This window comes from Pseudomonas sp. PKS (genome assembly GCF_051913525.1).
In the GTDB taxonomy this organism is placed as follows: Bacteria; Pseudomonadota; Gammaproteobacteria; order Pseudomonadales; family Pseudomonadaceae; genus Aquipseudomonas; species Aquipseudomonas guariconensis_D.
In genome coordinates this window covers 1-56,951 of sequence record NZ_JBEGDO010000006.1, presented here as the reverse complement: position 1 = coordinate 56,951, position 56,951 = coordinate 1, and the positions used below count along the sequence as shown (strand labels likewise).

Below are 56,951 nucleotides of genomic sequence, written 5' to 3'. Positions count from 1 at the left end.
CGCCACGCGGTGTTGCACAACCAGAAGGACGCCAGCACCTACGTGCCGCTGCAGAATCTGTTCCCGGGCCAGCCGAAGTTCGAGCTGTACGACTCCTTCCTGTCGGAAGAAGCAGTACTGGCCTTCGAATATGGCTACTCCACCACCACGCCGAACGCGCTGGTGATCTGGGAAGCCCAGTTCGGTGACTTCGCCAACGGTGCCCAGGTCGTGATCGACCAGTTCATCACCAGTGGCGAGCACAAGTGGGGTCGTCTGTGCGGCCTGACCATGCTGCTGCCGCACGGCTATGAAGGCCAGGGTCCCGAGCACTCCTCGGCGCGTCTGGAGCGTTACCTGCAGCTGTGCGCCGAGCACAACATCCAGGTCTGCGTACCGACCACTCCGGCCCAGATCTACCACCTGCTGCGTCGTCAGGTCATCCGTCCGCTGCGCAAGCCGCTGATCGTCCTGACGCCGAAGTCGCTGCTGCGCCACAAGCTGGCCGTCTCGACCCTGGAAGATCTGGCCGAAGGTTCGTTCCAGACCGTGATCCCGGAAATCGACACCCTCGATCCGGCCAAGGTCGAGCGCCTCGTGCTGTGCAGCGGCAAGGTCTACTACGATCTGCTGGAAAAGCGCCGTGCCGAAGGCCGTGAAGACATCGCCATCGTGCGTATCGAGCAGCTGTATCCGTTCCCTGAGGACGACCTGGTGGAAATCCTGGCGCCTTACACCAACCTCAAGCACGCGGTCTGGTGTCAGGAAGAGCCGATGAACCAGGGCGCCTGGTACAGCAGCCAGCATCACATGCGCCGAATCCTGACCCGCCACAACAAGGCGCTGGTTCTGGAATATGCCGGTCGCGACGCTTCCGCCGCGCCAGCCTGTGGCTACGCTTCGATGCACGCCGAGCAGCAGGAAAAACTGCTGCAGGATGCCTTCACTGTCTAACGCCTTCGCGCACCTGAAACCGAATTTAAGGAAACACTGATAATGGCTATCGAGATCAAAGCCCCAACCTTCCCGGAATCGGTCGCCGACGGCACCGTTGCCACCTGGCACAAGAAGCCGGGCGATGCCGTCAAACGTGACGAGCTGATCGTCGACATCGAGACCGACAAGGTCGTCCTGGAAGTTCTGGCCACCGCCGACGGTGTGCTGGGCGACATCGTCAAGGGCGAGGGCGATACCGTCCTGTCCGACGAAGTCCTGGGTTCGATCGTTGAAGGTGGCGCTGCAGCTGCCGCGCCTGCTGCCGCCCCGGCCGCTGCTGCTCCGGCCGCCGCTGCCGCCGACGCTGGCGAAGAAGACCCGATTGCCGCTCCAGCCGCTCGCAAGCTGGCTGAAGAGAACGGCATCGATCTGGCTTCGGTTGCCGGCACTGGTAAAGGTGGTCGCGTCACCAAGGAAGACGTGGTTGCCGCCATCGCCAACAAGAAGGCAGCGCCTGCCGCAGCTCCGGCTGCCAAGCCTGCCGCCGCTGCTGCGCCAGTGGTCACTGCTGCAGGCGATCGCACCGAGAAGCGTGTGCCGATGACCCGTCTGCGCGCCAAGATCGCCGAGCGTCTGGTCGAAGCCCAGTCGAGCATGGCCATGCTGACCACCTTCAACGAAGTGGACATGACCGAAGTCATGGCCCTGCGCTCGAAGTACAAGGACCTGTTCGAGAAGTCCCACAACGGCGTACGCCTGGGCTTCATGTCGTTCTTCGTCAAGGCTGCCACCGAAGCACTGAAGCGTTTCCCGGCCGTCAACGCCTCGATCGACGGCAACGACATCGTCTACCACGGTTATGCTGACGTCGGCGTCGCCGTCTCCAGCGACCGCGGCCTGGTGGTTCCTGTCCTGCGCAACGCCGAATCGATGTCGCTGGCCGAGATCGAGAACGGCATCGCCACCTTCGGCAAGAAGGCCCGCGAAGGCAAACTGGCCATCGAAGAGATGACTGGCGGTACCTTCACCATCACCAACGGTGGTACCTTCGGCTCGATGATGTCGACCCCGATCGTCAACCCGCCGCAGGCTGCCATCCTGGGCATGCACAACATCATCCAGCGTCCGATGGCGATCAACGGCCAAGTGGTCATTCGCCCGATGATGTACCTGGCGCTGTCCTACGATCACCGCCTGATCGACGGCAAGGAAGCGGTAACCTTCCTGGTGACCATCAAGAATCTGCTGGAAGATCCGGCTCGTCTGCTGCTGGACATCTAATCGCGCAACTGCAAGCGGCAAGCGGCAAGCTTCAAGTCGAAGCTTGCCAGTCTTGCGGCTTGCAACTTGCCGCTTGAAGCTAAAAAGGAATCTTTTATGACCCAGAAATTCGACGTAGTGGTGATTGGTGCAGGTCCTGGCGGCTACGTGGCCGCGATCAAGGCTGCTCAGCTCGGCCTCAAGACTGCCTGCATCGAGAAATACACCGACGCCGAGGGCAAACTGGCCCTGGGCGGTACCTGCCTGAACGTGGGTTGCATTCCTTCCAAGGCCCTGCTGGACAGCTCCTGGAAGTACAAGGAAGCCAAAGAGAGCTTCAACGTCCACGGTATCTCCACTGGTGAAGTGAAGATGGACGTTGCTGCGATGGTTGGCCGCAAGGCTGGCATCGTCAAGAACCTGACCGGTGGCGTCGCCACCCTGTTCAAGGCCAATGGCGTCACCTCGATCCAAGGTCACGGCAAACTGCTGGCTGGCAAGAAAGTCGAAGTCACCAAGGCTGACGGCACCACCGAAGTCATCGAAGCCGAGAACGTGATCCTGGCCTCGGGCTCGCGTCCGATCGACATTCCGCCGGCTCCGGTCGACCAGAAAGTCATCGTCGACTCCACCGGCGCCCTGGAATTCCAATCGGTACCGAAGCGTCTGGGCGTCATCGGCGCAGGCGTGATCGGGCTGGAGCTGGGTTCGGTATGGTCCCGCCTGGGTGCCCAGGTGACCGTCCTGGAGGCCCTGGACACCTTCCTGATGGCCGCTGACACCGCGGTTTCCAAGGAAGCTCAGAAGACCCTGACCAAGCAAGGCCTGGACATCAAGCTGGGCGCTCGCGTGACCGGCTCGAAGGTCAATGGCGAAGAAGTCGAAGTCACCTACACCGACGCCAACGGCGAGCAGAAGATCGTCTTCGACAAGCTGATCGTGGCCGTGGGCCGTCGTCCGGTGACCACCGACCTGCTGGCTGCCGACAGCGGTGTGACCATCGACGAGCGTGGCTACATCTACGTCGATGACTACTGCGCGACCAGCGTACCGGGCGTCTACGCCATCGGTGACGTGGTCCGTGGTCTGATGCTGGCTCACAAGGCGTCGGAAGAGGGCATCATGGTCGTCGAGCGCATCAAGGGCCACAAAGCCCAGATGAACTACGACCTGATCCCGTCGGTCATCTACACCCACCCGGAAATCGCGTGGGTCGGCAAGACCGAACAGGCCTTGAAGGCCGAGGGCGTTGAGGTTAACGTGGGCACCTTCCCGTTCGCGGCCAGCGGCCGTGCGATGGCAGCCAACGATACCGGCGGTTTCGTCAAGGTCATCGCCGATGCCAAGACCGACCGCGTCCTGGGTGTTCACGTGATCGGCCCATCGGCTGCCGAGCTGGTTCAGCAAGGCGCGATCGCAATGGAATTCGGCACCAGTGCCGAGGATCTGGGCATGATGGTCTTCAGCCATCCGACCCTGTCCGAAGCGCTGCACGAAGCAGCGCTGGCTGTGAATGGCGGCGCCATTCACGTCGCCAACCGTAAGAAGCGTTAATTATAAGAAACCACGGCGGGCTGCCCGTCGTGGGTCTTGCGTGCAAGACTCACCGCGGAACGTCCGCCGGACCGGATCACACGGGAAAACCCGGGGTCAACGGTCACAGGTGGTGCGGCGCCAGTGATGGCGCAGCGCCGAAGCGCAGTACCTAACGAAGACGGTAAAAAGCATGAATCTTCACGAGTATCAGGGTAAACAGCTGTTCGCTGAATACGGCCTGCCAGTTTCCAAGGGTTTCGCAGTCGATACCCCTGAGCAAGCTGCAGAAGCCTGCGACAAGATCGGCGGTTCCGAGTGGGTCGTAAAGGCCCAGGTCCACGCTGGTGGTCGCGGTAAGGCGGGCGGCGTCAAGCTGGTTCGCAGCAAGGAAGACGCCAAGGCGTTCGCTGCACAGTGGCTGGGTAAGAACCTGGTCACCTACCAGACCGATGCCAACGGTCAACCAGTTTCCAAGATCCTGGTCGAATCCTGCACTGACATCGCCAAAGAGCTGTACCTGGGCGCTGTAGTCGATCGTTCGAGCCGCCGTATCGTGTTCATGGCTTCCACCGAAGGTGGCGTGGACATCGAGAAAGTCGCTCACGAAACTCCCGAGAAGATCCTCAAGGCTACCATCGATCCGCTGGTCGGCGCTCAGCCGTTCCAAGGTCGTGAACTGGCGTTCCAGCTGGGTCTGGAAGGCAAGCAAGTTCAACAGTTCGCCAAGATCTTCGTTGGCCTGGCCAAGCTGTTCAAGGATCACGATCTGGCCCTGCTGGAAGTGAACCCGCTGGTCATCAAGGCCGACGGCGACCTGCACTGCCTCGATGCCAAGATCAACATCGACGCCAACGCCATGTACCGTCAGCCAAAGCTGAAGACCTTCCACGACCCGTCCCAGGACGACGCCCGTGAAGCCCACGCTGCCAAGTTCGAACTGAACTACGTTGCCCTGGAAGGCAACATCGGCTGCATGGTCAATGGTGCTGGCCTGGCCATGGGTACCATGGACATCGTCAACCTGCATGGCGGCAAGCCGGCCAACTTCCTCGACGTCGGCGGTGGTGCTACCAAAGAGCGCGTTACCGAAGCGTTCAAGATCATTCTGTCCGACAGCAATGTCGCGGCCGTTCTGGTCAACATCTTCGGCGGCATCGTTCGTTGCGACATGATTGCCGAAGGCATCATCGGTGCAGTGAAAGAAGTCGGCGTTAAAGTTCCGGTCGTCGTTCGCCTCGAAGGCAACAACGCCGAACTGGGCGCTAAAGTACTGGCAGAAAGCGGTTTGAACATCATTGCGGCAACCAGCCTGACCGACGCTGCTCAACAAGTTGTCAAAGCTGCGGAGGGCAAGTAATGAGCGTCCTGATCAATAAAGACACCAAAGTCATCTGCCAGGGCTTCACCGGCTCGCAGGGTACTTTCCACTCCGAACAAGCCATCGCCTACGGCACCAAGATGGTTGGCGGCGTAACCCCAGGCAAGGGTGGTACCACCCACCTGGGCCTGCCGGTGTTCAACACCGTCAAGGAAGCGGTTGAGGCCACCGGCGCCGAAGCTTCGGTCATCTACGTTCCGGCTCCGTTCTGCAAGGACTCGATCCTGGAAGCTGCCTTCGGTGGCATCAAGCTGATCGTCTGCATCACCGAGGGTATTCCTACCCTCGACATGCTGGACGCCAAGGTCAAGTGCGACGAGCTGGGTGTACGCCTGATCGGCCCTAACTGCCCAGGCGTCATCACCCCGGGCGAGTGCAAGATCGGCATCATGCCAGGTCACATCCACCTGCCAGGCAAGGTCGGTATCGTTTCCCGTTCCGGCACCCTGACCTACGAAGCGGTCAAGCAGACCACCGACGCCGGTTTCGGTCAGTCGACCTGCGTTGGTATCGGTGGTGACCCGATCCCAGGCTCCAACTTCATCGATATCCTGAAGCTGTTCCAGGAAGATCCGCAGACCGAAGCGATCGTCATGATCGGTGAGATCGGTGGTTCTGCTGAGGAAGAAGCTGCTGCCTACATCAAGGCCAACGTGACCAAGCCTGTCGTTTCCTACATCGCCGGCGTTACCGCGCCTGCGGGCAAGCGCATGGGCCACGCTGGCGCCATCATCTCCGGTGGCAAGGGTACTGCGGACGAGAAGTTCGCCGCCCTGCAGGACGCTGGTGTCAAAACCGTGCGTTCCCTGGCTGATATCGGCAAGGCCCTGGCCGAGCTGACCGGTTGGGAAATGAAGAAGTAATACGCTTTACCCCCCACGCGCACAAAGGCCACCTTCGGGTGGCCTTTGTCGTTTCAGGAGATTGTTTCCATCTTACTGACGTTGCCCGTGTCAGAGATCATCCCGCCCGAGATCAGAAGAGTGGATGAAAGAAGATTTCATGGAAGCATTGCTGAGTAGGAAACCCGAACCGGCCGTTCTGTTGGAACAGGTGAGGAATACCGACATGCGTGCGTTCGTCAACGCCGCGTGGCAGGGATTTGACCAACGCATGAAAGACCAGGCCGAGTCCGTGAGCAAGGCCATGTTGTGTGGCACGGTCGCTCATTTCAGTGAGCGTCTACGACTCAATGCCCCACACGAACCTGTTGCACTGGATGTCACGCGGGTGCGCTCGACAGCGGATCATCTGTATTCCACTGCGGGTTACAGCATCTGGTTTGCACCCCAGGGCTTCGAATACCCCCTATGGCTGTTCAACCGCGAATCCGACTGCCTGTGCAATGGTGTGAAGGTGGAGGTGACACCCCAAGCGCCCTTGCTTGTAGACGGTGCTTGTAAGGTGGTGGCGCTGTGCCCAGGTGAACGGCCAGAGCGCCTGGTCTTCAGCCTGAACCTGGCAAGCCCCGGCAGTGACATCGAGGTGTTCGACCGCACCACGCTGGCACGTATCGCCTGGTTTCCCGCCGATCCGCAGGTTTCGCGCTTTCTTGTGTGGCTCGATGCACTCCAGCGCATCGAGGATCCGTATCTGGAAGCTGTGGCAGGTGAGCTGATCTATCACCACCATTCGGCTGTCCGCTGGCGGGCTTTCGAGGTGTTGATGAGATTGGCTCCAGGCCATCTTGAGCACTATCTGAAGGTCCTTCGCTCACTATCCGACCCGGCACTCGACGACATGCTGTCGAGCTACCTTGGGCAGGGGGCGGCATGAAACTGGATACCTTCATCGAGCGACTCGAGCAGCGGGATCTTGAGCGAGAGCAGGACGCGATCAGCGCCGACCTTCTGGCGCTTGCGCAGAATCGCAGCCTGCTTGGGGAGTGCATGTATGAGCACATCCAGCAACACGCCTTCAGCCGGGGGGAGCAGGTGTACAGCCCGTACGGTTTTGCGTTGCATGCCTCGCAGTACGTCTCGCTGCGAATGACCTGCTGGTTGCCGGCCCAAGCGCAGGCTGAGCGGCAAACCTTCATCTATGGCGTGCCACACACCCATGATTTCGAACTGTATGCCGTGGGTTATCAAGGCTGCGGCTACCGAACCATGAAGTACCCGATACTCAATGCAGCGCAGCTCGACGCGTGGACCAGGCCCGTACTGGGTGAGCCTGAAGAAATTCGCTTGAGCCCAGGCAAGCTCCTACATATGCGTGCCTTTGAGGACCTGCATTATCAGATTCCTCCCGAGGAGTTTTCCCTGTCGTTGGCATTGATGGTCGCTGTTCCTGCCGCGAGCCGAAATGGGCGACAGGAGTGGTGTTTCGATGAGGACCTGCGGCCGATCTATTCGGGGCTTGGTTCGCAGGAGCAAGATATACACCAGCGCATCCAGGCGCTGTGGCAAGCACATCAATCCTGATGTAAACCGTGAAAAAAGGTAAAAAGTCATGCAGAAACCTGTTTGGGCGCAAGCCCGTCTATACAGCGCCGGTAGCGAAACCTTGCCGCAGACCGGTGTCGACTCCGAAATTTTTTGTTCCGGTGATGGTGGCTTTTACACGGGGCCACGCTACAACTTTGGCAACATTCACGAAATCAAACGCTTTTGGCAGAGCGTTGGGGTAGACGCGGCTGACAAACCGCTTTGAGGGATGACCTGCCGAGGACAAGCCGGCGTTTTCGGCAGGTTTGTGTAACTTGTAAGAAAAATCGATCGCTTTGATAGGGATTTTAAGGCAGACGGGGCTGTTCCTATCTGCCAGCATGAACCGCGTCACAGAGTCATTCAGACGACAAGAAGATACGCACATCGGACAAGCAGGCCTGTGCCAGTGCGTTTACCGGGTAAAACGGTTAACCTACGCGTTCACTCTGTGCCCGTCCCCCAAAAGGGAACGACACGCTAAACGGGTCTGGCCTATCAAGCCGGGCAGCATTTTCCCATATCCCTGGGGAAATCCCTTCTCGAATCCCGATTTCAGCAGTGTGGTACTACCCTAAATGAAAGTGTTGAAAGGCCAGGATATCCTGGCGCTTGGCTTTATGACGTTTGCGCTTTTCGTCGGCGCGGGCAACATCATCTTCCCGCCTATCGTTGGTTTGCAATCTGGCCCACACGTGTGGATGGCAGCCCTTGGCTTCCTCGTCACCGCTGTCGGCCTGCCGGTCATCACCGTGGTCGCCCTGGCCAAGGTCGGTGGCGGCATGGACGCCCTGAGCAGCCCGATCGGCAAGTTCTTCGGCGGCCTGCTGGCGGCCGTGTGCTACCTGTCGGTGGGCCCGTTGTTCGCGACCCCGCGTACGGCCACGGTCTCGTTCGAGGTCGGTGTGGCTCCGCTGACGGGTGAAAGCCCGCTGGCTCTGTTCATCTACAGCCTGGTCTACTTCATCGTGGTGCTGGCCGTGTCGATGTATCCGGGCAAGCTGCTCGATACCGTCGGTCGGTTCCTGGCCCCGTTGAAGATCATCGCCCTGGCCGTGCTGGGCATCGCTGCCTTCGCGCTGCCGGCCGGTACCATCGGTGAGGCGCAGCCGGCCTATGTGGCTGCGCCATTCTCCCAGGGCTTCATCAATGGCTACCTGACCATGGACACCCTCGGGGCGTTGGTCTTCGGTATCGTCATCGTCAATGCCATCCGCTCGCGCGGTGTGGAGTCGCCGAAGCTGATCACCCGTTACGCCATCATCGCTGGCCTCATCGCTGGCGTGGGCCTGGCGCTCGTGTACATCAGCCTGTTCCGCCTGGGCGCCGGCAGCCATGACATCGCCATGGGGGCGACCAACGGCGCCGCGGTCCTGCATGCCTACGTGCAGCACACCTTCGGCTCGCTGGGCAGTGGCTTCCTTGCGGTGCTGATCGCGCTGGCATGCCTGGTGACCGCCGTGGGCCTGACCTGCGCTTGTGCCGAGTACTTCAGCCAGATCCTGCCGCTGTCCTACCGTGCGCTGGTGGTGATCCTGGCCGGCTTCTCGCTGCTGATTTCCAACCTCGGCCTGACCAAGCTGATCCTGTTCTCGATCCCGGTGCTGACCGCCATCTACCCGCCCTGCATCGTTGTCGTGGGCCTGAGCTTCGTCAAAGAGCTGTGGAACTCGCCGGTGCGCATCCTGGCGCCGGTGATGCTGGTGTCGCTGCTGTTCGGAATGGTCGATGCCATCAAGGGCAGCAGCCTGGCGCACATGCTACCGGATGCCATGGCCCATCTGCCGCTGAGCGATCAGGGCCTGGCCTGGCTGGTCCCGTCGGTCATCACCCTGGGCCTGGCCGTGGCATGCGATCGCATGCTGGGCAAGCCCCGCGAGGCGCTGGCCTGATACGTTGAAGCCAGGGGACTGGCGCCGGCCACAAGCCAAGAGGCGCCAGTCGATGGTTGAAACGCCAACCCCGTGTCCATTCGGATACGGGGTTTTTTGTTGCTACGTTTTGTTTCCAGAGCGTGTCTTTTCTCGTCACCGTGCGTCGAAAAGCGGACTTCAACATTCTCAGAGCTTGGACGTTCAGGAGCCTGCATGAGCTTCATTCAAAGCAATCTGAGCCACTGGGTAGCGGCCTGCTGGTTCGCCCTCTGCTGGGGTGGCTACACCCGCTATGCGATTTGGAAGGGGCGCGACACAGCGTGCCTGGCCAGCGTGCTGCACTTGTACCGGGAAGACTGGATGCGCCGCATGCTGATGCGCGACAACCGCATCGCCGACGCCAGCGTGATTGGAAACCTGGAGCGCAACGCCTCGTTCTTCGCCTCCAGTACGCTGATCATCCTTGCCGGTATCCTCACCGTGCTGGGCGCATCGGATCGCGCGCTGTCGTTGCTGGCCGACCTGCCTCTGGTGCAGCAGGCGTCCCAGGGCATGTCGGAAATCAAGCTGCTGGGTCTGGCAATGGTGTTCGTCTATGCCTTTTTCACCTTCAGTTGGTGCATGCGCCAGTACAACTTCGCTGCTGTTCTGGTGGGCTCTGCGCCGATGATCGGTGAGCGGCAAGTCAGTGAGTTGGAGCGCAAGGCATTTGCCTCTAGAGCGGCACGGGTATTATCGCTGGCGGCTAACCAGTTCAACTTCGGGCTGCGTTCGTATTACTTCGGAATGGCCATGCTGACTTGGTTCATCAGCCCTTGGTTGTTCATGGTCACCAGTGTCTGCGTGGTGCTGATTCTTTATCGCCGGGAGTTTCATTCCGATGTGCTGGAGGTGATGGTATTCACACCCACCGAGCCGGTGGCCGGGGAGGGGCTCAAAGAGCCTGTCAGCCCTGCTGGCTGATCCCTCGTTGAACGACAGGCATAAAAAACCCGACAGTGTCGGGTTTTTTTTGGGGTGCTGCTTACTGCTTGGCCGGCTCTTCGCTTGGAGCGGTTTCCGGAGCAGGGGCGGCAGGAGCGGCTTCTGGAGCTGGGGTAGCAGGAGCGGCTTCTGGAGCCGGGGTAGCTGGGGCAGCTTCAGGGGCGGCTTGCTCGGTCTTGGTTTCCGGAGCCTTGTTTTCGCTCGCCTTGTCGCAAGCGGCCAGGCCCATGGCAGCGGCCAGCATCAGGGCAAAAGCAAAAGGTTTACGCATGGGGTGTCTCTCCTTGGTGGAATAACTTACTTGTTCCATTCGAGCTCAAGTAAGTGGAATAAGTTCCACGAAGATTACAGATATATATAGCGCGGATCCAGATAGACTTTTCCCCGGATTTGTGCAGAGTGAATACCCTCACAAAAACAGGTTGCCCCATGACAGATACAGACCTGCGGGCCATGGCCGAACGCTTTCTGTCCGCATTGAAACATTGTCAGTTACTGCAGATGCGAGTGCATCACGCCGATACCGAAGGCATGACACTGGTGCTGCCCTGGTCTGCGGCCATCGTCGGCAATCCGCAGACCGGTGCGGTGCACGGTGGCGCCCTGACCACGCTGATGGACACCACCTGTGGCATGGCCACCTTGTGCGCCTTGCCACGCTTCGAGGTCTGCCCGACCCTGGACCTTCGCATCGACTACATGCACCCGGCCGAGGCGGGCAAGGATATTCACGGCCATGCGCAGTGCTACCGGGTGACGCGCGATGTGATCTTCACGCGCGGCACGGCCTACCAGGACGACCCGTCCCGCCCGATTTGTCATGTGGTCGGTACCTTCATGCGTCTGGGGCAGGACGTCAAGGGCGGCATCCGCTTCGGCAACAGCCTCAAGGAGGAGCGGCCATGATTCCTGCTGACGTCCGCCGGCAGCTCAACGAAGCCCACGCCGTCGGCAATTATCAACCTTTGCTGGGGCTGATTCCCTACGCCGGACTCATCGGCATCGAGTGCGAGCGCCAGGGCGATGACTTGCTGTTTCGTCTGCCGGCGAGCCAGGACAATATTGGCAATCCCTTGCTGCCCGCGATCCATGGCGGGGTGATCGCAGGCTTCATGGAGCTCTCGGCGGCGCTTTACCTGCTGATCTACAGCGAGAGCGCCAGTATTCCCAAGATCATCGATTTCTCCATTGATTACCTGCGGGCCGGGCACTACCGCGATACGTTCGCGCGCTGTCAGCTCTGGCGCCAGGGGCGTCGGGTGACCAACGTCGCCATCACCGCCTGGCAGGCCGACCCCGACTCGCCTATCGCCACCGCACGTGCTCATTTCAAGATTGAACCGGAAAAGCCCTTGAAATAGTCAGGCTAGCCCCCATCTGCTGGACATCCGCCGCCAACGCAGCCCTTCGAGGGGCGCCAGGCGGCCACCGCCAACAGATCGGAGTTTTGAAGACCATGAGTGTGGAAACTCAAAAAGAAACCCTGGGCTTCCAGACCGAGGTAAAGCAACTGCTGCACCTCATGATCCATTCCTTGTATTCGAACAAGGAGATCTTCCTGCGTGAGCTGATTTCCAACGCCTCCGACGCCGCCGACAAGCTGCGTTTCGAGGCCCTGGCCAAGCCTGAGCTGCTCGAAGGCGACGCCGAGCTGAAGATTCGCGTGAGCTTCGACAAGGACGCCGGCACCGTGACCCTCGAGGACAACGGTATCGGCATGAGCCGTGAAGACGTCATCACGCACCTGGGCACCATCGCCAAGTCCGGCACCGCCGACTTCATGAAAAACCTGACCGGTGACCAGAAGAAGGATTCGCACCTGATCGGCCAGTTCGGCGTCGGCTTCTATTCGGCGTTCATCGTTGCCGACAAGGTCGATGTCTACAGCCGTCGCGCAGGTCTTCCTGCCGCCGAGGGTGTTCACTGGTCGTCCAAGGGCGAAGGCGAGTTCGAAGTCGCCACGCTCGACAAGCCGCAGCGTGGCACCCGTATCGTCCTGCACCTGAAGAAGGGCGAAGAAGAGTTCGCCGATGGCTGGCGCCTGCGCAACATCGTCAAGAAGTACTCCGACCACATTGCCCTGCCGATCGAGCTACCCAAGCAGCACGTCGAGACCGCCGAAGGCGAGGAAAAGCCTGCCCAGGAGTGGGAAACCGTCAACCGTGCAAGCGCCCTGTGGACCCGTCCGCGTACCGAGATCAAGGACGAGGAGTACCAGGAGTTCTACAAGCACATTGGCCATGACTTCGAGAACCCGCTGGCCTGGAGCCACAACAAGGTCGAAGGCAAGCTGGAATACAGCTCGCTGTTGTACGTGCCGGCCCGCGCGCCGTTCGACCTGTACCAGCGCGAAGCACCGCGTGGCCTGAAGCTGTACGTGCAACGCGTGTTCATCATGGACCAGGCCGAGTCGTTCCTGCCGCTGTACCTGCGCTTCATCAAGGGCGTGGTCGATTCCAATGACCTGTCGCTGAACGTCTCGCGCGAAATCCTGCAGAAGGATCCGATCATCGACTCGATGAAGTCGGCCCTGACCAAGCGCGTGCTGGACATGCTGGAGAAACTGGCGAAGAACGAGCCTGAGCAGTACAAGGGCTTCTGGAAGAACTTCGGCCAGGTGATGAAGGAAGGCCCGGCCGAGGACTTCGCCAACAAGGAGAAGATCGCCGGCCTGCTGCGCTTTGCCTCGACCGCTGACGAAAGTGGTGAGCAGAGCGTTGCGCTGGCGGATTACCTGGCCCGTGCCAAGGAAGGCCAGGACAAGATCTACTACCTGACCGGCGAATCCTACGCTCAGGTCAAGAACAGCCCGCACCTGGAAGTCTTCCGCAAGAAAGGCATCGAGGTCCTGCTGCTGACTGACCGCATCGACGAGTGGCTGATGAGCTACCTCAACGAGTTCGACGGCAAGGCCTTCGTCGATGTCGCCCGTGGCGACCTGGACCTGGGCAAGCTGGACTCCGAGGAAGACAAGAAGGCCCAGGAAGAGGTCGCCAAGGAGAAGGAAGGCCTGGTTGAGCGTCTGAAGACCGCCCTGGGTGAGAGCGTCGCTGAAGTGCGTGTCTCGCACCGTCTGACCGACTCGCCGGCGATCCTTGCCATCGGTGAACAGGACCTGGGCCTGCAGATGCGCCAGATCCTCGAGGCCAGTGGTCAGAAGGTGCCGGATTCCAAGCCGATCTTCGAGTTCAACCCGAGCCACCCGCTGATCGAGAAGCTGGATAACGAACAGAGCGAGGACCGCTTTGCGGAGCTTTCCCACATCCTGTTCGACCAGGCTGCGCTGGCAGCGGGTGACAGCTTGAAGGACCCGGCGGCCTACGTTCGTCGCCTGAACAAGCTGTTGGTCGAATTGTCTGCTTGAGTTGAAGACAAAGCCCGCTTCGGCGGGCTTTTTTCATGGTGCAAGGAGGAGTTTGATGAGCAAGGTAATCGTCGAATCGCTGGTCTATCACCATGCGGGCAAGGCCTACGAGAGCCGTCTGGTCTATGAGCCGGGCGCGCTGCCGCAGCCGGGTCTGGTGATGGCGCCGAACTGGATGGGCGTCGGCGAAGGCGCCGAACGGATTGCCAAGGAAGTGGCCAGCCAGGGGTATGTGGTGCTCGTCGCCGACCTCTACGGACAATCGGTTCGTCCGTCCAATGCCGACGAGGCGGGCGCGGCGATGATGCCGCTCAAGAATGACCGTGGCGAACTGCGCAAGCGCATGCAGGAAGCCTTGGCTCAATTGCTCGGGCAGTCCAAGGCGTTGCTGGAGCCGGGCAAGGTGGCAACCTTTGGCTTCTGCTTCGGTGGTTGCTGCGCCCTGGAGCTGGCCCGTACCGGTGCCGACCTGCGGGCGGCAGTGTCGTTCCACGGGACGCTGGATACGCCGAACCTGGCCGATGCCAAGCGCATCAAAGGCTCGGTGCTGGTGCTGCACGGTGCTTCCGACCCGTTGGTGCCGAAGGAGCAGTTGCCGGCGTTCGAGGAGGAGATGAACGCGGCCAGGGTCGACTGGCAATTGCTCAGCTATGGCGGTGCGGTGCATTCGTTCACCGACCCGTCCGCCAACGTGCCCGGCAAGATGCAGTACGACCGCCGTACCAGCGAGCGTGCGTTCCGCGCCATGCACAACCTGCTGGACGAAGTGTTCCAGCGCTGACTGGGCAAGGGCTGCGCTGCAGCCCATCGCAGGGTGCGCCAGCGTCCATGGATCTGCCGCGCTGCAACAGCGTCAAGCCCATGGGCGCTTGCGAAGCCTGAGTTGGCTGCAAGGCGGCCCTCTAACGCGGCAATTCGATCCGCGACGTTTCCCCCGGCACCGTAGGCCAATCCCCTGCGGCCCAGCGCGCCCGGGCCTGTTCGATCAGTTCCGGATCGCTGGCCACGAAGTTCCAGTTCATCCGCCGTGGCCCATCCAGTGGCGCGCCACCGATCAGCACCAACTGACACTCGCTTTGCGCATACAGCGTCACTTCTTCGCCTTCGGGCAGTACCAGCAGGTTGCATGGCTCGACTTCGTCCTCACCCAGCAGCAGCTCGCCGTCGAGCAGGTACAGGGCGCGCTCGGCATGCTCGAGGGGCACGTTCAGCGTGGTGGCCGCCTGCATTTGCACTTGGGCGTACAGGGTAGGGGAGAGTACTGGCACTGGGGATTCAAGGCAAAACCCCTGGCCTGCGATCATGCGGATGCTTACGCCCAGATTGTCGCTGACTGGCAGGCTGTCGGCCGGGTGATGGCTATAGCTGGGCGGCCCTTGCTCATCCTGGCGGGGTGAAGCCAGCCATACCTGCAGGCCATGCAGGCGTGAGCCCTGGCGCAAGGCATCGGCGGGGGTGCGCTCGACGTGAGCGACGCCGCTACCAGCGGTCATCCAGCTGACATCGCCGGGCAGGACGCGCTGTTCGGAGCCCAGGCTGTCCTTGTGCAGGATTTCGCCTTCAAACAAGTAGGTCAGGGTCGACAGGCCGATATGCGGGTGTTGGCGGATGTCCATGCCGCTGCCGGGGGCATAGCGGGTATCGAGCATGTGGTCGAAGAACACAAAGGGCCCCACGCTGCGGCACTGGGCCGATGGCAGTGGGCGCAGGATCGGTTGGCCCTCGACCGATTCGGCGCGCGGGTGAATGATCAAGGGGCGGCTCATGACAGGGCTCCAGGCGGGCAACGGATGCCTCAAGCATAGCGGTTCAGCGAAGCGGGCTGAACCGCCTCGCGCAGGTACGGGTCTACTCTTTTCATCGCCGCAGAGGAAGACCACCATGATCGCCAGAGCGCTGGCCTGCCTGCTGTTGTCCGCCGGCATGTGCCTGACGGCGCAGGCCCGGGATTACCGCTACAGTGATGCCCACCTGCACTACGTCGACTTCTTCCAAGAGAGCGAGGGCATGTCTGCGCTGTTCAAGGCCATGGACGAGGCCGGGGTCGAGCAGTCCATGATCGCGGGCATTCCCGTGGCCAAGAAGTGGCATGAAGACGAGCCCAAGCGCCCGCGTTACTACGCCGGTGATGATGCTGACGCCTATTGGTACAGCGCCACCGATGTCTACGTTGCCGCCGCGGTGCAGCAATTGCCGCCGCAGCAGCGCCGACGCCTGCATCCGTTTCTCAGCGGCTTCAATCCAGTGGACAAGAACGCTGTCAGTCACATCGAGCGCATGCTCGAGCTGTACCCGGGGCTGTGGCAGGGCATTGGCGAAGTGTTCACCCGCCATGACGATCTGACTGCGCTCACCAGTGGCGATATACCCAGAGCCAACAATGAGGCCATGACGCGGATCTATCACTTGGCGGCCGAGCGTGATCTGCCGGTGCTCATCCACTCCAACATCACCTCCAAGCGCGAGCGCAACCCGCTGTACCTGGCGGAGATCGAAGAGCCGCTGCGCAACCATCCTCACACCCGTTTCATCTGGGCCCATGCCGGCACCAGCGCGGAAATCCATCGGCACCAGACACAGATGGCCTTCCTCCTACCGGTGCTCACCCGGCTGCTCGAAGACTACCCGAACCTATATGTCGACCTGTCCTGGAGCATGCGCGAGCCCTACTTGCTGGACGAGCAGGGCAAGCCGCACGAGGCATGGGTCCAGCTGGTACAGCGATTCCCGGGGCGCTTCATGCTCGGTTCGGATGTGGTCGGGCGCTTTTCCGGGATCGGCGAGCAGATGCACGGTTTTGATGCCTTCCTCGACGCATTGCCGGCTGAAGTGGCCGCCCGTGTGGCGCGCACGAATTTTCTGTCAGTGCTACCGGGTGCACCAAAATAATGCGTACCGCTAGATTCTGGCACTTTGATATTGCCTTTTCGTCTTAAGCAAATTCGGCTCCTCCCCGATAGCGTCTATAACAACGACAACGTGGCAGAGGGAGCTGTACATGAGTCTGAGACGTTTGAACATCGCCCCCCGTGCGGGGCTTGGCTTTGGCCTGATGGCCTTGCTGGTCGCCCTGCTCGGGGGCTTTTCTCTCCAACAGATGACCCAGATGCGCCACCAGGCTGAGCAGGTGGACGACAACTGGTTGCCCAGTGTCATTTCGGTCGGGCGCATGACCCAGGACATGTTGAGAATACGCGCCCTGACCTTGCGCCTGCTGATCGATCCGGCGCCGGCGGCGCAACAGCAGAACCGTGCGCGTATCGAAGAACTCAAGGCAGGTTTGAACGAAATACAGCAGCGCTACAAAGCGCTGATCGTGTTGCCGGAAGAGCACACGCTGCTCACTCGCTACCAAGGGCTGGAACGCCAATACCTGGACCTGCAGGGCCAGGTGATGCAACTGGCGGGCGAGGGGCGCACCGATGCGGCGGCGACCTTGGTCAACGGCGAGATGAACCAGTTCGCTGACCAGATGACCGCGACCCTCAACGAACTGATCGAGCTGAATATCCACCATGCCGATCGCGCCACGGATCTTGCCGAGGCGGTCTACGCAGGGGCCAAGGTCTGGGTGTGGGGATTGTTACTGGTGGCGGTGACCATGACCGTGGTCCTGGCGCTGGCCCTGACGCGTAGTATCGTGCGGCCCCTGGGGCAGTCGTTGCAGGTGGCCGAGACGGTCGCCAAGGGCGACCTGACGCCGCAGATCACCGTGCAGGGCGAGGACGAGCCTGCGCGCCTGCAGGCGGCGCTCAAGGTCATGCAGCAGAGCCTGCGTGACACCATCGGACGTATTTCCGATTCGGCGGGGCAGTTGGCTTCAGCTTCCGAGCAGCTCAGCGCGGTTACCGAGGACGCTACCCGTGGGTTGCAGCAACAGAGCCAGGAAATCGAGCAGGCGGCGACGGCCGTCAATCAGATGACCTCGGCAGTGGAGGATGTGGCGAGCAATGCGGTGGCGACGTCCGAGGCCTCCCGCGAGTCCGACCGTATCGCCCGCCAGGGGCGTGAACAGGTGCAGGCGACCGTGCATGCCATCGAGTCCCTGGCGGCGGGCGTGGCCGACAATGCCGATGAGGTTGGGCAACTGGCCCAGCAGGTTCAGGACATCAGCAAGGTGCTGGATGTGATCGGTGCCATTGCCGAGCAGACCAACCTGTTGGCGCTCAATGCCGCTATCGAGGCGGCGCGGGCGGGCGAGGCGGGGCGTGGCTTTGCGGTGGTGGCTGATGAGGTGAGGGCGCTGGCCCACCGTACACAGACGTCCACCCGCGAGATCGAGCAGATGATCGTTGCCATCCAGGCTGGCACCGAACGTGCCGTGCACGGCATGCAGCAGAGCAATGAGCGGGCGCGCTCGACCCTCGAGGGCGCTCATGCCGCGGGCGAGGCGTTGGAGGCGATCACGGCGGCCATCGCGCGGATCAACGAACGCAACCTGGTGATCGCCAGCGCATCCGAAGAGCAGGCTCAGGTGGCCCGCGAAGTGGATCGCAACCTGACCACCATCCGCGACCTGGCGCACCAGTCCTCGGCGGGCGCCGAGCAGACCTCGGCGGCGAGCCAGGCCCTGTCGCAGCTGGCGGTGGATCTGAACGCGCTGGTGCACAGGTTTTCGGTGTAGCCCCGCAAGGGCAAGGCCCTCGCTCTATGCTTGCAGCCAAACGAAAACGCCCCGAACCAGTCGGGGCGTTTTCGTTGCAGCGAGGTCAGGCTGTTACTTGCCAGTCCAGCGCTTGAGCACCAGGGTGGCGTTGGTGCCACCGAAGCCGAAGCTGTTGCTCATGACCGTGTCGATCTTGGCGTTTTCTTCGGTCTGGCGCAGGATCGGCAGGTCGGCGACCTCCGGGTCCAGTTCGTCGATGTTGGCGGAGCCGGCGATGAAGTTGTTTTCCATCATCAGCAGGCAGTAGATCGCCTCGTGTACGCCTGCGGCACCCAGGGAGTGGCCGGACAGGCTCTTGGTCGAGCTGATCTTCGGTGCCTTGTCGCCGAACACTTCACGCACACCCTTAATCTCGGCGACGTCGCCGACCGGAGTCGAGGTGCCGTGGGTGTTGAGGTAGTCGATCGGAGTGTCGACGGTGGACAGCGCCTGCTGCATGCAGCGGATCGCGCCTTCGCCGCTCGGGGCAACCATGTCGTAGCCGTCGGAAGTCGCGCCGTAGCCGACGATTTCGGCGTAGATCTTGGCGCCACGGGCCAGGGCGTGCTCCAGCTCCTCGACCACGACCATGCCACCGCCACCGGCGATGACGAAGCCATCACGGTCAGCGTCGTAGGCGCGCGAGGCCAGTTCCGGGGTTTCGTTGCGCTTGGTCGACAGGGCGCCCATGGCATCGAACAGGAACGACTGGCTCCAGTGCTCTTCTTCACCGCCGCCGGCGAAGACGATGTCCTGCTTGCCCCACTGGATCTGCTCCAGGGCGGTGCCGATGCAGTGTGCGGAGGTGGCGCATGCCGACGAGATCGAGTAGTTGATGCCCTTGATCTTGAACGGGGTGGCCAGGCACGCCGACACTGTGCTGCCCATGGTGCGGGTGACGCGGTACGGACCGACGCGCTTGACGCCTTTTTCGCGCAGGGTGTCCAGGGCTTCCATCTGGTTCAGGGTGGAGGCGCCGCCGGAACCTGCGACCAGGCCGGTACGCGGGTTGGAGACTTGCTCCTCGGTCAGGCCGGCGTCCTTGATCGCGTCCTGCATGGCCAGGTAGGCGTAGGCAGCGGCATGTCCGACGAAGCGGTAGACCTTGCGGTCGATCAGCTCTTCGAGGTTGAGGTCGATGGAACCGGAAACCTGGCTACGCAGCCCCATTTCCTTGTATTCCGGGTTGTAACGGATACCCGGACGGCTGTTGCGCAGGTTTTCGGTGACGGTAGCTTTGTCATTGCCCAGGCACGATACGATGCCCAGACCAGTGATAACGACGCGGCGCATGCGAATAACCCTTAGAAATTGTCAGTGGAGGTGAACACGCCGACCCGCAGGCCTTCGGCGGTGTAGATCTCGCGGCCGTCGACGCTGACCGAGCCATCGGCGATGGCCATGTTCAGCTTGCCCTTCAGGACGCGCTTGATATGAATGTTGTAGGTGACTTTCTGGGCCGAGGGCAGTACCTGGCCGAAGAATTTCACTTCGCCCGAGCCCAGGGCGCGGCCGCGGCCTGGCAGACCCTGCCAGCCAAGGAAGAAGCCGACCAGCTGCCACATGGCATCCAGGCCCAGGCAGCCCGGCATGACGGGGTCGCCTTCGAAGTGGCAGGCGAAGAACCACAGGTCCGGATTGATATCCAGCTCGGCGACCAATTCACCTTTGCCGTACTTGCCGCCTTCGGCGCTGATATGGGTGATGCGATCGACCATCAGCATGTTCGGGGCGGGCAGTTGCGCATTACCTGGGCCGAACAGCTCACCGCGACTGCAGCGCAGCAAATCTTCCCGAGTAAAGGCGTTTTGTTTGGTCATGCGAGCTCCTCAATAATCCCCGTGCGGCTGGGGCTGAATCTTCCCGGCCGGCTCGGCGGTTGAGTCCGAGACGGCAGCCTACAGGTAGACTATTGCGTTGTGGTGAAAGTCACAGCGCACCTGGCAAAGAAGTACAGGTGTGCACTGAAACGCTTATTTTCAGGGCCTATGCAGGTCCTGTCTAGTGGCCACGGCGGTTAATTCGGCTGCTTTGCGTCGTCGGGCGACCCGTCACCGACACCGGACAAGCCGCGTTCTGGCCTCCATCTCCCTAGACTGCCGCATTTCGGCGTTAATCGCCAGTCGCGGCTGTCCGTCGGGACAACCAGCGCTGCAACACCTGCTGCAATTCCGTTCGTTTGAACGGTTTGCTCAGGTAGTCGTTCATTCCCGCTGCCAGGCATCGCTCGCGATCGCCCTGCAGGGCATTGGCCGTGAGGGCGATGATCGGCACTTGCGCGCCATTGGGCAGCAGGCGGATGCGCCGGGTGGCCTCGTAGCCGTCCACCACGGGCAGGCGGCAGTCCATCAGCACGGCGGCGAAGCGTTGCTGGAGCACCTGCTCGACGGCCTGAAGCCCATCGAGGGCGGTGACGACATCGAAGCCCAGGCTGCGCAGCATGGCCTCGATGACGCTCTGGTTGACCGGGTTATCTTCCACCAGCAGGATCTGCCCGCCTTCCCAGGCCCCTTGGCCTTCGACGTCCTGGGCCGGCAGCAGGGTCGCCGTGGCGCTGGCCAGGGCCAGAGGCATTTCCAGGGTGAAGGTCGAGCCCAAACCTTCGCGGCTTTCACCGCGCAACTGCCCGCCCATGCGTTCGGCGAGGGTCCGTGCGATCGCCAGGCCAAGGCCTGTGCCGCCATAGCGACGGGAAATCGAGCTGTCGGCCTGCTGGAAGGCCACGAACATCATCTCCAGGCGGTCGCTGTCGATGCCGATGCCGGTGTCACGCACCGCGCAGGTGAACCACACCTGCTGGGCATCCAGGACCCGCCAACGGGCTTCTACTTCCACCTGGCCGTGTTCGGTGAATTTCAAGGCGTTGCCGATCAGGTTCAGCAGGATCTGGCGGATCCGTGTCGGATCGCCTGTGACCTGCAACCGGTCGATGCCCTGGGGGAGCTGTAAATGCAGGCCCAGCCCGCGCTGCTGGGCACTGTGCTGGAACGACTGGACGCTGCTGCTGATCAGCTCGCCCAGGTTGAAGGCGATGTGTTCGAGTTCCAGCGTGGTGCGCTCGATTCGCGAGAAATCAAGGATGTCGTTGATCACCTTGAGCAGGTGCCCGGTGGATTCGCTGGCCACGGCGGTGTAGTCAGCCTGTTCGCTGGTCAGTGGAGTGGTCTCGAGCAGTTGCAGCATGCCCAGTACGCCGTTCATGGGGGTGCGCAGCTCATGGCTCATCATCGCCAGGAACTCCGATTTGGTCCGGTTGGCCTGCTCGGCCTCCTCACGCGCCTGGATCATCTGGGCCATGGCCTGCTTCTGCTCGGTGCTGGCTTTCTCCAGGGCACTGGCCAGGTTGTTGATGTGTCGGGCCAGGTGTCCCAGTTCGCTGTCGTCGACTTCCGGCACCTGGGTCTTGAACTCGCCCTTCTGGATCGCCTTGACCGCATGGCCCATGTCGCTGATCGGCTTGGCCAGGCTCATGGCCAGGCGGCGGGCGAGCAGGAAGGTGAACAGCAAGGCGAACAGGGCCAGGATGCCGGCCTTGATGACGATTTCCTGCTGGCGCTGGCTGAACGCATCGTCGGACATGCCCACGATCACCCGCCCCAGATAGTCATCGCCAATGCTGGGAGCAGGCGTATTGCCCTGTTGCAGGAAGTCGTTGTCCAGGCGGATCTGTTGCAAGCGGATCGGTGCCTGGAACACTTCCACACGCTGGGCACGGTTGACGTTCTCGCCGTTCTGCTCGACGTACACCAGGATGTGGTTGCGGCTGTCCTGCACCTCGAGAAAACGTACGTGCGGAATGCTCAAGGTCGCGCGCATGAGGCTTTCGAGTACCTCATTGTTGCCGGAAATCACGCCATATTCAGAGGCGGGAGCCAATTGGTTGGCGATCAACTGCCCGGTATGGTTGAGCTCCTGGCGCAGGTCCTGCAGACGCACGAAGGTGAAGAAGCTGATCAGCAGCAGGGTCAGCAACAGGGCGGGGCCCAGGCTGATGATCTGGGTGCGGGTGTGGATGTCCCAGCTCAGGCGGTTGCTCATGGGGTGGGCTCTCCTTCGGCCAGGACCACGGCGGCGGCCTTGGGGTCGATCGGCTCCAGCCCCAAGGCGCGAGCCACCTGCTGGTTGCCGCTGACCCCATAGTGCGCGGGGTAGTGGCTGCGCGGCCAACTGGCGGGCGAGCGGTCGAGCAACTGGTCGAGCACTGCGAGCCAGTCGTCCTGGTCGCTGAAGGTGCTGGCCAGCGCCCCGGCACGGACAAAGCCTGCGTTGGGGCCGATCAGCGCCATCTGCCGGCCATAGCTGCTGAGCAGGACATTCTTGGCGGTCTTGGAGTTGTACAGGTCGGGGTCGTCGATCCCCAGCAGGACATCGCTGTTGCTCAGCAGGTGTTGCAGCGGGCGACTGTCGCGCGGGTCCGGCCAGTCCTGTGCGACGATCTCAAGGCCCAGTGGACGGGCGGCCAGGCGCAGCTCGTCCAGCATGAAGCGGCTATGTTCGCCGTACAGCACTCCGATTCGTCGCGCCTGTGGCAACAGGTAGCGCGCCAGGCGCAATTGCCGACCAGGCGGTGGATCGCTCCACAACAGGCACAGGTAGGCGGGACGCGACTTTCCCAGGCGTTGTTCCGCCTGTACCCGACTGACACGCAAGGCCAGCGCCGGAGGGCCAGCGGCCTCGCCAAGGCGCCATTCGAACGCTGCGTTGTCGAGCAGCACCAGGCGCACATCCGCCTTCAACTGCCCGGGCCTGGGCAGGGTGTCGACGGTCTTGAAATGCACCTGGTCGGTGGGGCGACGCGCTTCCAGGGCGGAGACGAAGCTGCGTACGCCGGGTTGGTCGCTGGCGCCTACCAACAGAATCTCGCTGGCTGACACCGCGCCCAAGGGCCACAGGCAGAACAGCAGCAGGCGCAGCAGCAAGGCCATCAGAACTCCAACTCCGCGCTCACGCTCAGGCGATGACGGCTGTCGTAGCGGTTCTGTGGCACGGTGACGGGCTCGTCGTCCAGGCGCTGCTGCCAGAGCGCGGCCAATTCCAGGTTGCTACCCTGGATGCGAAGGCGCTTGGCCACTCGCAGGTCGAGGCGCTCATAGCGGTACTGGTTGAGTGCGTCGTCACCGTAATAGAAGAGCGCGCTGGACCACCCGTCTCCCCATTCGTGCATCCAGCCGGCCGAGCCACTGTTGCGTGCGCTTAGGCGCCGATCGTTGGGGTTGCTGGCCCAGGCATCGACGTAGGCGTAGGTCAGGCGCAGCCGGTCACGCAGGGTAGGGCGCCAGTCCAGCTGTGTCTCGCTGCCACTGAAGCGGGCCTTGTTGGCGTTGCTGGCGATGTACTGGTTGTTGCGCAACGGCTCGCTGATCATTCCGGTGATCTCGTCATAGAACAGCTTCACATCCATGCTCAGGTCGATGTCGCTGAAATTGCCGTTGTAGCCCAGCTCTCTCGAACGCATGCGTTCTTGTTCGAGGTTGCCCGGACCACGTGTCTTGACGAAGTATTCGCCGCTGCTGAAACCGTAGTAGTTGGGCGTGAGGTTATCGACCGTATAGCTCCAGTTGACGTTGTTCTCGAACATGTCGGGTGAGCGTACGGCTTCGGAGTACACCGCGCGCAATCCGTGGCGCGGGGTAATCAGATAGTTGACCGCCATGCGTGGAGTGAGGGAGCTGCCTGAGAGGCGCGAGTCTTCCAGCATCGCGCCGCCCTGGAGGATCCAGTGTTCGTCGGCGCGCCACTCCAACTGGCCGAACAGGCGCCAGGTCTGGTCATCGAGGCTGCCGTTGAAGTAGGTCTGGGAGTCGGCGCGGTCGTAACGGTAGTTCATGCCACTGAGCAGACGCAGGTTGTCGGTCAGGCTCAGGGTGTCCTGGATTTCCAGGTCGAAGCGGGTTTCCCGGGTGCTCTGGTCGACGTCGCCGCAGATGGTCTGGTTGGCGCCGGCGGCCCATTGGTCCTGGACTTTTTGAAGCAAGTCGTTGAGCACTGGGTCGGTGGTCGTGGGGACGTTGCCGCTGTTGATGTTGCGTGCGACCCGTTCGGTGAAGTCCGGGTCCAGTTGCCAAAGCCGGGCCATTTCCGGGCTGAATGCCAAGGCTGCGTCGCACGCTCGCCAAACCTGATCACGCTCGAATTGTTGGGCGGAGGTCTGGACATAGAAGCTGTGCTCGGGATTGAAGTCGATGTTCCAGCGTACGGAACCTGCATAATCCTTGGCATTGACATCGGCGTTGTCCCCAGACGGCGCCCTGCGAAATACCGGCTGATACGTATAAGGCCGCTGGTTGCTCCCTTCCTTGGCCGCCAGTTGCCATTCCAGGGTCTGGTTCACCGCCAGGTTATGGCTGGCGCTGAGGTTGAAGCGGTTGAGGCGGCGGCTGTCGCGGTAATCGTTGCCGAACTGGTCCTCGTCAAAGCCATCGTCCTGCATGCCGGACAGCGACAGGCGCATGTCGCCGCCTTCCCAGCCAAAGCCCTGGCTGGCGTAGTAATCGTTGATGCCGTCCTGGCCGCGGGTGACCTTCACCCGGGTGCCATGGCTGTCGGCGGGGTTGCGGGTGAGGATGTTGACCACCGCCATCAAGGCGTTGGCCCCGTAACTCACGGTGTTGGGTCCGCGGAATACCTCGATCCGGTCGATGTCCTCGATGGCCAGCGGGATGTCGCTCCAGTCCACCGTGGCCAGGCCCGCGCGATACACCGAGCGGCCATCGATCAGCACCTGCATGCGCCGCGCGTCGTTGACGTTGCTGCCATGGTAGTTGACGGTCGGCTGGTTGCCGGCGACGTAGCCCACCATCATGCCGGGTACCAGGCGCATCAGCTCGGGGATGTCGCGTGCGCCGCTGGCGCGGATCAGTTCGCTGTCGAGCACCGTCATGCTGCCAGGTACAGCGGCCGGGGATTGTTTCAGGCGTGTCGCGGTCAGAACCTGCGGCAGGTCCTGGTTGTCGAGGAACATGTCATCGGCCAGGGCCGGGCCGCCCAAGAGGGCAGTCAGCAACAACAGGCGAGGGTAAGGTGGCGTGCCAGGGAACACGGTACGGCCTTGTTTCAGAGATGAAACAGGCATGTTAACTGACCGCTTGGGTTTTGCCAGTGCGATTTGATATCCATACGCAGGGCTGGCACTGCCACTGGCTCTGTCGCATGCGCGCCGTATAATGCCCCGGTCGCCAACTTAACTTATTGGCTTTAACGGATTGGATATGACTGAACAGCAACCTGTTGCAGTTCTGGGTGGCGGCAGCTTCGGCACCGCCGTGGCGAACTTGCTGGCCGAAAACGGCGTGCCGGTACGGCAATGGATGCGTGACCCCGAGCAGGCCGAGGCCATGCGCGTCAATCGCGAGAATCCTCGCTACCTCAAAGGCATTCGCCTGCAGGATGGAGTGGAGCCGGTCAACGACCTGCTGGCCACGTTGCAGGCCTGCGACCTGATCTTCGTCGCGCTGCCTTCCAGCGCCTTGCGCAGCGTGCTGGCGCCTCATGCCGAGCTGTTGCGCGGCAAGGGTCTGGTCAGTCTGACCAAGGGCATCGAGGCGCAAAGCTTCAAGTTGATGAGCCAGATCCTCGAAGAGATCGCGCCCGAGGCTCGCATCGGCGTGCTGTCGGGGCCGAACCTGGCCCGCGAGATCGCCGAGCACGCCCTGACCGCCACCGTGGTGGCCAGCGAGGACGAAGCCCTCTGCCAACGCGTTCAGGCGGTGTTGCATGGCCGCACCTTCCGCGTCTACGCCAGCGCCGACCGCTTCGGCGTCGAACTCGGCGGCGCGTTGAAGAACGTCTACGCCATCATTGCCGGCATGGCCGTCGCCCTGGGCATGGGCGAGAACACCAAGAGCATGCTGATCACCCGCGCGCTGGCCGAGATGACCCGCTTCGCCGTGAGCCAGGGCGCCAACCCCATGACCTTCCTGGGCCTGGCCGGGGTCGGCGACTTGATCGTCACCTGCTCTTCGCCCAAGAGCCGCAACTATCAGGTCGGCCATGCCCTGGGCCAGGGCCTGAGCCTGGAACAGGCGGTGAGCCGCCTGGGCGAGGTGGCCGAGGGCGTCAACACCCTCAAGGTGCTCAAGGCCAAGGCCCAAGAGGTACAGGTGTACATGCCGCTGGTGGCTGGCCTGCACGCGATCCTCTTCGAGGGGCGTACGCTGAACCAGGTGATCGAGCACCTGATGCGCGCCGAGCCCAAGACCGACGTCGATTTCATTTCCATCAGCGGTTTCAATTGATCCCGGAGCACATGCATGAACGACACAGCCAACCGCGCCCAGCGCGAATCGATCATCCTGCGGGTACTGTGGATGCTGGTGTTCCTCTTGGTCTGGCACATGGCCCAGCTGTTGCTGGGTGGCCTGGTGCTGGTCCAGCTGATCTATCGCCTGGTCTATGGCGCGCCCAGCGGCAGCCTGATGAACTTCGGCGACAGCCTGAGCCAGTTCCTGGCGCAGATCGGCCGCTTTGGCACCTTCCACAGCGACCAGAAGCCCTGGCCGTTCGCCGACTGGCCGACCCCTCGCGCCCCTGAAGGCGAAGTGCCCCACGAAGTTGCCTCGGCGCCTCACCCGGTGCGTGACCAGGAGCCCAAACTGTGAAGGTCTGGGTGCTGCGCCATGGCGAGGCCGAGCCACGTGCCAACACCGACGCTGAGCGGCGCCTGACCAACCATGGTCGCGAGCAGGTGCTGCGCAGCGCCGCGCGCCTGTTGGGCCAACCGCTGCAGGCGATCATCGCCAGCCCTTACGTTCGGGCCCAGCAGACCGCCGCCCTGGTGCATGACGCCCTGGGCTTCGAGGAACCGGTGCGTACCGTGCCTTGGCTCACCCCCGACAGCGATGTCGGGCAGGTGATCGGCGAGCTGGACAAACTGGGCCTGGAGCATGTGCTGCTGGTGAGTCACCAGCCCTTGGTTGGCACCTTGGTGGGCATGCTCGAACACGGCCATGGCCAGCAACCGGCGCCCCTGAGCACGGCGAGCCTTGCTGAGCTGGAAGGGGACTGGCCGCTGGCCGGGTTGATGACCTTGCTGGGGCTGTACCACGCTGGCTGACCCTGGCTTTTGGCGGTGATCTCTTCGCAGGTAAACGCGCTCCCAGACGCGGCGGTAGGTTTGATAGCAACACAGAACCTGTGGGAGCGGGCTCACCCGCGAAGAAGGTGACACACATGCCAGGCATGTCCGGATCGCCCTCAGCGATGACCTTTCCGAACGTTGCCGCCCCAGCGCGCCATGCCGACAATGGGCTATCACTTCCCATTCAGACCAGGCCGCCATGTCGCAGCAGATCTTCTTCGCCCACGCCAATGGCTTCCCTTCGGCCACCTACGGCAAGTTGTTCGCCGCCCTGGCGCCGGACTACCAGGTCCGGCACCTGGCTCAACATGCACACGACCCGCGGTTTCCGGTCAACGACAACTGGCAGAGCCTGGTCGATGAGTTGCTTCATCACCTGGGCCAGCAGGGGCAGCCGGTCTGGGGCGTCGGCCATTCCCTGGGTGGCCTTCTGCACCTGCATGCCGCCCTACGTTGCCCGCAGTACTACCGAGGCGTGGTGATGCTCGATTCGCCTGTGCTGACCCGCGCCGACCAGTGGATGATCCGCGCAGCCAAGCGCCTGGGCTTCATCGACCGCATCACCCCGGCCGGGCGAACCCTGGGGCGTCGCGAGGCATTCCCCGACCGTGACAGCGCACGGGCCTATTTCGCCGGCAAGACGCTGTTCCGCCACTTCGACCCCGATTGCCTGGAGGCGTATCTGGAGCACGGCCTGCAGGCCACTCAGGAGGGCTTGCGCCTGCGCTTCGACCCGAGCACCGAAATCGACATCTACCGCAGTATCCCCCACGTCAGCCCGGCGCCAGCGCGCCAGTTGCAGGTGCCGCTGGCGGTGGTGCGTGGCGACCAGAGCCGGGTGATCCGCCGACACCATGCCCTGGCGGTGCGTGGCATTCCCCGGGGCGAATACCACAGCCTGCCAGGTGGGCACATGTTCCCGCTGGAGCGCCCGGGAGACACTGCGCGCTTGATCAAAGGCCTGTTCGATCGCTGGAGCCGGGCATGAGTACGCACGTCGAAGAGATCCGCCTGAGCCTGGGCCATATCGAGCTGGCGGCGCACCTGTTCGGGCCGGATGACGGCCTGCCGGTGATCGCCTTGCATGGCTGGCTGGACAACGCCAACAGCTTCGCCCGCCTGGCGCCGCGCCTCAAAGGGCTGCGCGTGCTCGCCCTGGACCTGGCCGGGCATGGCTATTCCGAGCATCGCCCCGTCGGCGCCGGTTACGCCTTGGCCGACTACGCCCACGATGTGCTGCGGGTGGCCGAGCAACTGGGATGGAAGCGCTTTGGTCTGCTCGGACACTCGTTGGGCGCAATCATCAGCGTGCAACTGGCGGGTGCCTTGCCCGATCGCATCAGCCACCTGGCGTTGATCGACGGCGTGATCCCGCCCACGGCCCGCGAGCAGGACGCCGCAGAACGCCTGGGCATGGCGCTGCAGGCGCAACTGCGCCTGGATGGCAAGCGCAAGTCGGTGTACGCGACCCTTGAAGAAGGCGTACAGGCGCGCATGAAAGGCATGGTCGCGGTCAGCCGCGAAGCCGCCGAGCTGCTGGCCCAGCGTGGCTTGATGCCGGTACCGGGCGGCTACAGCTGGCGCAGCGACAGCCGCCTGACCTTGCCATCACCGGTACGCCTGAACGAGGCGCAGGCCATGGCCTTCGTGCACAGGCTCGCGTGCCCGGCCTGCCTGGTGGTGGCGGCCGATGGCATGCTCGCGCAGCACACAGCCTTGCTGGAGCAGCTACCCTTTGAGCAGGTCACGCTGCCCGGTGGCCATCACCTGCATTTGAATGACGAACAGGGCGCAACCCTTGTTGCAGACTGTTTCAATCGCTTCTTCGGCTTTTCTTGACTTGCACTGGACAAGTGTCGAGGCTTGGCGGGTTGAACACGGAGACAACCATGCACATGCCAGACATCCTGGATAACCCCATCGGCGCCCTGTGCGTGACAGGTGGCCGATGATCACGCGCACCCTGATCGCCGTTTGCCTGGGCCTGGCCAGCCCCTTGTCGTGGGCCGGCAGCCTGCCCGTGCCGGTGGACGCCAAAGTGGTCGACCAGCGTCCGGCCGTGGAGCAGGAGCGGGTCTACCCCATGGGCCCTTTGCGCAAGATCAGCGGCCGCCTGCGGGTGGACGAGAAGGTCGAAAGCCGCGGCCAGGTCAGTTCCGTCACCTATGAGCTCCCTGTCGAACGGACCGCCCGTGAGGCCTTCACCAGCGCCCGCGAGGCCTTGCAGCGCGAGGGAGGCTACCCGCTGTTCTGGTGCCAGGGCCGTGATTGCGGCGAAGCCAGCCTGTGGGCCAACGAGGTGTTCGCCAATGCCCGCCTCAATGGTGGTGACGAGCAACAGGCGTTCATTCTTCTGCGCCGCTCCGCCGAAGAGGCCGACACCCTGGTCTCGCTCTACAGCGTCACCCGTGGCAATCGCCGCGCCTACCTGCACGTCGAGGAGTTCGTGGCCGATCACCCTCTGGGCGAGCTGTTGCCGACTCCGGCCACGGTGCTGCGCGAACTGCGCGACACCGGCAAGCTGGACTACCCTGACCTTGCCGCACCGCAGCCCACCTGGGTGGCTTTGCTCGGGCGCAGCCTGAACCTGGACAGCACCCTGCGCGCCAGCCTCAGCGGCGCCCAGGCCGAGGCCTGGCGCGAGCAACTGGTAAACGCCGGCGTGCGCAGTACCCGCCTGGAAGTCGGGACGGCACCCACCGAGGGCCTGCACCTGGAGCTGATCCGTTGAATGAGCCCATCCATGCCCAACAATGATCGCCTGCTGATCCAGATCCTGCTGCTGGCCTTGCTCGGGGCCGGTTTGTGGGTGATGGCGCCTTTCATCTCGGCGTTGCTCTGGGGCGCCATCCTGGCGTTCGCCAGTTGGCCGCTGATGCGCCTGCTCACCCGCGTGCTGGGCGGGCGCGAAACGCTCGCCGCGAGCCTGCTCACCGCCGTGTGGATCCTGGTGGTGGCCTTGCCGCTGGTGTGGCTCGGCTTCAATCTGGCCGACCACATCCGTGATGCCACCGCGTTCATCCGTGACGTACAGGTCGACGGCTTGCCCGACGCCCCCGACTGGCTGGGCAGCATCCCTCTGGTGGGGGAGCGCCTGGTGCGCTGGTGGGACTCCATGGATCAACAGGGCGCGGCCTTGCTGGCCTCGATCAAGCCCCACCTGGGGCAGGTCGGCAACTGGCTTCTGGCACGCAGTGCGCAGATTGGCAGCGGCGCCCTGGAGCTGACCCTGAGCCTGGTGTTCGTGTTCTTCTTCTACCGTGACGGGCCGCGCCTAGCTGCTTTCGTGCTGCGCTTGTTGCAGCGGTTGATGGGGGATCGCGCCGAGTATTACCTGGACCTGGTGGCTGGCACTGTGCAGCGCGTGGTCAACGGCGTGATCGGCACTGCCGCGGCCCAAGGCCTGCTGGCTTTGATCGGCTTCCTGATCGCCGGCGTGCCGGGCGCCATCGTGCTGGGCCTGGTGACCTTCATGCTCAGCCTGATCCCCATGGGGCCGCCGCTGGCCTGGATACCGGCCACCGGCTGGCTGGTGTGGAAGGGTGAGTACGGCATGGCGGTGTTCCTCGGCCTGTGGGGCACCTTCATCATCAGCGGCGTGGACAACGTCCTCAAGCCCTACCTGATCAGCCGCGGTGGCAACCTGCCGTTGGTGATCGTGCTGCTCGGGGTGTTCGGCGGGCTGATCGCCTTTGGCTTCATCGGCCTGTTCATCGGGCCGACCTTGCTGGCGGTGGGCTACAGCCTGCTGCTGGACTGGAGTCGTAACGCGGGGCAGCAGACACCCCAGCGGTAGACAGGCCAAGGCTCTCCATGCCGCCATCCTTGCGGGGGTACCCGCGACGATGGCGGCTGCCGAAAAGCCTGATCTTTACGCACTCTTTATGCCCTGGCCCCACCCCCCGTCTCGTCCCTTTACGCCCCTCCCTCGGACAATTGCCCTAAAGCGGCCTATGCGCCGTACCAAGGGAGATGCGTACATGAACATGCTGGACGGGGTGTCACTGCTGCTGGCAGTGGTGTTGGTGATGTACCTGCTGGTGGCGCTGCTGCGCGCCGATCGCAGCTAAGGGGCGGCCATGCACAGTTACGACTACCTATTGCTGCTGGCGTTCTTCGCTATCGTACTGCTGCCAGCACCCTGGCTTGGGCGCTTCTGCTTCAAGGTGATGGAAGGGCAGCGCACCTGGCTGACACCGGTGCTCGGCCCGCTGGAGCAAGGTTGCTACCGCCTGGCCGGCGTACGCGCCGATCAGGAGCAGAACTGGAAGCAATACACCCTGGCCTTGCTGGCCTTCAACCTGGTGGGCTTCGTGTTGTTGTTCACCATGCTTCTGCTTCAGGGGTACCTGCCGCTGAACCCGCAGCACCTGCCGGGGCAGGAGTGGGCGCTGGCGTTCAACACTGCAGTCAGTTTCATGACCAACACCAACTGGCAGGCCTACAGCGGCGAAGCCTCGGTCAGCTACCTGAGCCAGATGATCGGCCTGACCGTGCAGAACTTCGTGAGTGCCGCCACCGGCCTTGCCGTGCTGGTCGCGCTGTGCCGAGGGATTGCTCGTCGCTCCACCACCACGCTGGGCAATTTCTGGGTTGACCTGACCCGCGCCACCCTCTACGTACTGCTGCCATTGTGTCTGGTGCTGGCGCTGCTGCTGGTGTGGCAGGGCGTGCCGCAGACCTTTGCCGACTACGCCCACGCGCTGACCTTGCAAGGCAGCGACCAGACCCTTCCCCTTGGCCCTGCCGCCAGCCAGATTGCCATCAAGCAACTGGGCACCAATGGCGGCGGCTTCTTCGGCGTCAACTCGGCACACCCGTTCGAGAACCCTACGGCCTGGAGCAATCTGTTCGAGGTGGCATCGATCATCCTCATTCCGGCAGCGCTGGTGTTCACCTTCGGCCATTACGTCAAAGACCTGCGCCAGAGCCGGGCGATCCTCGCCTGCATGTTGGGTCTGTTCCTGCTCGGCGGCGCCACGGCGCTGTGGTCCGAGCAACAGCCCAACCCCGCCTTGGAAAGCGCCCAGGTACAACAGGGCGCGCCGCTCGAAGGCAAGGAAAGCCGCTTCGGCACCACCGCCTCGGTGCTGTGGAGCGTGACCACCACCGCCGCCTCGAACGGTTCGGTCAACGCCATGCATGACAGCCTCAACCCGCTCACGGGTATGGTGGCCATGGTCAACATGATGGTCGGCGAGGTGATCTTCGGCGGCGTCGGCGCGGGGCTGTACGGCATGTTGCTGTTCGTGCTGATCGCTGTGTTCCTGGCGGGCCTGATGATCGGGCGCACGCCGGAGTACCTAGGCAAGAAGCTCCAGGCGCGGGAGGTGCAACTGCTGGTGGCGACCTTGCTGGTGATGCCGGTGGGTGTACTGGTGCTCGGTGCCATCACCGCGAGCCTCGCCGGGCCTGCCAGTGCCGTGACCAATCCCGGTGCCCACGGCTTCAGCCAACTGCTCTACGCCTACACTTCCGGCACCGCCAACAACGGATCGGCCTTTGCCGGGTTCGGTGCCAATACGCCGTACCACAACCTGATGATCGGTCTGGCCATGCTCATCGGCCGCTTCGGCTACATCCTGCCGGTTCTCGCCCTGGCTGGCAGCTTGGCAGCGAAGAAGAGTGCGCCCCAGGGCCTGAACAGCTTCCCCACCCATGGCCCGCTGTTCGTGGTCCTGCTGCTGGTGACCATCCTGCTGGTCGGTGGCCTGACCTTCCTGCCGACCCTGGCCCTCGGGCCGATTGCCGAACACCTGAGCCTTGGCTTCTGAGGACCTCCCATGAACATGCCTATTCCTGACGTCAAAGCCCACCGCACCGCCGTGGACCAGACCCGCTTCGCCGCGCTCTGGCGTCCAGCCCTGGTACAGGCTTTCGTCAAGCTCGACCCCCGTCAACTCAAGCGCTCGCCGGTGATGTTGGTGGTCGCCCTGACCGCGCTGCTGACCACGCTGCTGTGCTTCGTCCCCGGCAGTGGCGTGGGGACCGGCGTGGCCCTGCAGATCGCCCTGTGGCTGTGGTTCACCGTGCTGTTCGCCAACTTCGCCGAAGCCCTGGCCGAAGGCCGCGGCAAGGCCCGTGCCGACAGCCTCAAGGCCGGCAGTCAGGGCCTGACCGCCCAGCGTCGCACCGCCGATGGCGGCTACGAGACCGTGCCCGCCACCCAGCTGCGCAAGGACGATGTGGTCAAGGTCGTCGCTGGCGAGCTGATCCCTGGTGACGGTGAAGTGCTCGAAGGCATCGCTGCGGTCAACGAGGCGGCCATCACCGGCGAGTCGGCCCCTGTGGTCCGTGAGTCCGGCGGCGACCGCTCGGCAGTGACCGGCAACACCCGTCTGGTTTCGGACTGGCTGTTGATTCGCATCACCAGCAACCCCGGCGAGTCGACCCTGGATCGCATGATCGCCTTGGTCGAAGGCGCCAAACGCCAGAAGACCCCCAACGAGATCGCCCTGGATATCCTGCTGATCGGCCTGACGTTGATCTTCCTGATCGTGGTGGTGACCCTGCAGCCATTCGCCCGGTTTTCCGGCGGCAGCCTGCCGCTGATCTTCCTCGCCGCGCTGCTGGTGACGCTCATCCCCACCACCATCGGTGGCCTGCTCTCGGCCATCGGCATCGCCGGCATGGACCGCCTTGTGCGCCTTAACGTCATCGCCCGCTCCGGCCGTGCGGTGGAGGCGGCGGGTGATGTGCACACGCTGATGCTCGACAAAACCGGCACCATCACCTTCGGCAACCGTCGTTGCAGTGCACTGCATGCCGCGCCCGGCATCACCGCGCGGGAACTGGGGGAGGGCGCGTTGTTCGCCTCGCTTGCCGACGACACTGCCGAGGGCAAGTCGATTGTCGAATACCTACGTCATCAACAGGCGTTCATCGAACCTTCGGCCAACCAGTTCGACGCCATTGCCTTCAGTGCAGAGACGCGGCTCTCGGGTATCGACTTCCAGCAACGCTGCTACCGCAAGGGCGCGGTCGATGCGGTGTTGGCCTTCGTCGGCCTGCAACGCCTGGAGATGCCCACGCCGTTGGCTCGTGAAGTCGAGCGTATCGCCCAGAGCGGTGGCACACCGCTGCTGGTGTGCATCGACAAGCGTTTGCTGGGAGTGATCCACCTCAAGGATGTGGTCAAGCCCGGCATTCGCGAGCGTTTCGCCGAGCTGCGCAAGCTGGGGATCCGTACGGTGATGGTGACGGGCGATAACCCGCTGACCGCCGCTGCTATTGCCGCCGAAGCGGGGGTCGACGATGTGCTGGCCGAGGCCACGCCGGAGAAGAAGCTGGCGCGCATCCGCCAGGAACAGAACGACGGCCGCCTGGTGGCCATGTGCGGTGACGGCGCCAACGATGCCCCCGCCTTGGCCCAGGCTGATGTCGGCATGGCCATGAACGATGGCACCCAGGCCGCGCGCGAGGCGGCCAACATGGTCGATCTGGACAGCGACCCGACCAAGCTGCTGGACGTGGTCCAGGTGGGCAAGGAACTGCTGGTCACCCGCGGTGCGCTGACCACATTCTCCATCGCCAACGACGTGGCGAAGTACTTTGCCATCCTGCCGGCGCTGTTCGCCGCGATCTACCCGCAGTTGGGCGTGCTCAACCTCATGCAGCTGCAGAGCCCGCAGAGCGCGATCCTTTCGGCCATCGTGTTCAACGCGCTGATCATCGTCGTGCTGATCCCGCTCGCGCTGCGCGGCGTGCGCGTCCAGGCGGCGAGCGCGGCCCACCTGCTGCGACGCAACCTGCTGATCTACGGCGTGGGCGGCATCATCGTGCCGTTTGCCGGGATCAAGGCGATAGATCTTTTGCTCAACGCCCTGCAACTGGTTTGAAGGAGATGGACATGACCACATACCTACGCCCGGCCCTGAGCCTGGCCCTGTTGATGACCCTGGTCACCGGCGCGCTGTATCCCCTGGCGGTGACCGGCATCACCCAGGTCGCCTTCCCCGAGCAGGCCAATGGCAGCCTGGTACGTGACGAGCAGGGGCGGGTGCGCGGCTCGGCCCTGATCGCCCAGGATTTCACTGGCGATGCCTGGTTCCACTCGCGCCCGTCGGCCGGCGCCTACGCCACCGTCGCCAGCAGCGCCAGCAACCTCTCGCCGAGCAATCCGGCCCTGGCCGAGCGGGTCAAGGCCGAGGCCTCTGCGCTCTACAAGCCCCAGCAAGGCCCTGTACCCCTGGCCTTGCTGACCACCTCCGGCAGCGGCCTGGATCCGCACCTGCCGCCCGATGCCGTGGCCTATCAACTGCCTCGTGTGGCGTCGGCGCGGCAGGTATCGGTGGAGCGCTTGCAAGCGTTGGTGGAAGCGTCCACCCTCCACCCATTGATCGGCCCGCCTGTGGTCAACGTGCTGGCGCTGAACCAGGCGCTGGAGCGCCTGGCCCCAATGCCCTCCGGCTCCTAAGCCTTGTCGGAGCTGGCGAAGCCTGCGGCCTGCACAGCAGGCTGCAGGCTCTCTGAAATCGAAGGATGAAACATGAGTGACTCCGCCCGCGCCGATGCGCTCCTGGCGGGCCTGCCGCGCGAAGGTCGTGGCAAGCTCAAGGTATTTCTCGGCGCCGCCCCCGGCGTGGGCAAGACCTACGCCATGCTCCAGGCCGCCCATGCCCAACAACGTCTGGGCGTGCAGGTGCTGGCCGGCATCGTCGAAACCCACGGCCGCGCCGAAACCGAGGCGCTGCTCGGTGGCCTGGCCCAGCAGCCCTTGTTGCGTACCGACTACCGCGGCGTGACCCTTGAGGAAATGGACCTCGACGGCTTGCTCAAGGTCGCCCCCACCTTGGCCCTGGTGGACGAACTGGCCCACACCAACGCCCCCGGCAGCCGCCACGCCAAGCGCTGGCAGGACGTGCAGGAACTGCTCGCTGCCGGCATCGATGTCTACACCACCGTCAACGTCCAGCACCTGGAAAGCCTCAACGACAAAGTCCGCGACATCACCGGTGTGCAGGTGCGCGAGACTCTGCCGGACTGGGTCCTGCAGGAAGCCTTCGAGCTGGTGCTGATCGACCTCCCACCGCGCGAGCTGCTCATGCGCCTGCGCGAGGGCAAGGTCTATGTGCCGGAGCAGGCGAGGGCGGCCATCGACGCCTACTTCTCCCAGACCAACCTCACCGCCCTTCGCGAGCTGGCCATGCAGACCGCCGCCGCCCAGGTCGATGCCGACCTCGCCCACGGCTACCGCCAGCGCGGCCAGGAGGCCCCGGCCCTGCGCGGGCGCCTGCTGGTGGGCGTGGACGGTGACGAGCAGGCCGAACGCCTGGTGCGCCATGCCAGCCGCGTCGCCCAGCGCCGCCACTTGCCCTGGAGCCTGGTGCATGTGGACAACGGCCGCCTGCGCGACGAGACCGCCCGCCAGCGCCTGCAGGCCGCCCAGCAGCTGGCCGAGCGCCTGGGCGGCGAAGTGGTGGTGCTGCGCGCCGGTGAAGTGGCCCGCACCCTGATCCAGCACGCCAGCGAACGCCGTGCCAGCCTGGTGCTGGTGGGCCAGTCCCGCGATCGCCTGCGCCGTCGCTTGTTCGGCGCAGGCGTGGCCGCGCGCCTGCTGCGAGAAAGCCACGGCCTGGAAATCAACGTCCTCGATCGCGACTCCCTGCCCCGTACGGCACCCTCGGCGGTGCTGCGCGTGTGGGTCTGGCGCCATTACCTGCTGGCATTGGTGGCCACCGTGCTGGCCGCAGGGTTGTCGTGGGCGGTATCCAGTGTGCTGGCGCTGCCCAACATTTCCTTGGTGTTCCTCGCCGCCGTGCTGCTGGTGGCGGTGCGCAGCAGCCTGGGGCCGGCGCTGGCCTGTGCGGCGCTGTCGTTTCTCACCTATGACTTTCTGTTCATCCCGCCGAACTTCTCCTTCGCCATCCAGCGCGAAGAAGACGTGCTCACCCTGGTGTTCTTCCTGCTCATGGCGGGCCTCACCGGCAACCTCGCCGCCCGCCAGCGCCGCCAGTTGCAGGCCCTGCGCGAAACCCAGGCCGAGACCACGCAACTGCTGGACCTCTCACGTCGTCTCACCGTGGCCACGGACCGCCAGGCCGTGTTCAACGCCGCCGGCCAGCATCTGGGCGCCTGGCAGGACATGCAGGCCTGCCTGCTCGAGCGCAATGCTGAGGGCCTGCTGCAAGCCACCAGCAGCCACGAACCGCAACTGACTGATAACGAACGCGCCGCCGCCGAATGGGCCTGGCAGCACGGCCAGGCCGCCGGGCACGGCAGCGACACCTTGCCTGATGGGCGTTGGTGGTGGTGGCCGCTCGCGGTGGACGATCAACCCCTGGCCCTGCTTGGCGTGCGCCCACGCACAGGGGAGACCTTGAGCCCCCAACGCCGACGCCTGTTGATGTCTCTCGGCCAGCCCCTGGCCCAGGCCTTGGCCCGCGCCCGCCTGGGCGAGCAACTGGAGGCCGCGCGCCTGCATGGCGAGACCGAACAACTGCGCAGCGCACTGCTGGCCTCTGTCTCCCACGACTTGCGCACCCCCCTGACCGCCATGCGCGGCAGTATCGACAGCCTGCTGGCCCTGGGCGACGCCATTCCCCCGGCCGATCGCCAAGAGCTGCTCGAAGGCACCCGTAACGAAGCCGAGCGCCTGGACCGCTACATCCAGAACCTCTTGGACATGACCCGCCTCGGCCACGGCGGCCTCAAGCTCGCCCGCGACTGGGTCGCCCCGGCCGACATCGTCGGCAGCGCCCTCAACCGCCTGCGCGTGGTCCTGGCTCCGCTGCGGGTGCACACCGATGTGCCGCCTGCGCTGCCGTTGCTGTTCGTGCATGCGGCGCTGATCGAACAGGCGCTGGTCAACGTGCTGGAAAACGCCGCCCGTTTCTCGCCGGTCAACGGGCGCCTGGCGCTGCAAGTCTCTGAGCAGAACGAGCAACTGCACTTCGCCGTCAGCGACCAAGGCCCGGGCATTCCGGTGAGTGAGCGCGAGAAGATTTTCGACATGTTCTACACCGCAGCCCGCGGCGACCGGGGAGGGCAGGGCACCGGCCTTGGCCTCGCCATCTGCCAAGGCATGATCGGCGCCCACGGCGGGCAGATCCTCGTCGGCGACGGCATCGATGGTCAGGGCACCTGCATCACTCTATGCTTGCCGTTGCCTCCACAACCTGAGCCTGAAAGCGAAGCCCCATGAGTCAGTCCGCCACCCTGCTGGTCATCGACGATGAACCGCAGATCCGCAAGTTCCTGCGCATCAGCCTCGCCTCACAAGGCTACAAAGTCATCGAAGCCGCCACCGGCGCCGAAGGCCTCGCCCAGGCCGCGCTGAGCAAGCCGGACCTGGTGGTGCTCGACCTTGGCCTGCCCGACATGGACGGCCAACAGGTGCTGCGCGAGCTGCGTGAATGGAGCGCCGTGCCAGTGCTGGTGCTCTCGGTGCGCGCGAGTGAAGTACAGAAAGTCGACGCACTCGATGGCGGCGCCAACGACTACGTGACCAAGCCGTTCGGCATTCAGGAATTCCTCGCCCGCATCCGCGCCTTGCTGCGCCAGACGCCCCAGGCCGACGCCGTGCAGTCGAGCGCAACCTTCGGGCCCTTGGTGGTGGACTTTGCGTTTCGCAAGGTGACCCTCGACGGTGCGGAAGTAGCCCTGACCCGCAAAGAGTACGCATTGCTCGCCCAGCTCGCCGGCCACCCCGGTCGCGTCATCACCCAGCAGCAACTGCTCAAGGACATCTGGGGACCGACGCATGTCGATGACACGCACTACCTGCGTATCGTCGTCGCCCATGTACGGCAAAAACTCGGCGACGACCCCACCGCACCGCGGTTCATCATCACTGAAGCCGGCGTTGGGTATCGATTGGTAGCCCCGGCGTCCTGATTAGGGCCGCCGCCGCTCCTCAGGCCCACCGCGCCCCCTACCACAACGTAAAACCCTGTGGGAACGGGTGTACCCGCGAATGGTCCGGCTCAGATGGCACATGGTTGAAGGCTTTGCCGGAAAGGAAACGACGTAGTGGCGCAATCCAGAAGAGTGGCGAGCGTGTAGACGGTCGGCCAGGGGAGTAACCTGAGCAAATCCGGCTAGGCACACCCACTGCGGATTGGGTGATTCTGTCGCCGACTGCATAACCAGGAGCTTCCACCCGGTGCCTGATTTCCCGACTGCCTACGCCAAACGCTTCGAGACCGTGCTTGCTTACATCGATGGCCACCTTGAGGCAGACCTTTCGGTGAACACCCTGAGCGAGATAGCGCATTTCTCCGCGTTTCACTTCCACCGCCAATTTACCGCCTATGTGGGCGTGCCGGTTGCGCGTTACGTGCAATTGATGCGCCTGCGGCGTGCGGCGCATCGCCTGGCGGCCGGTACGGAGTATTCGGTACTGGATGCTTCGCTCGACGCCGGCTTCTCCAGCCCCGAGGCATTCAGCCGGGCCTTTCGACGGGATTTCGGCATGACGCCCAGTACCTTCCGGCAGCAGCCGAACTGGCAGACCTGGCATGCGGTTTTCGCCATTCCCCATTTCACCAGGAGCATTACCATGCAGGTCCGTATCGTCGATTTCGCCGAAGTACGTGTCGCCGCCCTCGAACACTGTGGCCCACCCGCACAGCTTGACGAGAGCGTGCGCCAATTCATCCAATGGCGCACGGGCAGCGGGCAGTCGCCGGTAGGCGCGAGCCGCACCTTCGGAATACCATACGGCAACCCCGACACGACGCCGGGGAAAGAATTCCGCTTTGCCATCTGCGGCGAGATCGACGGGGCAGTGGAGCCGAACGACTACGGCGTCTGCGAGCTGATCATCCCCGGGGGGCGCTGTGTGGTCGTTCGCCACATCGGCTCGCCTGATCACATCGGCGAGAGCATCTATCCGATCTTTCGTGACTGGCTCCCCGGCAGCAACGAAGAACTCCGCGACCACCCGATGTTCTTCCACTACCTGAGCGTTTTTCCTGAGACGCCGCTGGAAGAGTGGCAGACGGATATCTATATCCCACTGCAATAGAGCAGGCGCTCATACCTGGGGACGACAGGCATGTGGGGCACGCGCAAATTTAAGCGCCGCATTGGTGAAAATGTCCTTGCCGGCCCAGCAAGCGAAAAAATCAAGAGGTGCTTGACGAGGGAGAACGATCGTTCTACTCTGTCTACATGGACAAGCAAATGACCGATACACGCGAAAAAATTCTGGCTACTGCCGAGAAGTTAATTTATGAAAATGGGATTCACGCCACTGGTATGGATCTTTTGGTAAAGACCTCGGGGGTAGCACGTAAAAGTATTTATCGCTATTTTGCGAACAAAGACGATGTAGCGGCAGCGGCATTAAATGCACGCGATGTACGATGGATGCAGTGGTTCAGGAGCGAATGCGAAAAAGCGCAAACGCCGCAAGCCCGCATTCTTGGAATTTTTGATGTGCTGAAAAGTTGGTTCGAGTCTGACGGATTTCGGGGATGTGCATTTATTAACACAGCCGGCGAGGTTGGCGATGCAGACGATCCGATTCGACAGATTGCAAAGCTGCATAAACAAAAGCTTCTGGACTACACGCTAGAGCTAACCAATCAGTTAGGTGTCGAAGACCCGGTAGCCTTGGCTAGGCAACTATTTGTGCTTATAGAGGGTGCGATAACCGTGGCCCGCGTGATGGGTGAATTTACGGCCCCAGACAGTGCAAAAGAAGTAGCGAAGATATTACTCAAAGAAGGGCAGCGCGTAAGCGCCTGAAATCTCAGTAAGACTAGCTCAACTGAGTCATCCCAAAGATGGGAGGCGCTACCATGTCCAATGAGCAAGCTCGTGCGCCACTTCCTCCCTTCACTCGCGAATCCGCGATTGAAAAGGTCCGACTCGCTTCAGGCAACTGGTTTCGCTCCTATGAAAATCGGTAGTTTGAGGTCGACGGCTTGGTGCACCGCCGCTTCGCCTGCATCAATGACATGACGATCAAGGAACGCGAGCGTAAGTTCCATTGGTCCCTAGGCCGCCGGCCGGATGATCATCCAGGTCTGACTGAGCTGGGCCTGTAAGCGCTTCACCTTTCGATTTCTTGATAGACCGTTAGTGTATGTTTTTAGTTGCCTCTATTGGCGGCTGTCGGCTGCGCTCTTTCAGCCTTTGCTTCATGTTTTTACATACTGCTCCAACTAGATTCAACGGCATCTGCCTAGTTTAACCAATGTTCGATTTTTGATTCATCCACTCATCTGGAGGTACCACCATGTCCAACGAGCAAGTTCGTCCGCCACTTCCTCCATTCACTCGCGAATCGGCGATTGAAAAGGTTCGGCTCGCTGAAGACGGCTGGAATACTCGCAACCCTGAAAAAATTGCGCTTGCCTATACGCTGGATACCAAATGGCGTAACCGAGCCGAGTTTGCGAACAATCGCGAAGAAGCTCAGGGCTTCCTCACTCGCAAGTGGAAGAAAGAGCTGGACTACCGTCTGATCAAAGAGCTGTGGGCCTTTACTGAAAACCGCATCGCCGTCCGTTACGCCTACGAGTGGCACGACGATTCGGGTAACTGGTTCCGTTCCTACGGCAATGAAAACTGGGAGTTTGAAGCCGACGGCTTGATGCACCGCCGCTTCGCCTGCATCAACGACATGCCCATCAAGGAAAGCGAGCGTAAGTTCCACTGGCCACTGGGTCGCCGTCCGGATGATCATCCAGGCCTGACTGAGCTGGGCCTGTAAGTCACGCGCAGCCTGATCCTTTTCTCTTAAAGGATCAGGTTTTGTTTGGTAGACATTTATCAGTCCCTATTCCAATGTGTTGGGAACACATAAGGCTCTGTTGGTGGCTAGAAGGTCGATAGCCGGCTTATTTCGAAATCCAGTTTCCCGCTGCGTCGCTATGGCATTTTAGCCAACTTGGAGCAAATGGGTTTATCCGGACTGTCAAGTCTCGCAGGTCCTTGTGATTGATGGCTACAAATCTGACTCACAGGCGGAGTTGTTTGAGTAACCCTCCGAGCCGCTGAGGGGGTGGTGTCGCACCAGGCATGCTTGACTGCGTCCGAAGTACGTATCGAGGGGGAAGGGGCAACTGTTGCACTAAGTAGTGAGCAACACCTTGGCCAAGCCTGCAGGTGAGGACTATGGATCAGATGTTGCCGGTTGCAAAGTCACCGCTGCCGGCCCAAAGCGGCCTTTCGTGAAAGGCGGATAACGGCCAAAAGCGGTCAGTGACAATATTTGTAAAGGCTACCCTCACAACCGTTCAGCTTCTCGAGGACCGATCTCAACTATTCGTGAAGTGCAGCACCATCGCTGCACGAGACACATTCTTGATTGCTGCTCTACGCAGTTCTGCAATAGGGTCAGGCTATCCGTATTGGGTATTGATCCATGCGAGTGAACTCCAAGTCACTCCCGACGCGATACCTTCAGTCTCAACCAAGTTAATATTCCTGCCTTGATCAGCCAGGTGAGACGCTAAGGAAGCGTCTACTATAACGGCTCCAATGACAACGACTCGTTTGTCCTGAGCATTCCCCATATCAATCTCCATTCTGTCGACCGGCCTATAGTACGACGGCTGGAGGATTGCACCGTATGAAAACATGATCGCTCAGAACGCGGTTTCAGTTTCTGCCTCTGGTCGATTTCTGCTTGTCGGAACGGGCAGCAATTGTCCTCCAGAAAACAGATGTATATTTATCTAAAGTGGCGAAATAGCTGCCAAAATCATCGTGTAAAAAAGGCCGCCTAAAATGGCAGCCAGATAAGCGCGAGGTGTTGTTGGCACTGGAGGATACCGAAAATTCATTCAGCGACTACGGTAAGCGTCACCAACGACTATAATTATGGGTGAGCCAGAGCTAATCCGACCGTTCCCTTGGCAACCTGGCCTAATTCCAATTCCGCGATTCCACGGCGGATCTCCTTGTGTTCCTTGATGCGGAACGTGAACGTTTCGCGGCCGAAATCACTCAGGCTCAGGCTGAGCTTGAGGCATCGTTGTCTTTTTTAACCCCCTTGATGGTGGATGGAGTTATCCCGCCGGGCACGTCGTATCCCACTGAGCACGCCCCAACCACCCATCTATCAAGGTTCAAGCAATGAACACTTCAGAATTTGATGATGCAAAAGAAACGAATGGCGACCTGGTTCAGGGGGCGCTGCCGGCCGGCACTGTCGCGCCCGACTTCACCCTTTACGCAACCCCTGATCAACAGTTGTCGCTGCGTGAGTTAAAGGGAAATCCCGTGATACTGGCGTTTTATCCCGCTGACTGGACTTCGGTGTGTGGTGACCAACTGACATTCTACAACCAGTTGCTGCCCACATTCAGAGAATACGGTGCGGCGCTACTGGGTATCTCAGTTGACAGCGCCTGGTGCCATCAGGCCTTTGCCAAAGATCGGAGTTTTCACTTCAGCCTGCTGGCCGATTTCGAGCCCAAAGGGGCTGTGGCACGACAGTATGGAGCGTACGAGTCCCTCCTCGGGGTTTGTAAGCGGGCGCTGTTCGTGATTGACAAGGAGGGGGTGGTCGCCTGGAGCCACGTCTCCCCGATGGCAATCAACCCTGGGGCGGACGGCATTCTGGATGCGCTGGATGCTTTGGCGAATTCGTCACAAAGTACACCAACCAAAAATTAGCAGGTGATCCCATGGCCACTCTCAAAGTTCCGGTAAGTGCCAACGACCATCGCCAGGGAAGTGTGCATGCCAAGGTCACCTTGGTGGAATTTGGCGACTATGAATGTCCCTATTGTGGTGAGGCGTATTGGATGGTCAAGAATCTGCAACAGCTTTTTCGCGATGATTTGCTGTTCGTGTTCCGTAACTTCCCTCTGACCACCGCTCACCCCCATGCACTGGGTGCAGCGGTCACCGCTGAGTATGCCGGGAGTCAAGGATTCTTCTGGGAGGCTCACGATGAATTGTATGAAAATCAGGATCGATTGGGCCTGCCGCTGTATGGTGCCATTGTTCTAAAACATGGCCTTTCCAGCGAGGATCTCGACTTTGCCATGCGAGAGGATACTTACACCCCCAAAATTCAAGCCGACTTCAATGGCGGTGTACGAAGCGGCGTGAACGGCACCCCGGCGTTTTACATTGATGGGTTTCGCTATGACGGGGTTCCAGAGTTCAACGAGATGAGTCAGATGGTTGAACTTTTGTTAGTGCGTGGACGAAATCGCTAAAGAGCGACATCGGCTTGGAATCACCCACGCCAGAGCCGAGGGCAGGCCAGCGTTAGTACACGGAGCCGGCAACTAATGAAACCTTTGAAGTATTATGAGAAAAATCGACACGCCACATGGTTGGAATTATTTTTTGACCTGACTTTTGTTGTTGCAATTGGTCAGGTTACGCATACCCTCGGACATGTTCATCAAGGCCACTTTGAACATAAGCAATTATGGACATTTTTACTGCTTTTTGTACCGTTGTGGTGGGTCTGGTCTAGTCATACGATTTACTCCAATAGGTTTGATACAGACAGCAGCCTTCACCGTTTGGCAACATTATTCATAATGCTGCTGCTCATTGTGCTATCTGCACGGATTGGGGAAGACCTGGAGGTGAACTACCCGCTTATTATTGCCTGCTATTTTGGTATACGTGCCATCATCAGTGTAATGTATGTTTCTTCCATAAGTAAGCTCGGTTCCCGTGGCGAACTCTCCTCTAGGCTTGGCTTCGCCCTGTTAGTTAGCGCAGTTGTTAGTCTTTCATCCGTTCTTTTTGAACCGCCCATGCGTTACCTTGTCGCTTATATTGGAATTATTCTTGATATTCTGTTTCCTGTATTTTTCTGGACTAAACTAAAGCCATTGCCCGCACATACAGAGCACTTGATTGAGCGCATAGGCTTGCTCACCATCATCTTATTGGGCGAGTCAGTGATTAGCCTTTCCGGGGGCTTATCTAACATTCGATGGGATAGTTATAATGTGGTGGCGGCAATCACCGGGTTTGTCATGATTTGCAGTATCTGGTGGATTTATTTTGATAGTTTTTACCTGCTGAGCAAAAATCAAAGCAGTATGACTGGGCACTCCTTAATCTACTCGCACCTTTTCCTTTTTATGGGGCTGGCACTCCTGGCAAATTTGATCAGGCATGCGATCCTGAATGACATTGCGATACGTGATTTCCAAATTATGTCGATCATCGGCATGGCTTTGTTTTTTCTAGGTAAGCAATATGGCTATTTCATAGCTGTAAGTAGAATAAGGAAATACATGCTACAAAACACCTTGATCGTGTTTTCTTTGGGTGGGTTAGTCATATTCTTGCCTCGCGTCGAGTACATATTGGTCGGCCTGACAGCAACCATGATTTCTTATGTTTTCCTAAACTTCAGATATCGTTGAATCATTATTAGGCCACAAATTGGGACAAAGTGATCAAGCGGCTGGCGTGGGACTCATATGCTGCCCTCTACGTCATTCTCAGTGCCCGTGCGCCACTCGCCCCTACCCTTGGTCTTTTTGGGTTTGTAATCCTAGTATCGTCGACCATAGTTAAGAGTCGGATGCCCCTCGTGGCTATCGTGACCTGATAGCGCCAGTCGCGCCGTAACAACAGGAGCCACGTCATGGTCAAAGTAGCGTTGTTCGTTCGTCTGGAAGCAAAACCCGGGAAAGAGAAGGATGTAGAGAGCTTTCTTTTGGGTGGCCTTCCAATAGTGGAGGAGGAGCCAGCCACCACGGCTTGGTTCGCAATCCGCTTGGGGCCGTCCACATTTGGCATATTTGACGCCTTCCCGGATGAAGCTGGCCGACAGGCTCATCTTTCGGGAAAGGTCGCAGCGGCGCTTATGGCAAAGGCTGCCGAGCTGTTTACCAAACCACCGTCAATCGAGAAGGTTGATGTCCTCGCGGCCAAGCTACCCGGCTAAGAAAGCCCAACAAGGCATTCCGACCAACGCTCCTGCCGCCCATTTGGAGCGTCAGGGGCGAGGCTGAGTTTGGACGTTCACCGATGTGACGAGTAGGGAGGGGCTAGGCGGGCGATGTCATCCTGGTCCACGCGGCTCAGGTATTGATCAATCGCGGTGCAGAACGTGAAGGCTAAGTTGCCAGCGGTTACCTGCTTCTCGGGAGGCAGCTATTGGCCGCCAGCGGCCTGCCGCGAAGGGCCGCTATGGGTGGTTAGCAGCCATTCGCAACTTACCGCTATCCATCCATAGCGGTTAGCCAATCTGAGTCCGAATGCTGGACGGTATGTACCAGGGCGCAGCGGAGTCGACGTACCCATGTCTCTGCTGCTTCGGCAGGAACGGGGTATCCAGCGTACCCTGCGCTATGGATTTCCAGTCGGCATATTCACCTTGGGAGCGTGACCAGAATAAAGTCGAGCTGCACGCCATACTAAACTCGCGTACTACCGTCGGTGAAGACGCATAAGTCTTGATGTTGTTGGCGCCGCGAAGTACTCGCAGCGTGCTACGCGGAACGCATTCCGTAGAATGCGAATGCAGCTCCGTGACATTTACGGAACTGGCTGCAATGGCATTGACTCACTGCTGCCTTTGGCGGGGCTAGTGCTAGGTGCTTACTTCGCAGTGAAAAATTAGGAATGCCATTCACTCGCCGTCCCCCCTTCCCCAAGTACCGATTAACTGCGCATCAATAACTTGACCTCACAGCAACCAGGGGGAGCAGAGAAATTAACAAAGCCGCAGGAGCGTCTTTAAACCGAGAAGGATCGGACCTAAAACTTACTAAGCGACAATGCTTAGAACGCTGATGGCATGTTTCTCATAAAAGACCAGCCCCTGTGTGCGAAACACATTTTCGCGCGACGTTAAGCATAATAGTTTGTAGGGTCACCCTCTCTTATCTTATGCGGCATCAACCAGAAAGCTCAAGTAATTCCGCTATTCCAATGCGTTATACCTGTCGACATTATTTCTATTATCAATTGTGAGTTCGTGCGATATAGTGCAATTGAATAAGGGTTGTTGCTCTGGATCAGTACTTATAAAACAGGTTGGTGGTATTTTGTAAATAAAGATTATCTTCTGCCCCATGAGGGCCCCATCCATTTGCAGTTGGGGCACCTTGTCACCACTTGCTAATTGCAAGTTCGCTGATGAGAAACCAAAGGAATGGCTGCTGGCTTCATAAGCACCCGTACGAGTGCTGTGTTAGCTGAAGGTAAGTAGGGAATCGCCCATTCGGTTGAGTTTCGCTTTCCGCTCGGCCTTAACTCGGTGTCGCCCATGAAATCGACCGTAGTCTCTGTTGCCCGTAAACTTAAATTTTATCAATTGGTTGTCCTCGACCAAGTGCTGCGCAGCGGTTCGCTGGTCGGTGCTGCCCAAGCTCTGAACCTGACACAGCCAGCAGTAACCAAAATTATCCATGAGATGGAGTCTTTCCTTGGTGCGGACTTGTTGGTGCGTGGCAATCGCGGGGTAAGTGCTACCGAGCTTGGTAGCGTGGTGGTACGCCGTGCACATGCCATGCTAGCTGAATTGCGCGGCCTAGTAGATGAAGTTCACGCGTACACTAGCGGCATGACCGGTCAAGTAATGGTTGGTACGTTGGCCGGAGTGTCGGCATTACTTTTATCCCAGACGTTACGCCTACTCAAGGAAAGTGAGCCGGGGGTACTGGCGACTGTGCACGTTGGGCATATGACTCAATTGATTCCCTGTTTATTGTCAGGCGAGCTGGACATTGTTATTGGGCGCATTCCTGATGATTGGTCCGAGCATGAGTATGAATCACAACTTAAGGTGGATGTACTCTACGAAGAGCGCTTGTGTATTGTGGCTGGAGCCGAGCACCCCCTTCACTCCAATTGCCGGCCAATACAGCTGGCGGACTTACATCCGTTCCCTTGGATTCTTCCTCCCCGCAGCGTCCTACTCCGAGGAACGGTCGATCGTATGTTCAATGATTTGGGGTTGGGGCCGCCCACCAACGTCATTGAATCGGTTGCTGCGCTGACCAACTACGAATTGATGCAGGACCAGCAAACCATCGGTTTCATGCCATTACAGACATATCAGCAACTGGAAGGTGGCGGAAAAATTAAGATGTTTCATCTCGCTAATCCTTTGAGCTTTGGGCGTATAGGCTGTTTCTATTCCTCCAGTCGACACCTAGACCCTGCCTCGAAAATATTTAGGGAGTGCTTATCCTTGGCTAGCATAAAATTTGACTGCACGGATATCACCAACGTCAATGGCTAGAACAGATGGCTTATTAAAAGCAAGTGGTGGTCACATACAGTCACCGAATAAATTCTATACTTTAATGGCGACAGGTTTTACGCATGAGACGAAATCTTCCAGTAACTCAACAAGAAATTTTGTTCGATCAAGAGCAGCGTCTGATCTCCGCAACCGACCTCCACGGAAACTTAACATACTGTAACGATGAGTTTGTGGCCATAAGTGGATTCAGCAAGGAAACGCTTATTGGAAGTCCGCATAACATTGTTCGTCACCCTGACATGCCGGAGACGGTATTTGAACTGATGTGGTCATACCTGAAAGCGGGTAAAAGCTGGATGGGTATCGTCAAGAATCGTTGTCGAAATGGTGATCACTATTGGGTTAGTGCCTATGTTACTCCGATTCTTGAAGGCGCTGTGGTGGTGGGCTATGAGTCAGTACGGGTAAAACCCCAGCGCTCTGACGTCGAACGTGCTGCAGCGCTGTACGAACGGCTGCTCACGGGCAAGAAGGGTTGGAACCTGAAACACCTCATGCTCCCACTCAAAGAGTATGCCTTGATGCCGCTAGCCTTTGGTGTGCCTAGTATCGCCGCCGCAGCATATCTGGATATATGGCCTGCCACGGGGATACTGGCCTGCGCCTTCCTGGGAATGCAAGTTGCTGCCCGAGGCTACCAACAGCACAAGTTTGCCTTGGTCAAAAATGTTGTCGCCAATGGTTTCGATGATGCACTTATCGCCCGTACGTATACGGATGAGCAGGGTGAGGCGTCACGTGTGATCATGATGCTGATCAGTGAGCAGGCCAAATTACGGACCGCTTTGAGCCGCTCCGGAGATTATGCGCATCAAACCGAAACCATGGCCGGCGAAAGTGGAAAACTGGTCCAGGCATCAGAGTTGTCGTTGCAGCGCCAGCGTGATGAGGCGGACATGGCAGCCACCGCTATGAACGAGATGGCTGCCTCCATTGCCGAAGTGGCGACCCACATCCATGACACGGCTCGTGAAGCCGAAGATGCCAACCGGCTAACCCGTTCAGGCTCAGAGGATGCAGGCAAAACGCGCGTGGTCATCGAGAAACTGCAAAGCACGGTAAACCAGATAGGCCTATCGGTTGAACGCTTCGTCGATGAGACCCAGTCGATTCAAATTGCCTCGGATATGATTCGCCAGATTGCCGACCAGACCAACTTGCTTGCATTGAACGCGGCGATCGAAGCGGCTCGTGCAGGCGAACAGGGACGCGGCTTTGCCGTTGTCGCCGATGAAGTCCGCGCGCTTGCAAGTAAAACCCAAGAGTCCACCAAAACCATTCAGGAGATTATCCAGTCCTTGCACAGCGCTGCCAACCAAGCGGTCGATATTGCCCGCCAAGGCAGCGAGGAGGCTGATACCGGCGTTGGTCAGGTAATCGCTACACAGGGAGCCCTGGAAGGCATTAGCGTAGCTGTTGAACATATCTATCAAATGACTGAGCAGATGGCAGCTGCTTCAGAACAGCAGGCCCATGTGGCTGAAGACATTAGTCGGCAGATCACGAACATTGCCCAAGTCTCCGAGCAGAACGTGGACATCGCAAGCAGCTCCGCTGTCATTAGTCGAGAACTTGAACAGACCGCAAATGAAATGTACGCACTGATCGATCGATTCAATCGATAGGCCACTCATATACTTAGAGAGCACAGTGATATATGTGGTTTCTTCCGTGCACCCCCTGCCGCTACGAACGTCGAAACAGAAAGCAGCGCTTCAATGATAACGGATGAGAAAGGGCTGATATTGGAGGTGAACACTGCCGCTCAAGCACTATTCGGTTATCCCGCTGCTGAATTGTTGGGCGAGCCGATATCCTGTGTGTTACCGGCCGCCTTTAATGGGGATCATTCACTGCTGCCCATGAAAAGGAGCCCAGGTGACAAGCGAGTACTTGCAGCGCCGATGCGCCCGTTGTGTGGCCTGCACAGGAATGGCTCGCGGCTTGATTTATGCGTCTGCGTCAGCACTGTGTTGCTAGGGGAGCAAAGGCTGAAACTGAGGGTCTACCACGTGCGTGCGCGCGGACAACTAAAGCATACCGATGGTCACCCTTTAGTCACGCATGACCTGCTGACCCACTGCCTAAATCGCATTGCTCTGTATGACCGTTTGCATGAAGAAATATACTGGGCGAGCGTGCACCAGCAGAAGCTAGAGCTTGCCTTCATAGGTCTCGACGCCCTAAAGCTGGTCAATGCTAAATACGGGCACGCCATGGGTGACAGGGTGTTGGTAGGAGTTGCTGATAATCTTCGCCGGTGCCTAGCCGGCAAGGGGCTATTGGCTCGGGTTGGAGGGGACGAATTTGTAGTATTGGTAAGACATCCTGGACCGAAGCAGAGTGCCCTGCGTCTGGGTGAACGTCTGCTCGATTGTCTGCAAACACCGCTGCAGATAGGTGGCAGGGCCATCACCGTGCGTGCAAGTCTCGGCCTCAGTATCTTTTCCGGACGACCTGACAACGTTAAATCCGCAGCTGATCAGTTGCTCAGCGATGCATGCTTTGCCATGTGTCAGGCGAAAAAGACTGGCGGTGGACGGGTGTTGTCCTTCAACTCGCTACACCGGGAACATGTTCTTCACGAGCGGTTACGCGATGCAATCGAAAGTCAGTCTTTGCATCTGCATTACCAACCACAGTTTGAACTGGAAGATCCGCAACGGATCATCGGAATTGAAGCCTTATTACGTTGGGACGATGGTCGCGACGGCCAAGTATCGCCTGATGTTTTCCTTCCTTTGGCCGAACAGAGCGGGCTAATGCCAGCACTGGATACCTGGGTGCTGGAACGTGCGTGTCGCGACAATTTAAAGTTAATTAATTCTGGCTCGTTGGATGTGCCCGTGGCCGTCAACATAAGCGGGCATTCGTTTATGCAGCGTGACTTTATTGAAAACATACGGGTTATCCTTGAGCACAGTGGCTTGCCAGCGAATCGCTTGGAAGTTGAAGTGACTGAAACGTCCGAACTCAAGGATATTGCACAGGCGCGGGAGAACGCTCTTCAGTTGCGCGTGATGGGGGTGCATGTATCAATCGATGATTTTGGAACCGGTTACTCATCTCCAAGCATCTTAAGAGCTATTCCTTTTGAAAAACTTAAAATCGATCGCTCATTTGTCGGCGAAATTGAGAGCAGCCCTGTTGACCGAGCGATCGTTAGAGGGTGCCTACTTATTGCAGAAAGCCTGTGCATTAAGGTGGTTGCCGAGGGCGTGGAGACGCGGGAGCAGCTGAACTCCCTTTTGGCGCATGGGTGCAAATTCGGCCAAGGCTTCTGGTTTTGCCATCCACTTCCCTTGGCGCGGTTGCAGAAATTCATCACTAAAGTGCGCGCGCCGAGTAAACTTTTATAAGTACGAGAATTTCATACAAGTGACCTTCATCGGTGCCGATGTAAGTGATGTCTCTCATTCGGCTCACTGTCCTTGAACTGCCGCGCGAACACTCGTGCGGGCCGCCGGCGAAGTGCTGGCGGTTGGCCGACGAGGGGGTTCCAAGCTGGACGCGGCGCCTAAGATCATCTCGGTGAGTTGTTCAATAATTTGCTGTTGAGACAGAGTCGCGTCGAGGTCCGGCGAGTCGCAAAGGCTTTCGAGCATGCCGATGACCCTGTTGGAGAAGAATCTTGTCGCAGAGCTATCGATGCCTCGGTGGAGCAAGGTCGACGCGATGATGGCGGTCAGGTGCTGGGTATATTCATCGCGCATCGCGGCATGGAGGCGATAGTGTTCTGCCGTCAGGTTGCGCGCTTCACGCAGCACCAGTTGCAACCTTTTGCGTTCGCTCTGTTGAAGTTCGATGAACGCACTCACGAATGCACGCAGCCGAGCGCGCGTGCCTTGTGCGGCCTTCAGCTTTAGCCGAGTGAGGCATAGCAGATCGCTCATGCATTCCTCGATGAGGTCGAAGAGCAGCGCCTGTTTGCTTTCAATGTGGTTGTAGAGGGACCCTGCGCCGATACCCAAGCGGGCGGCCAGGTCGCGCAAGCTCGTATTCTGGTAGCCCTGTTCAGCGAACAAGTCCACCGCCGCGAGGTACAGGCGTTCCTGTGTCCTAGTCGGCTGGGCAGGTTGTGTGTTGGTGTTCATGGGGGCTCAAGGGTTGTAAGGGGCAGGGTAGGGCAGGTGGCTTGCCGCCCTCATCGGGCGGCAAGCGGCTCAGGGACTAGCACTGTTTCTGGGCGAAGTCCTGCGCAGGCAGAGGCTGCTGACGTCGCGCCCCGTGCTTGGCAAGCGGGTAGTAGACGAGCGCTGGTACGATCAGCCCAACCAACCAGGAAATGTCCGTATCACCCAGGTGTTGCACCAACGGGCCGGTGAAGAAGCCGGTGGCGATGAAGGGCATCTGTACCAAGACCCCAAACCCATAGGTGCCGATGCCTACCCAGTTCCAGCGGCCATACCGGCCATCCGGGTCATCCAGGGCAGCGATGTCGTAACGCTCCTGAGTGATGAAGTAGTAATCCACCAGGTTGATGGCGCTCCAGGGTGTGAAGAACGCCAACAGGAACAGAAGAAAGGACTTGAATGCGCTGAGGAAGGAGTGCTGGCCGATCAGCGCCAGGGTGGTGGAGATGCCGACTATGCAGAGCACGAACGCCAGGCGCTGGCCGGAAGAGACTGTGAAGCGTTTTTGGAATGCACTGACAATGGTGGCGATGCACATGAAGCTGCCATAGGCGTTCAAGGTAGCGATGGTCACCTTGCCAAAGCCAATGCTAAAGAACAGCAGACCGGCGATCATCCCGCTGGCGCCCAGGCTAACAATGTAGTTCACCTCGTGTCCGGAGAAGGCGCCGCCTGCCAGCGCGGCTGCGAACACGCCGAGCACCATGGAGGTTTGCGAACCCAGTACCGAGCCCAGGCCTACGGCGAGGAAGGTACGCAGCGGGGAGGTAGTGCTGGGGAGGTAGCGTGAGTAGTCGGCTACATAAGGGCCGAACGCAATCTGCCAGGACGCCGATAACGAAACGGCTAGAAGAAAGGTGTTCCAGCTGAAGTGTCGGTTCTCGAGCAGGGTGGCGATGTCATTGATCGACAGCAGGCGTACGAACAGGTAAGCGAACGCCACCACGCCGAGCACACTGGCGACCCGCCCCAGGAGGTGGATCACCCGGTAGCCGCACACCGTCAACACCACGATCACGGCGGCGAAGATGAGGATGCCGCTCGTATCGCTGATGTTCGCCATTCGGCCGATGGCCTGGCCGGCCAACACCGTGCCGGTAGCGTTGAACCCGATGTACATGATGCAGACCAATACCAGCGGTATCACCGCACCGAATACGCCGAACTGCACGCGGCTGGAAATCATCTGCGGCAGGCCAAGACGCGGACCTTGGGCACCATGCAGCGCCATCACGATGCCGCCGAACACCTGGCCGATCAACAGGCCGATCAATGACCAGAACACATCGCCACCCAGCACCACTGCCAAGGCGCCGGTGACTATGGCCGTGATCTGCAAGTTGGCACCAAACCACAAGGTGAACTGGCTGAAGAGGCGACCATGCCGTTCACTTTCAGGAATGAAGTCGATGGAGCGCGTTTCTATGAGGGGCTTGCCAGACATGAGGGTTTCTCCTGTGGCGCCATTGCCCATGGCGCCTCTATTGTTGTTATGTAGCGGATGCCCTGTGAACCTGGTCGGCTGGTACCTCCCAGGCTGACACCTCAAGTGCGGGCGGCGTCTAGTACGGCGCGCGAGATGATGATTTTCTGCACCTCCGAAGTGCCTTCAAAAATGCGCAGGATGCGTGCATCGCGCACCAGGCGCTCCAGCGGCAGGTCGCGGATGTAGCCATAGCCGCCGTGCAGTTGGAGTGCGGCATCGGTGATGAAGCCGGCTGCTTCGGCGGCGAACAGCTTGGCGGTGGCCGACTCCAGGCTGAAGCGCCCGCCCGCGTCGCGGCTGGCCGCAGCCTGCATGGTCAGCAGCCGTGCTGCCTGCAATTGGGTGTGCATGTCGGCAAGACGCCACTGTGTGCCCTGGTAGGCCGCCAACGGCTTGGGCCCGATCTGGCGCTGCTGGGCCCAGCTGAGGCTGTACTCCATGGCCGTGCGGGCGATGCCCAAGGCCATCGCCGCCACCTCCACCCGACCGCGATCCAGTACTTCCATGGCAGTCTTGAAGCCCTGACCAGGCTGACCCAGCAGGGCGCTGGCGGGGAGCCAGCAGTCCAGGGACAGTTCATAGATCGTGCTACCGCGCAGGCCCATGGTCTTCTCCGGGCTGGAAAAGGTGATGCCCTCTGTGCCTTTGGGAATGAGGAATGCGCTGATGCCGTGATGACCCGCGTCTGCGTCGGTCTTGGCGTATAGCACGATGAAGTCGGCTTCGCGTGCATTGGTGATGTAATGCTTACTGCCACGGACTCGCCACCCATCGTTCTCCTGGCTTGCCCGGGTGCGCATGTCAGCCGGATTGGAGCCGGCGGCCGGTTCGGTCAAGCCGAAGGCACCCAGCAGTTCGCCCGTGGCGGCACGAGGCAGCCATTGCTGACGCTGCGCCTCTGTCCCGCCAATGAGGATGGAGTCGGTGGCCAGGAAGTGCGCAGTCATCGCCGATGCGGTGGAGGCGCAGGCGGCTGCGACGGCCTCAACCACGCGGCTCATTGCCAGGCTTGTGATGCCAAACCCGCCATAGGCCTCTGGCAGATTGATCCCCATGAACCCCAGTTCACCCAAGGCTTTGAGGCTGTCGGCGCAAAACGCTTCGGCCTCGTCAAAGCCTTGGGCATTCGGCTTGAGCACGTCGTGAGCGACGCGTTCGGCCGATTCGATGATCGCAAGTTCTGCGGCGTCCAGTTCGAAATTCATTTTTATTCTCCTGTGTGGGACAGACCGTACAAGGCATTGGCTTCGCCCAGGCGGGGGGCAGGTGAGGCGCTGTGGGGCTTGCTTCCATTGAAAAACACTGGCTGCGGTACCAAGGGTGAGTGCCCACTGCCCTCTACCAGCAATTGGCGCACGTGGGCTTGTTCGCTGCCTGTGGCCTGGGCGAGATTCCATACGGGGGAGGCGGGTACGCCTGCGTCCAGCAGCAAGGAGCAGATCTGTTCAACGCCTCGGGTACTTGTCCAGGCCTCGATCTGTGCCTTCAATGGCGCTTCGTTCGCGGTGCGTGAGCTGTCGTCGACGAAACGTGGGTCATCCGCCAAGGCTTGGCATTCCATGCTCTGGCACAGGCGGCGGAACAGCTTGTCGCTGGCGACTGCGATCACTACCAATCCATCGGCGGCGCGGTAGGTGTCGAAGGGGGTCGAGACCGGATGCCGATTGCCCACCAGTCCGGGCGCGCGGCCCTGGGCAAAAAGATTGGACAGGCCGGTCATTTGAAGACTGACCAACACGTCAAACATCGCCACATCCAAGTACTGTGCACCGGCACCCTGGAACTCACGGGCGAACAGCGCCGAGCTGATCGCCCAGGCGGCGTAGACGCCTGCGCAGAGATCGCCCAGGGCCTCTCCGCAGCGGGTTGGGCCGGTCTGGGGGAAACCGGTCACACTCATCAGGCCCGACATGGCCTGGGCGACGATGTCGTAGGCCGGGCGGGAGGACAACGGCCCGCTTTGACCGAATCCGGAAATACTGGCGTATACCAGTCGAGGGTTGAGTGCCTTGAGGCTGTCGAAGTCGATGCCTAGGCGCTGGGTCACGCCGGGGCGAAAATTTTCCACCACGACATCGGCGTCGGCGACCAGTGCATGGAAGCGCTGAAGGTCGGCCGGTGCCTTGAAATCAAGTTCGACGCTGCGCTTGCCTCGGTTGATCAGACCGAAATAGACGCTCTCGCCATGTTCGTCGAAAGGGCCCAGGTGACGGCTGTCATCGCCATGGCCGGGGACTTCGAACTTGATCACTTCAGCGCCGAGGTCAGCCAGCATCGCAGTGCAATGAGGGCCGGCCAGTACACGGCTCAGGTCCAGCACACGAATGCCTTTGAGCGGCTGTGATGCAGGGTTTTGCGTATTCATGGCGTCTTCCCTCAGCGCTTGGCGCCCGTGATCATCGGCAGGTCCAGGCCCTGCTCCTTGGCGCAGTCGATGGCGATCTGGTAGCCGGCGTCGGCGTGACGCATGACGCCAGTCCCTGGGTCGTTGGTCAGCACGCGGGCGATACGCGCGGCCGCTTCGTCGGTACCGTCACAGACGATGACCATGCCCGAGTGCTGGGAGAAGCCCATGCCCACGCCGCCACCGTGGTGCAGCGAAACCCAGGTGGCGCCACCTGCGGTGTTGAGCAGGGCGTTGAGCAGTGGCCAGTCGGAGACGGCATCGGAGCCGTCACGCATGGCTTCGGTTTCGCGGTTCGGGCTGGAGACCGAGCCGG

Annotated in this window: 49 protein-coding genes and 6 pseudogenes (1 of these 55 running past the window's edge); 42 read left to right on the top strand and 13 right to left on the bottom strand. The window is 60.8% G+C overall.

The window, feature by feature from the left end; genetic code table 11:
* The 10 genes from ABOA88_RS08460 to ABOA88_RS08415 form a co-directional block, all read left to right on the top strand.
* Nucleotides 1-933, top strand: the end of a protein-coding gene (locus tag ABOA88_RS08460; RefSeq protein WP_196169105.1) for a 2-oxoglutarate dehydrogenase E1 component. 1,899 nt of this gene lie to the left of the window's left edge; only the last 933 of its 2,832 coding nucleotides appear in the window; its start codon lies off the left edge, out of view; the stop codon is at nt 931-933.
* Between the two features lie 42 nt (nt 934-975).
* Nucleotides 976-2,196: a 2-oxoglutarate dehydrogenase complex dihydrolipoyllysine-residue succinyltransferase gene (gene odhB, locus ABOA88_RS08455; RefSeq protein WP_043211419.1), complete on the top strand. Its 1,221-nt coding sequence runs from the start codon at nt 976-978 to the stop codon at nt 2,194-2,196.
* A 96-nt stretch (nt 2,197-2,292) separates the two neighbouring features.
* Nucleotides 2,293-3,729 carry a dihydrolipoyl dehydrogenase gene (gene lpdA, locus ABOA88_RS08450; RefSeq protein WP_043211417.1) on the top strand — a complete coding sequence of 479 codons (1,437 nt, stop codon included), beginning with the start codon at nt 2,293-2,295 and terminating at the stop codon, nt 3,727-3,729.
* A 172-nt stretch (nt 3,730-3,901) separates the two neighbouring features.
* The gene (gene sucC, locus ABOA88_RS08445; protein WP_011534748.1) at nt 3,902-5,068 is read left to right on the top strand and encodes an ADP-forming succinate--CoA ligase subunit beta; all 1,167 of its coding nucleotides are present in this window, start codon (nt 3,902-3,904) and stop codon (nt 5,066-5,068) included.
* Nucleotides 5,068-5,952, top strand: coding sequence for a succinate--CoA ligase subunit alpha (gene sucD, locus ABOA88_RS08440; RefSeq protein ID WP_043211414.1), 885 nt, complete (start codon nt 5,068-5,070; stop codon nt 5,950-5,952). Before sucC ends, sucD begins: the two co-directional genes overlap by 1 nt.
* A gap of 124 nt (nt 5,953-6,076) precedes the next feature.
* Nucleotides 6,077-6,865 (top strand): hypothetical protein, encoded by a 789-nt coding sequence (locus ABOA88_RS08435; protein ID WP_196169106.1) that lies wholly within the window; start codon nt 6,077-6,079, stop codon nt 6,863-6,865.
* The gene (locus ABOA88_RS08430; protein ID WP_196169107.1) at nt 6,862-7,512 is read left to right on the top strand and encodes a transposase; all 651 of its coding nucleotides are present in this window, start codon (nt 6,862-6,864) and stop codon (nt 7,510-7,512) included. Before ABOA88_RS08435 ends, ABOA88_RS08430 begins: the two co-directional genes overlap by 4 nt.
* A gap of 28 nt (nt 7,513-7,540) precedes the next feature.
* On the top strand, nt 7,541-7,741 hold the full coding sequence (locus ABOA88_RS08425) for a hypothetical protein (protein ID WP_196169108.1): 201 nt from the start codon (nt 7,541-7,543) through the stop codon (nt 7,739-7,741).
* Between the two features lie 352 nt (nt 7,742-8,093).
* Entirely contained in the window at nt 8,094-9,407 is a 1,314-nt protein-coding gene (gene brnQ / locus ABOA88_RS08420) for a branched-chain amino acid transport system II carrier protein (RefSeq protein WP_196169109.1), read from the top strand.
* Nucleotides 9,408-9,602: 195 nt separating this feature from the next.
* Nucleotides 9,603-10,352 (top strand): DUF599 domain-containing protein, encoded by a 750-nt coding sequence (locus ABOA88_RS08415; protein WP_196169110.1) that lies wholly within the window; start codon nt 9,603-9,605, stop codon nt 10,350-10,352.
* A gap of 61 nt (nt 10,353-10,413) precedes the next feature.
* Here the strand turns inward: ABOA88_RS08415 and ABOA88_RS08410 are convergent, their stop codons facing one another.
* Nucleotides 10,414-10,644 (bottom strand): hypothetical protein, encoded by a 231-nt coding sequence (locus ABOA88_RS08410; RefSeq protein ID WP_196169111.1) that lies wholly within the window; start codon nt 10,642-10,644, stop codon nt 10,414-10,416.
* A gap of 158 nt (nt 10,645-10,802) precedes the next feature.
* Between ABOA88_RS08410 and ABOA88_RS08405 the strand changes: the two genes are divergently transcribed.
* From ABOA88_RS08405 to ABOA88_RS08390, 4 genes are all read left to right on the top strand, one after another.
* Nucleotides 10,803-11,279: a PaaI family thioesterase gene (locus ABOA88_RS08405; protein WP_196169112.1), complete on the top strand. Its 477-nt coding sequence runs from the start codon at nt 10,803-10,805 to the stop codon at nt 11,277-11,279.
* The gene (locus ABOA88_RS08400; protein ID WP_196169113.1) at nt 11,276-11,734 is read left to right on the top strand and encodes a PaaI family thioesterase; all 459 of its coding nucleotides are present in this window, start codon (nt 11,276-11,278) and stop codon (nt 11,732-11,734) included. Before ABOA88_RS08405 ends, ABOA88_RS08400 begins: the two co-directional genes overlap by 4 nt.
* 95 nt (nt 11,735-11,829) lie before the next feature.
* Nucleotides 11,830-13,737, top strand: coding sequence for a molecular chaperone HtpG (gene htpG, locus ABOA88_RS08395; RefSeq protein WP_367851303.1), 1,908 nt, complete (start codon nt 11,830-11,832; stop codon nt 13,735-13,737).
* A gap of 55 nt (nt 13,738-13,792) precedes the next feature.
* Entirely contained in the window at nt 13,793-14,518 is a 726-nt protein-coding gene (locus ABOA88_RS08390) for a dienelactone hydrolase family protein (protein WP_196169115.1), read from the top strand.
* 121 nt (nt 14,519-14,639) lie between these two features.
* Here ABOA88_RS08390 and ABOA88_RS08385 read toward each other — a convergent pair whose 3' ends face one another.
* Nucleotides 14,640-15,503 (bottom strand): pirin family protein, encoded by an 864-nt coding sequence (locus tag ABOA88_RS08385; protein ID WP_367851304.1) that lies wholly within the window; start codon nt 15,501-15,503, stop codon nt 14,640-14,642.
* 115 nt (nt 15,504-15,618) lie between these two features.
* On the opposite strand from ABOA88_RS08385, the gene ABOA88_RS08380 reads away from it, so the two are divergent.
* The 3 genes and pseudogenes from ABOA88_RS08380 to ABOA88_RS08370 all read left to right on the top strand — a co-directional run bounded on the left by ABOA88_RS08380 (nt 15,619) and on the right by ABOA88_RS08370 (nt 18,361).
* On the top strand, nt 15,619-16,626 hold the full coding sequence (locus ABOA88_RS08380) for an amidohydrolase family protein (RefSeq protein ID WP_196169116.1): 1,008 nt from the start codon (nt 15,619-15,621) through the stop codon (nt 16,624-16,626).
* A 109-nt stretch (nt 16,627-16,735) separates the two neighbouring features.
* Nucleotides 16,736-17,278 (top strand): annotated as a pseudogene (locus ABOA88_RS08375) (MCP four helix bundle domain-containing protein); the annotation flags it as partial.
* A gap of 30 nt (nt 17,279-17,308) precedes the next feature.
* Nucleotides 17,309-18,361, top strand: a complete 1,053-nt coding sequence (locus ABOA88_RS08370) for a methyl-accepting chemotaxis protein (protein WP_440127975.1) — start codon at nt 17,309-17,311, stop codon at nt 18,359-18,361.
* A gap of 93 nt (nt 18,362-18,454) precedes the next feature.
* On the opposite strand, the gene fabB is transcribed toward ABOA88_RS08370, so the two are convergent.
* From fabB to ABOA88_RS08345, 5 genes are all read right to left on the bottom strand, one after another.
* A complete protein-coding gene (fabB, locus tag ABOA88_RS08365) occupies nt 18,455-19,675 on the bottom strand; it encodes a beta-ketoacyl-ACP synthase I (RefSeq protein ID WP_070092875.1) in 1,221 nt (406 codons plus the stop codon).
* 11 nt (nt 19,676-19,686) lie between these two features.
* Nucleotides 19,687-20,202 (bottom strand): 3-hydroxyacyl-[acyl-carrier-protein] dehydratase FabA, encoded by a 516-nt coding sequence (gene fabA, locus ABOA88_RS08360; protein WP_043211383.1) that lies wholly within the window; start codon nt 20,200-20,202, stop codon nt 19,687-19,689.
* Between the two features lie 292 nt (nt 20,203-20,494).
* Nucleotides 20,495-22,420, bottom strand: a complete 1,926-nt coding sequence (locus tag ABOA88_RS08355; protein WP_196169118.1) for an ATP-binding protein — start codon at nt 22,418-22,420, stop codon at nt 20,495-20,497.
* On the bottom strand, nt 22,417-23,307 hold the full coding sequence (locus ABOA88_RS08350) for an ABC transporter substrate-binding protein (RefSeq protein ID WP_196169119.1): 891 nt from the start codon (nt 23,305-23,307) through the stop codon (nt 22,417-22,419). The genes ABOA88_RS08355 and ABOA88_RS08350 overlap by 4 nt, the downstream gene beginning before the upstream one ends.
* Entirely contained in the window at nt 23,307-25,454 is a 2,148-nt protein-coding gene (locus ABOA88_RS08345; RefSeq protein ID WP_367851306.1) for a TonB-dependent receptor plug domain-containing protein, read from the bottom strand. Before ABOA88_RS08345 ends, ABOA88_RS08350 begins: the two co-directional genes overlap by 1 nt.
* A 136-nt stretch (nt 25,455-25,590) precedes the next feature.
* Between ABOA88_RS08345 and ABOA88_RS08340 the strand changes: the two genes are divergently transcribed.
* The 21 genes and pseudogenes from ABOA88_RS08340 (at nt 25,591) to ABOA88_RS08240 (ending at nt 46,284) form a co-directional block, all read left to right on the top strand.
* The gene (locus ABOA88_RS08340) at nt 25,591-26,616 is read left to right on the top strand and encodes an NAD(P)H-dependent glycerol-3-phosphate dehydrogenase (RefSeq protein WP_043211374.1); all 1,026 of its coding nucleotides are present in this window, start codon (nt 25,591-25,593) and stop codon (nt 26,614-26,616) included.
* A gap of 15 nt (nt 26,617-26,631) precedes the next feature.
* Entirely contained in the window at nt 26,632-26,979 is a 348-nt protein-coding gene (locus tag ABOA88_RS08335) for a DUF4389 domain-containing protein (protein WP_043211372.1), read from the top strand.
* A complete protein-coding gene (gene sixA / locus ABOA88_RS08330; protein WP_367851307.1) occupies nt 26,976-27,434 on the top strand; it encodes a phosphohistidine phosphatase SixA in 459 nt (152 codons plus the stop codon). The genes ABOA88_RS08335 and sixA overlap by 4 nt, the downstream gene beginning before the upstream one ends.
* Nucleotides 27,435-27,657: 223 nt before the next feature.
* Complete coding sequence (locus ABOA88_RS08325; RefSeq protein WP_367851308.1) at nt 27,658-28,446, top strand: alpha/beta fold hydrolase; 789 nt, start codon at nt 27,658-27,660, stop codon at nt 28,444-28,446.
* A complete protein-coding gene (locus tag ABOA88_RS08320; protein ID WP_367851309.1) occupies nt 28,443-29,297 on the top strand; it encodes an alpha/beta fold hydrolase in 855 nt (284 codons plus the stop codon). Before ABOA88_RS08325 ends, ABOA88_RS08320 begins: the two co-directional genes overlap by 4 nt.
* Before the next feature lie 109 nt (nt 29,298-29,406).
* Nucleotides 29,407-30,189, top strand: coding sequence for a DUF4892 domain-containing protein (locus tag ABOA88_RS08315; protein ID WP_196169124.1), 783 nt, complete (start codon nt 29,407-29,409; stop codon nt 30,187-30,189).
* A gap of 12 nt (nt 30,190-30,201) precedes the next feature.
* Entirely contained in the window at nt 30,202-31,254 is a 1,053-nt protein-coding gene (locus ABOA88_RS08310; protein WP_196169125.1) for an AI-2E family transporter, read from the top strand.
* A gap of 184 nt (nt 31,255-31,438) precedes the next feature.
* The gene (gene kdpF / locus ABOA88_RS08305) at nt 31,439-31,528 is read left to right on the top strand and encodes a K(+)-transporting ATPase subunit F (protein ID WP_367851310.1); all 90 of its coding nucleotides are present in this window, start codon (nt 31,439-31,441) and stop codon (nt 31,526-31,528) included.
* 9 nt (nt 31,529-31,537) lie between these two features.
* A complete protein-coding gene (gene kdpA, locus ABOA88_RS08300) occupies nt 31,538-33,232 on the top strand; it encodes a potassium-transporting ATPase subunit KdpA (protein WP_367851311.1) in 1,695 nt (564 codons plus the stop codon).
* A gap of 9 nt (nt 33,233-33,241) precedes the next feature.
* Nucleotides 33,242-35,296, top strand: coding sequence for a potassium-transporting ATPase subunit KdpB (gene kdpB / locus ABOA88_RS08295; protein WP_367851312.1), 2,055 nt, complete (start codon nt 33,242-33,244; stop codon nt 35,294-35,296).
* A gap of 11 nt (nt 35,297-35,307) precedes the next feature.
* A complete protein-coding gene (gene kdpC / locus ABOA88_RS08290) occupies nt 35,308-35,874 on the top strand; it encodes a potassium-transporting ATPase subunit KdpC (protein WP_196169129.1) in 567 nt (188 codons plus the stop codon).
* Nucleotides 35,875-35,946: 72 nt separating this feature from the next.
* Entirely contained in the window at nt 35,947-38,601 is a 2,655-nt protein-coding gene (locus ABOA88_RS08285) for a DUF4118 domain-containing protein (RefSeq protein WP_367851313.1), read from the top strand.
* The gene (locus tag ABOA88_RS08280) at nt 38,598-39,293 is read left to right on the top strand and encodes a response regulator (protein WP_367851314.1); all 696 of its coding nucleotides are present in this window, start codon (nt 38,598-38,600) and stop codon (nt 39,291-39,293) included. The genes ABOA88_RS08285 and ABOA88_RS08280 overlap by 4 nt, the downstream gene beginning before the upstream one ends.
* Nucleotides 39,294-39,561: 268 nt before the next feature.
* A complete protein-coding gene (locus ABOA88_RS08275) occupies nt 39,562-40,425 on the top strand; it encodes an AraC family transcriptional regulator (RefSeq protein ID WP_367851315.1) in 864 nt (287 codons plus the stop codon).
* A gap of 146 nt (nt 40,426-40,571) precedes the next feature.
* On the top strand, nt 40,572-41,150 hold the full coding sequence (locus ABOA88_RS08270; protein ID WP_196169133.1) for a TetR/AcrR family transcriptional regulator: 579 nt from the start codon (nt 40,572-40,574) through the stop codon (nt 41,148-41,150).
* A 53-nt stretch (nt 41,151-41,203) separates the two neighbouring features.
* Nucleotides 41,204-41,452 (top strand): annotated as a pseudogene (locus ABOA88_RS08265) (DUF1348 family protein).
* Nucleotides 41,453-41,643: 191 nt separating this feature from the next.
* The gene (locus ABOA88_RS08260) at nt 41,644-42,120 is read left to right on the top strand and encodes a nuclear transport factor 2 family protein (RefSeq protein WP_196169134.1); all 477 of its coding nucleotides are present in this window, start codon (nt 41,644-41,646) and stop codon (nt 42,118-42,120) included.
* A 1,367-nt stretch (nt 42,121-43,487) separates the two neighbouring features.
* Nucleotides 43,488-44,030 (top strand): redoxin domain-containing protein, encoded by a 543-nt coding sequence (locus ABOA88_RS08255; RefSeq protein ID WP_367851316.1) that lies wholly within the window; start codon nt 43,488-43,490, stop codon nt 44,028-44,030.
* Nucleotides 44,031-44,041: 11 nt separating this feature from the next.
* Nucleotides 44,042-44,581 carry a DsbA family protein gene (locus tag ABOA88_RS08250; RefSeq protein ID WP_196169136.1) on the top strand — a complete coding sequence of 180 codons (540 nt, stop codon included), beginning with the start codon at nt 44,042-44,044 and terminating at the stop codon, nt 44,579-44,581.
* A 75-nt stretch (nt 44,582-44,656) separates the two neighbouring features.
* On the top strand, nt 44,657-45,757 hold the full coding sequence (locus ABOA88_RS08245) for a low temperature requirement protein A (RefSeq protein WP_367851317.1): 1,101 nt from the start codon (nt 44,657-44,659) through the stop codon (nt 45,755-45,757).
* A gap of 224 nt (nt 45,758-45,981) precedes the next feature.
* On the top strand, nt 45,982-46,284 hold the full coding sequence (locus tag ABOA88_RS08240; RefSeq protein WP_196169138.1) for a putative quinol monooxygenase: 303 nt from the start codon (nt 45,982-45,984) through the stop codon (nt 46,282-46,284).
* A 294-nt stretch (nt 46,285-46,578) separates the two neighbouring features.
* On the opposite strand, the pseudogene ABOA88_RS08235 reads toward ABOA88_RS08240, so the two are convergent.
* Nucleotides 46,579-46,975: pseudogene (locus ABOA88_RS08235) on the bottom strand (GFA family protein).
* 635 nt (nt 46,976-47,610) lie between these two features.
* Between ABOA88_RS08235 and ABOA88_RS08230 the strand changes: the two are divergent.
* From ABOA88_RS08230 to ABOA88_RS08215, 4 genes and pseudogenes are all read left to right on the top strand, one after another.
* A complete protein-coding gene (locus tag ABOA88_RS08230) occupies nt 47,611-48,588 on the top strand; it encodes a LysR family transcriptional regulator (protein ID WP_367851318.1) in 978 nt (325 codons plus the stop codon).
* Nucleotides 48,589-48,671: 83 nt separating this feature from the next.
* A pseudogene (locus ABOA88_RS08225) lies at nt 48,672-48,929 on the top strand (PAS domain S-box protein); the annotation flags it as partial.
* Between the two features lie 366 nt (nt 48,930-49,295).
* Nucleotides 49,296-50,237: pseudogene (locus ABOA88_RS08220) on the top strand (methyl-accepting chemotaxis protein); the annotation flags it as partial.
* A gap of 9 nt (nt 50,238-50,246) precedes the next feature.
* Complete coding sequence (locus tag ABOA88_RS08215) at nt 50,247-51,971, top strand: EAL domain-containing protein (protein WP_440127974.1); 1,725 nt, start codon at nt 50,247-50,249, stop codon at nt 51,969-51,971.
* Nucleotides 51,972-52,034: 63 nt separating this feature from the next.
* Here the strand turns inward: ABOA88_RS08215 and ABOA88_RS08210 are convergent, their stop codons facing one another.
* From ABOA88_RS08210 to ABOA88_RS08190, 5 genes and pseudogenes are all read right to left on the bottom strand, one after another.
* Nucleotides 52,035-52,706 (bottom strand): TetR/AcrR family transcriptional regulator, encoded by a 672-nt coding sequence (locus ABOA88_RS08210; protein WP_196169142.1) that lies wholly within the window; start codon nt 52,704-52,706, stop codon nt 52,035-52,037.
* A gap of 76 nt (nt 52,707-52,782) precedes the next feature.
* On the bottom strand, nt 52,783-54,189 hold the full coding sequence (locus tag ABOA88_RS08205; RefSeq protein WP_196169143.1) for a purine-cytosine permease family protein: 1,407 nt from the start codon (nt 54,187-54,189) through the stop codon (nt 52,783-52,785).
* A 101-nt stretch (nt 54,190-54,290) separates the two neighbouring features.
* Nucleotides 54,291-55,436: an acyl-CoA dehydrogenase family protein gene (locus ABOA88_RS08200; RefSeq protein ID WP_196169144.1), complete on the bottom strand. Its 1,146-nt coding sequence runs from the start codon at nt 55,434-55,436 to the stop codon at nt 54,291-54,293.
* A gap of 2 nt (nt 55,437-55,438) precedes the next feature.
* Nucleotides 55,439-56,596, bottom strand: a complete 1,158-nt coding sequence (locus ABOA88_RS08195; protein ID WP_196169145.1) for a CaiB/BaiF CoA transferase family protein — start codon at nt 56,594-56,596, stop codon at nt 55,439-55,441.
* Nucleotides 56,597-56,607: 11 nt separating this feature from the next.
* Nucleotides 56,608-56,951 (bottom strand): annotated as a pseudogene (locus tag ABOA88_RS08190) (urocanate hydratase); the annotation flags it as partial.

What these genes read in the sequence shown, in the direction of transcription:
- ABOA88_RS08315 (WP_196169124.1), top strand. Translation starts at nt 29,407, where the DNA reads ATGATCACGCGCACCCTGATCGCCGTTTGCCTGGGCCTGGCCAGCCCC.
- kdpB (WP_367851312.1), top strand. Translation starts at nt 33,242, where the DNA reads ATGAACATGCCTATTCCTGACGTCAAAGCCCACCGCACCGCCGTGGAC.
- sucC (WP_011534748.1), top strand. Translation starts at nt 3,902, where the DNA reads ATGAATCTTCACGAGTATCAGGGTAAACAGCTGTTCGCTGAATACGGC.
- ABOA88_RS08280 (WP_367851314.1), top strand. Translation starts at nt 38,598, where the DNA reads ATGAGTCAGTCCGCCACCCTGCTGGTCATCGACGATGAACCGCAGATC.
- ABOA88_RS08350 (WP_196169119.1), bottom strand. Translation starts at nt 23,307, where the DNA reads ATGGCCTTGCTGCTGCGCCTGCTGCTGTTCTGCCTGTGGCCCTTGGGC.
- htpG (WP_367851303.1), top strand. Translation starts at nt 11,830, where the DNA reads ATGAGTGTGGAAACTCAAAAAGAAACCCTGGGCTTCCAGACCGAGGTA.
- kdpF (WP_367851310.1), top strand. Translation starts at nt 31,439, where the DNA reads ATGAACATGCTGGACGGGGTGTCACTGCTGCTGGCAGTGGTGTTGGTG.
- kdpA (WP_367851311.1), top strand. Translation starts at nt 31,538, where the DNA reads ATGCACAGTTACGACTACCTATTGCTGCTGGCGTTCTTCGCTATCGTA.
- ABOA88_RS08400 (WP_196169113.1), top strand. Translation starts at nt 11,276, where the DNA reads ATGATTCCTGCTGACGTCCGCCGGCAGCTCAACGAAGCCCACGCCGTC.
- ABOA88_RS08355 (WP_196169118.1), bottom strand. Translation starts at nt 22,420, where the DNA reads ATGAGCAACCGCCTGAGCTGGGACATCCACACCCGCACCCAGATCATC.
- ABOA88_RS08415 (WP_196169110.1), top strand. Translation starts at nt 9,603, where the DNA reads ATGAGCTTCATTCAAAGCAATCTGAGCCACTGGGTAGCGGCCTGCTGG.
- kdpC (WP_196169129.1), top strand. Translation starts at nt 35,308, where the DNA reads ATGACCACATACCTACGCCCGGCCCTGAGCCTGGCCCTGTTGATGACC.
- ABOA88_RS08345 (WP_367851306.1), bottom strand. Translation starts at nt 25,454, where the DNA reads ATGCCTGTTTCATCTCTGAAACAAGGCCGTACCGTGTTCCCTGGCACG.
- fabA (WP_043211383.1), bottom strand. Translation starts at nt 20,202, where the DNA reads ATGACCAAACAAAACGCCTTTACTCGGGAAGATTTGCTGCGCTGCAGT.
- lpdA (WP_043211417.1), top strand. Translation starts at nt 2,293, where the DNA reads ATGACCCAGAAATTCGACGTAGTGGTGATTGGTGCAGGTCCTGGCGGC.
- ABOA88_RS08310 (WP_196169125.1), top strand. Translation starts at nt 30,202, where the DNA reads ATGCCCAACAATGATCGCCTGCTGATCCAGATCCTGCTGCTGGCCTTG.
- ABOA88_RS08230 (WP_367851318.1), top strand. Translation starts at nt 47,611, where the DNA reads ATGAAATCGACCGTAGTCTCTGTTGCCCGTAAACTTAAATTTTATCAA.
- ABOA88_RS08270 (WP_196169133.1), top strand. Translation starts at nt 40,572, where the DNA reads ATGGACAAGCAAATGACCGATACACGCGAAAAAATTCTGGCTACTGCC.
- ABOA88_RS08205 (WP_196169143.1), bottom strand. Translation starts at nt 54,189, where the DNA reads ATGTCTGGCAAGCCCCTCATAGAAACGCGCTCCATCGACTTCATTCCT.
- odhB (WP_043211419.1), top strand. Translation starts at nt 976, where the DNA reads ATGGCTATCGAGATCAAAGCCCCAACCTTCCCGGAATCGGTCGCCGAC.
- ABOA88_RS08435 (WP_196169106.1), top strand. Translation starts at nt 6,077, where the DNA reads ATGAAAGAAGATTTCATGGAAGCATTGCTGAGTAGGAAACCCGAACCG.
- ABOA88_RS08425 (WP_196169108.1), top strand. Translation starts at nt 7,541, where the DNA reads ATGCAGAAACCTGTTTGGGCGCAAGCCCGTCTATACAGCGCCGGTAGC.
- ABOA88_RS08285 (WP_367851313.1), top strand. Translation starts at nt 35,947, where the DNA reads ATGAGTGACTCCGCCCGCGCCGATGCGCTCCTGGCGGGCCTGCCGCGC.
- ABOA88_RS08210 (WP_196169142.1), bottom strand. Translation starts at nt 52,706, where the DNA reads ATGAACACCAACACACAACCTGCCCAGCCGACTAGGACACAGGAACGC.
- ABOA88_RS08250 (WP_196169136.1), top strand. Translation starts at nt 44,042, where the DNA reads ATGGCCACTCTCAAAGTTCCGGTAAGTGCCAACGACCATCGCCAGGGA.
- ABOA88_RS08410 (WP_196169111.1), bottom strand. Translation starts at nt 10,644, where the DNA reads ATGCGTAAACCTTTTGCTTTTGCCCTGATGCTGGCCGCTGCCATGGGC.
- ABOA88_RS08195 (WP_196169145.1), bottom strand. Translation starts at nt 56,596, where the DNA reads ATGAATACGCAAAACCCTGCATCACAGCCGCTCAAAGGCATTCGTGTG.
- brnQ (WP_196169109.1), top strand. Translation starts at nt 8,094, where the DNA reads ATGAAAGTGTTGAAAGGCCAGGATATCCTGGCGCTTGGCTTTATGACG.
- ABOA88_RS08200 (WP_196169144.1), bottom strand. Translation starts at nt 55,436, where the DNA reads ATGAATTTCGAACTGGACGCCGCAGAACTTGCGATCATCGAATCGGCC.
- ABOA88_RS08340 (WP_043211374.1), top strand. Translation starts at nt 25,591, where the DNA reads ATGACTGAACAGCAACCTGTTGCAGTTCTGGGTGGCGGCAGCTTCGGC.
- ABOA88_RS08325 (WP_367851308.1), top strand. Translation starts at nt 27,658, where the DNA reads ATGTCGCAGCAGATCTTCTTCGCCCACGCCAATGGCTTCCCTTCGGCC.
- ABOA88_RS08240 (WP_196169138.1), top strand. Translation starts at nt 45,982, where the DNA reads ATGGTCAAAGTAGCGTTGTTCGTTCGTCTGGAAGCAAAACCCGGGAAA.
- ABOA88_RS08385 (WP_367851304.1), bottom strand. Translation starts at nt 15,503, where the DNA reads ATGAGCCGCCCCTTGATCATTCACCCGCGCGCCGAATCGGTCGAGGGC.
- ABOA88_RS08390 (WP_196169115.1), top strand. Translation starts at nt 13,793, where the DNA reads ATGAGCAAGGTAATCGTCGAATCGCTGGTCTATCACCATGCGGGCAAG.
- ABOA88_RS08380 (WP_196169116.1), top strand. Translation starts at nt 15,619, where the DNA reads ATGATCGCCAGAGCGCTGGCCTGCCTGCTGTTGTCCGCCGGCATGTGC.
- ABOA88_RS08255 (WP_367851316.1), top strand. Translation starts at nt 43,488, where the DNA reads ATGAACACTTCAGAATTTGATGATGCAAAAGAAACGAATGGCGACCTG.
- fabB (WP_070092875.1), bottom strand. Translation starts at nt 19,675, where the DNA reads ATGCGCCGCGTCGTTATCACTGGTCTGGGCATCGTATCGTGCCTGGGC.
- sucD (WP_043211414.1), top strand. Translation starts at nt 5,068, where the DNA reads ATGAGCGTCCTGATCAATAAAGACACCAAAGTCATCTGCCAGGGCTTC.
- ABOA88_RS08260 (WP_196169134.1), top strand. Translation starts at nt 41,644, where the DNA reads ATGTCCAACGAGCAAGTTCGTCCGCCACTTCCTCCATTCACTCGCGAA.
- ABOA88_RS08405 (WP_196169112.1), top strand. Translation starts at nt 10,803, where the DNA reads ATGACAGATACAGACCTGCGGGCCATGGCCGAACGCTTTCTGTCCGCA.
- ABOA88_RS08430 (WP_196169107.1), top strand. Translation starts at nt 6,862, where the DNA reads ATGAAACTGGATACCTTCATCGAGCGACTCGAGCAGCGGGATCTTGAG.
- ABOA88_RS08320 (WP_367851309.1), top strand. Translation starts at nt 28,443, where the DNA reads ATGAGTACGCACGTCGAAGAGATCCGCCTGAGCCTGGGCCATATCGAG.
- ABOA88_RS08245 (WP_367851317.1), top strand. Translation starts at nt 44,657, where the DNA reads ATGAAACCTTTGAAGTATTATGAGAAAAATCGACACGCCACATGGTTG.
- ABOA88_RS08335 (WP_043211372.1), top strand. Translation starts at nt 26,632, where the DNA reads ATGAACGACACAGCCAACCGCGCCCAGCGCGAATCGATCATCCTGCGG.